Consider the following 57,671-nt stretch of genomic DNA (forward strand, 5'->3'; position numbering starts at 1 on the left):
CGCTGCGGGATCTTTTTCCCGAGTGGCTCCGCCACGAGGGAAAAAGCTGTCCTCGCGAGGAAGCCGCTGAGAACCCGGGGGTGGTTGAGCTCTCGACGTGGGCTGTGCGCTTCGCGCATACAGGCGCGGCTTCGCCGCGAGCCAGGCGCGGCTTCGCCCGCCCAAGGCACGGCTTCCCCGCCTACTGCACGGGTTTGCCGCTCATGGCGGTTGGGGGGCGAGTGGGGTCACAGCCGTGCGGGGCGGCGTCGTGGTAGATACCTCTGAACCCGTTCGATGAGGAGGAACTCGTGGTCGATCGCCGACGTGCCCGCCGCAGCTGCCTGGCCGTGCCCGGCTCCAGCGCGAAGATGATCGACAAGGCGCGCGGGCTGGCGGTGGACTCGTTCTTCCTGGACCTGGAGGACGCGGTGGCCCCGCTGGCGAAGGCCGAGGCGCGCGGCCGGGTGGCGGCGGCGCTCAACGAGGGCGGATGGGACGGCAAGATCCGTTCCGTCCGGGTCAACGACCTCACCTCGGCGTGGACCTACCGGGACGTGGTGGAGGTCGTCGAGTGCGCCGGGGCGAACCTGGACACGGTCGTGCTGCCGAAGGTCTCCACCCCAGACCACGTGCGCTGGCTGGACCTGACGCTGACCCAGATCGAACGCGCCACCGGCCTGGAGGTCGGCCGGATCGGCATCGAGGCGCAGATCGAGGACGCGCGCGGCCTGGTCGAGGTGGACGCGATCGTCGCCGCCTCGCCCCGGGTCGAGACGCTGATCTTCGGTCCCGCCGACTTCATGGCCTCGATCAACATGCGGTCGATGGTCGTCGGCGAGCAGCCGCCCGGCTACGACGTGGGCGACGCCTACCACTACGTGCTGATGCGGATGCTGATGGCGGCGCGGGCGCACGACGTGCAGGCCATCGACGGCCCGTACCTGGCGATCAAGGACGTGGACGGTCTGCGCCGGGTCGGCGGCCGGTCGGCGGCGCTGGGCTTCGACGGCAAGTGGGTGCTGCACCCGGCGCAGGTGGATGCGGTGAACGAGCTGTTCTCGCCGCGCCAGGAGGACTACGACCACGCGGAGAACGTCCTGGCCGCCTACGACTGGCACACCTCGGAGGCCGGCGGCAAGCGCGGTGCGGCGATGCTCGGCGACGAGATGATCGACGAGGCGTCCCGGAAGATGGCGCTGGTCATCGCGGGCAAGGGCCGCGCGGCGGGCATGTCCCGCACCGACGAGTGGACTCCGCCGTTGCCGGACTGATCTGGATCGGGTGGCCGCCGCGCAGCGGCTTCGCCGCTGGCGCGACACCGCTTCGCGCGGACCCGTGGCGGGTGGCCGGCCTCCGCTCAGGAACGGGAACACGCCCGGTCGGGGGCTCCCGTTGAGGTCACCGGCCTGCGCGGTCGGGCCCTGACGCCCGTGTGGACGATCCCGGAGTCGGTTCGGCGCGGTACGTTCTGATCAAGAGCGATCGTCGGGTTCCTCCGCGGAACGAGCCGTGCCGAGGCCTTTTCCCGGCGTGCGAGTCGACCGAGGGGGCGGCGGCATGGCCGACGAGGACCTGACCCGCGGCGACCCCGCCGGGAGCGGGGCGACCGGCGACGGGCGGGCCGACGGTGGCACCACCGGGGAGGCGGCCGGTCGGCGTCGCGCCGCTCCCGGCGGCGGAGCGGACGTGGACTCCGGCGGCGAACCCACCTCCGGCGGTGCCGACGCGGAGAACGACCAGGAACTCCGCTTGGCGCTGGCGATGCGCGGCGGTGCCAGCCTCGCGGTGTGGATCGGCGGCGCCGTCGCCGAGATCGACCTGCTGCGTTGCGCGACGTCCGGACCGCCACCGGCCGGGCCCGGCGCGCCTGCGTCCGGAACGGCGAAACCCGGGCCCGCGAAGCCGAGCCCGGAGCCGGACGACGAGCACCCGTGGTCGGCGCTGGCCGGGCTCGCGGGCTACGACTCGGTGTCCGTGGACGTGCTGGCCGGTGCCTCGGCGGGCGGCTTGAACGCGACCCTGCTGTCCGCGTCGATCGTCTACGGCATGCCGTTCGAGGACATGCGCGAGCTGTGGGTGCGCCTCGCGGACCTGGAAGCGATGTGCCGCGCGGTGCCCAAGTTCTGGCAGCGCCGGCCGGATTCCCTGCTGGAGGGCGACGACTACTTCCGCGCCGAGCTCGCGAGGCTGATCACCGAGCTGACCCCGGCCCCCGCGGACGCCCGCAACCTGGGCGACCGGCTGGACCTGCTGCTGACCGCGACCCTGCTGGATCCGGTGCTGGAGCGGCACTTCGACGGCAGGTCGGGCCCGTTGACCGAGCAGCGCCGCACCGCCTCGTTCCGCTTCCGGCACCGAGGTCGTTCCGGCCAGCCGCTGTCGGACTTCGGCACCGGCGAGGAGTTTCCGGCGACCGCGCTGCGCTTGGCGCAGGCCGCGCGCGCCACCTCGTCGTTCCCGTTCGCCTTCGAACCGGCGCAGGTGCACTCCAGCACCGGTGCGCCGCCACCAGGTGAGCCGGACATGTTCGGGGTGTTCTCCGAGAACACCGCGGATCCCCGGCCGTTCCGGGTGATCGACGGCGGGGTGCTGGACAACATCCCGGTCACCGCGGCGGTGGAGGCGATGGCCGCGGTGCCCACCGAACGTCCCAGCGCGCGCTGGCTGCTGTACCTGAACCCGGAACCGGAGACCGTCGGCGAGGGCAGGCCGTTGAGCCGCCAGCTGGCGCTGCCGGTGGCGTCCACGGCGATGAGCGCGCGCATGTCGCAGGAGTCGTTGCTGGCCGACATCCACGCGCTCGACGAGCACAACGCCGCGGTGCAGCGCACCGAACTGCGCCGCAGATCCGTCTTCGCGCCCCTGCGGCCCGCGGCCCCGGCCGAGCGGGAAGCGGTGCTGTTCTCCCAGGCAGGGCAGGTCGAGGCGGAGTACGCGGTGGTGCGCGCGGAGCTCGACGCCCAAGCGGTGCTGCGGCTGCTGGTGGAACCGGCGGGCACCGAGGACGGCAGGCTGCTGCCGCCGGTGGTCGGGGATCCGCTGGAAGGCTGGTCGCCGCAGGTCCGCACCGTGCTGGGCAGGCGGCTGTCGGCGGGGCTGGCCGAGCTCGCCGCGGCGGAGCCGAACCGGGTCTTCGACGACGTGCGCGGGCTGTCCTCCGGGGTGCAGGAATGCCTGGACTGGGCGCGGGACATCGGCCGCTGGGCCACTCCCGGCCAGTTGCCGGTGATCGGCCGCTGCAAGTCGGCGCTGTACCGGCTGCGCACGTTCGCCGAGGTCCTGGAGGGGCACGCGGACCGCTACTGGATCAACGGCGCCGTCCTGGAGCCGATCGTGGAGCTGGGTGAGCTCGCGGACTGGGTGCTGCGGGTCGCCGATCGCCGCGAGCGGATGCAGCACCGGTTGCCGTCGCCGGTGCGACCGCTGCTGGGCGCCGTGCTCAACGAGGTCGAGCAGGACGCCCGCTTCCAGCGCGCGCTGGAGGAGTTCGCCGCCGAACTCGCGTCCATGGCCGACACCTCGGGGGCCGACGCGGTGCCGTGGGACGAGCACGGGGTGGACGCGGTGGCCGAGGGCCGCGTCGTGCTGCACCGGATCGCGGACCGGCTCGCCGCCGCCGCCCCGCCGCGCACCCATTTCGAATCCCCCGCGCAGATCGGCTACGGCCTGCTGGAGCGCACCGACCGCCGCCCGGCCGTGCTGCGCGCCCTGGTGGTGCTCACCGCGCCGCTGGACGTGGGGCGGTCGCCGGGCGACCGGATCAACTTCCTCCGGGTGGTCGGGGACGCGCCGTCGCCGCTGCCGTTCGACGCGTTGCGCGTGGCCCGCGAACTGCGCGTCGAGGACAAGGTGCGCGGCGGCGACCTGGGCAACTTCGGGGCGTTCCTGTCCGCGCGGTGGCGCGCGAACGACTGGATGTGGGGCCGGTTGGACGCGGCCTCAGCACTGGTCGGGTTGCTGCTGGTGCCCGCGCGCCTGCTGCGCCACAGCGCCGGGCTGGGCCCGGAGGGCATCGCGGAGCGGCTGCGCGCCATCGTCACCACCCCGACCAGCGCGGAGCTCGGCGACCTGGCGGAGTCGGAGCGCTGGCAGGGCTTCCTGGCCGAGCTGTGGGAGCGGCGCGCGGAGCAGGTGCGGGCGGAGCTCGCGGCGATGTTCGCCGACCCGGCCGACGAGCATCCGCTGACCGAGACGAAGGCGCTGGTCGTCGAGCGGCTGCACTGGACCATCGCGGCGCAGGAGCTGCCCTTCGTCGCCACCGTCGCGACCGGCGCCGATCCGGGCGAGCCCCGGTTGCCGGACATCCCGGAGCCGCAGCGGCTCACCCGCGACGTGCAGCGCTACGCGGTGGGGCGCCAGCGCGTCGAGGACCTCGGTGAGCCCCGGCTCGCCTCGGTCGCGACCAGGTCGGCCCTGGTGGCCTACCGGGCGGTGCGTCCGGGCACGTCCGGGGTGCTGCGGCTGCTCGGGCGGATCGCGATGACCGTGATCAAGCCGGTGTTGCTGCTGGTGGTGCTGGCCGTGGCGGCGCCGCGCCGGGTGGCGTTGGTGCTCTTCCTCGGTGCCGGTGCGGTGGTGCTCAGCGGGGTCGCGCCCGCCGGGGCGCCGTACGTGCAGGAGTACTCGCTGAGCTGCCCGGTGGGGCAGCCGCCACCGGACGCCACGATGTCCTGCCTGCTCAACGAGCCCGCGACGGCGATCGGCGCGCGGATCGCGGTGGTGCCGCCCGACTCCTCGGCGGTGTCGGTGCTGCGCCCGTTCACCTACGACCCGTTCGTGATCAACTTGGGCGTGCTGCTGGCGCTGCTGGTCGCCGCGGTGTCCGCGTTGTGGCTCGGGTTCCGGTTGATGAGCCGCGGCAAGGGGCTCGCCCGGTGGCTGCCCGCGGTGTTCGTCGCGGCGGCGTTGACGACGGCCCTGCTGTGGACGGCGAGCACCGGGTTCACCCTCGGCCCGCAAGGCCTGGTGGTGGCGGCGGTGGTGCTGACCTGGCTGGGATCGCTGGGCCTGCGCGCGTGGGGCCGGGTAGTCGCCGCGGCGGTGTCGGCGGTGGTGTTCGCCGGGGCGCTGTGGCTCGCGGAGCCCGCGGTCGGTGCCGTGACCTGGCTGCTGCCCGCGTCGATCGTGGCCGCGTACGCGCACGTGGTGCTGCTCTCGACGGTGGACCTGCTGCGTCCCCGCCCGCGCCCGGAGCGTTCCGAACCCGGCACCCGGCCCGGGGCGAGTCCGGATTCCGCCCGATCGGATGCCGTGCGCGCGAGTCCGGCCACGGGTGGGTGAGCACTACGATCAGAGGGGTGAGCGACTTCCCGGCAACGGCGGATCCCACGCCGGAGGGCACCCCGTACCACCTCCTCGCCCGCGATTCCCGGCACCGGTGGTGGACCCCGCTGCTCGCGCTGCTGTTCGGCGCGGTGCTCGCGTTCGTGCTGCTGCTGGTCGCCATGGTGCTGCTGGGCCTGTTCGTGCTGTACCCGGCGGGATTCGGCGAGTTCCGGCTGGCGTCGCTGTGGCTGAACCCGGATTCCGTCGAGGCGGTGGTGCGCGATCCGTTCGTGCTGCTGTACGTGTCGTTCGGGGCGCTGGCCGCGCTGATCCCGGCGGTGATGCTCGCCGTGCTGTGGGCGCAGCGGCGGAGCCCGCGGCAGCTCATCGGCGTGACCGGGCGCATGCGCTGGCGGTGGCTCGGCCGATGCCTGCTCGCCGCCGTGGCCGTGTTCGTCGTGGCGTTCGCGATCTCCGCGTTGCTGACCTGGGCCACCGGGCGTTCCAGCGGGCCGGGCTTCCCGGGGTGGGCCGACTACGCGCGGATCGTGGCGCTGGCGGTCCTGATCGTGCCGTTCCAGAGCGCGGCGGAGGAGTTCGCCTTCCGCGGTTTCCTGCTGCAGACCCTCACCGCGTGGTTCCGCACGCCGTGGGTGGCGATCGTGATCACCTCGGTGCTGTTCCTGCTCGGCCACGGCTACACCGATCCGCTGGTGTGGTGCGAGCTGCTGGTGATGGCGGTCGCGATGTGCTGGCTGACGCTGCGCACCGGCGGCCTGGAGGCGGCGATCGCGCTGCACGTGGCGAACAACAGCCTCAGCGTGCTGGTCAGCGGCCTGTCCGGGGTGCCGGGCATCGAGCAGGCCGGTGATTTCGCGGTGGGCGACGTGCTGCCGTTCATCGCGGCGGTGCTGGCTTACGGCTGGTGGGTGGACCGCAGCGCAGCTCAGCGGGGGGAGTGGACCGTCACCGGCGGCCGGGTGCCGCTGAACCCGTGGTCGTTGCGCGCGGAGACCCAAGACGATCTCCGGGCCGGGGTGACGGGGTAGCCTGGAGGCAGGGACGATAGGGGACGAATCGGGCTCCTGCCGATCCTGCTAGGTAGTGCGCTCCACGGAGGTGTCAGCGGTGTCTTCCCCGTTTTCCGGCTCGGCTCGGCCGGCGCCGGGTTCACCGGGCAGCATGCCCATCCCGCCGACGGGATGGCCGATCGGCTCGTACGGCACGTACGAGGAAGCGCAGCGCGCTGTCGACCACCTCGCCGGCTCCGACTTCCCAGTGCGGGAGGTCACCATCGTCGGCGTCGACCTGATGCTCGTGGAGCGGATCACCGGCAAGCTCACCTGGGGCAAGGTGATCGCGGGCGGTGCCGCCTCCGGGGCGTGGATCGGACTGCTCATCGGCCTGGTGATGAGCATCGCGACACCGCCCGGCACGGGTGCGCTCAGCTCGATGCTGGCCGGTCTGGGCGGTGGCATCGTGATCGGCATCGGCTTCGCCGTCGCCGGGTACCTCGCGATGCGGGGGCGCCGGGACTTCTCCTCGGCGAGCCAGCTGGTCGCGGGCCGCTACGACGTGCTCGCCCAGCCCCGCCACGCCGAACACGGTCGCAACCTGCTGGCCCACTTGGCGATGAGGCCGCAGACCTCCCAGTGACAGGCCCGGTTCAGCTGCCGTGGTGATAGCGGCACGCGGCGATCTGTATCTGGTCCTCATGGATCCGGTAGACGAGGCGGTGCTCATCGGTGATCCGCCGCGACCAGAATCCGTGGAAGCCGTGTTTCAGCGGCTCCGGTTTGCCGATTCCCTCGTTCGCGTTCCGCTCGACGTCCTTCAACAGCGTGTTGATCCGTTTGAGAACCTTGCGGTCTTGGGTCTGCCACCAGACGTAGTCATCCCAGGCGTTCTCGTCCCAGACCAACTTCATTCGATGAGGTCCCGAGTCGTTCCGCCGCCGTGCTCCAGGCGGTCGATCGAGGCCAGCAAGCGGCGTGCGTTCTCCGGGCTCTTGAGCAGGTAGGCCGTTTCCTTCAGCGACTCGTAGTCGTCCAGCGCGACCATGACCACTGGTTCGTGTCCGGATCGGGTGATCACTACTTCCTCGCGGTCGTCGATCACTGAGTTGAGGGTCTCCGCGTACCGTGCGCGAGACTCCGAGTACGACATGGTCTTCACGGGTCAGCCACCTCCTGTGCGTACAGGAAACTGTACGCCTGTTCTGGGGGTAGGAGGAAGTTCGCGAGTCGGGCGGCGCCCGCTGCGCAGTCGATCGTGCCTCCCGATCCGGCCGTCGGCGGCCCGCGGGAACAGGGGTTCGCTGCGCCGATAGGGGTATTGCCGGAGTCGATCAACGCGCCTAGGTTGCTCTCACCCGCATCGGGCCGCCGGTGCGGTCCGTTGCGTGCGATGGGGCGCGGGCACTCGGCCTCAGCCGCACCGGCGCGAGACGTCTGGGAGGCCGACGACGGTGAGGGTGCGAGAACGCGATCGGGGCGCGGTCCGGCGGGCCGTGGCGTGGGGGTTGGCGGTGGTGGCCGCGGCGGGCGTGACGGCGTGCGCGCCGCCGCAGAGCGCGAACACGGTGAACCTCTACTACGCGCCCGAGGAGAACCTGCAGGCGGTCGTCGACAAGTGCAACGACCAGGCGCAAGGCCGTTTCAAGATCGTTTACCACAAGCTGCCGCGCGACGCGGACGGGCAGCGCGAGCAGATGGTGCGCAGGCTCGCCGCGCAGGACGACGGCATGGACGTCCTGGGCCTGGACACGACGTGGACCGCGGAGTTCGCGCGGGCCGGGTGGATCCGGGAGTGGACCGGCGAGGACCGGGAGCAGGCCGAGGCGGGCACGCTCGCCGGGCCGCTGGAATCCGCGCGCTACGGCGGGAAGTTGTTCGGGGCGCCGAAGAACACCAACGTCCAGCTGCTCTGGTACCGCTCGGACGTGGTGCGGAAACCACCGCGGACCTGGGACGACATGATCGAGCAGGCGCGGCGGCTGAAAGCCGAGGGGCGCCCGTCGACGATCCTGATCCCCGGCGCCCAGTTCGAGGGCTACGTGGTGCAGTACAACACGCTGCTCGCCTCCGCGGGCGGCAAGATCATCTCCGATGACGGCACCCGCGCCGTGGTCGACGAGGGCGCGGTGCGGGCGCTGGAGCAGCTCAAGGCGCTCGCCGATTCCGGCCTGACCAGCCCGTCGATGTCGAACGCGCAGGAGGACGACATCCGGCTCGAGTTCCAGCAGGGCGACGCGGCGTTCCAGCTCAACTGGCCGTTCGTCTACCCCTCCATGCAGGAGGACGCGCCGGAGATCGCGCGCGACGTGCGGTGGGCCCGCTACCCCACGTCGGATCCGAACCGGCCCAGCAAGGTGACCATCGGCGGCTTCAACCTCGCGGTCAGCGCGTACTCGCCGCGCCCCGCGGCGTCCTTCGACGCCGCGCTGTGCCTGCGCAGCGCGGAGAGCCAGCGGTTCTCCGCGGTCAACGACGGGGTGCCACCCACCATCGAATCCGTCTACGCCGCGCCGGAGATGGCCGCGGAGTACCCGATGCGGGAGACCATCCTGGAGGAGTTGCGGGACCCGGCGATCCGGCCGATCACCCCGGCGTACCAGAACGTCTCGACGGTGCTGGCGAAGCTGCTGTCCCCGGCATCGGCGATCGACCCGCCGCGCACCGCCGAGCGGATGCGCACCGAGGTGCAGAACGCCCTCGACTCGCAGGGAGTGATGCCCTGATGTCCACGACGGACACGGCCGGGCGAGCGGAGCGCAGGCTGGGCTGGGCGTTGTGCGCGCCGGCCGCGCTGGTGATGGTCGCCGTCACCGGTTGGCCGATCCTGTACGCGGTGTGGCTCTCGTTCCAGCGCTACGACCTGAAGTACCCCGACCAGCGCGAGTTCGTCGGCCTGGACAACTACGTCACGGTGCTCGGCAACCAGTACTGGTGGACGGCGTTCGGCATCACCGTGCTCATCACCGTCGCCCAGCTGGTGATCGAGTTCGTGCTGGGCATGGCGTTGGCGCTGATCATGCACCGGGCGCTGATCGGGCGGGGGCTGGTGCGCACCGTCAGCCTCATCCCGTACGGGATCGTCACCGTCGTCGCCGCGTTCAGCTGGCGCTACGCGTGGACGCCGGACACCGGGTACCTGGCGAACCTGTTCTCCGACGGCGCGCCGCTGACCGAACGAGCCTCCTCACTGGCGATCATCATCGTCGCCGAGGTGTGGAAGACGACGCCGTTCATGGCGCTGCTGCTGATGACCGGGCTCGCCCTGGTGCCGGAGGACATGCTGGAGGCGGCGCAGATCGACGGCGCCTCGCGGTGGCAGCGGTTCACCCAGGTGATGCTGCCGGTGATGAAGCCCGCGATCCTCGTCGCGCTGCTGTTCCGCACGCTCGACGCGTTCCGCGTCTTCGACAACATCGTGGTGCTCACCGACGGGGCGCAGGACACCTCCTCGGTGTCGGTGCTGGCCTACAACAACCTGATCAAAGGCCTCAACCTCGGCATCGGCTCCACGATGTCGGTTCTGATCTTCCTCGCGGTGGCGCTGATCGCGTTCCTGTTCGTGAAGCTGTTCGGCACCGCCGCGCCCGGCGCCGACGACGACGGGAGGCGCTGATGGCCCGCCGTGCGAGGAAACCCGCCGACACGGCCAAGTGGACCGTGCTCAACGCGGTCGTGGTGCTCTACGCGCTGGTGCCGGTGCTGTGGATCGTGTCGCTGTCGTTCAAGACCTCCGCGGGGCTCAGCGACGGCAGGTTCATCCCGGCGGAGTGGACGCTGGAGAACTACGCGGCGATCTTCCGGACCGGGGAGTTCCTGCGCGCCCTGCTGAACTCCATCGGCATCGCGCTGATCGCCACCGCGATCGCCGTGGTGCTGGGCACGATGGCCGCCTACGCGATCGCGCGGCTGACGTTCCCCGGCAAGCGCCTGCTGGTCGGGGTGTCGCTGCTCATCGCGATGTTCCCGCAGGTGTCGCTGGTGTCGCCGTTGTTCGAGATCGAACGGACCCTCGGGCTGTTCGACACCTGGCCAGGGCTGATCCTGCCGTACATCACGTTCTCGCTGCCGCTGGCGATCTACACGCTCTCGGCGTTCTTCCGGGAGATCCCGTGGCAGCTGGAGGAGGCGGCCACCATGGACGGGGCCACTCCGGGGCAGGCGTTCCGGAAGGTGATCGCGCCGCTGGCCGCGCCGGGCGTGTTCACCACGGCGATCCTGGTGTTCATCTTCTGCTGGAACGACTTCCTGTTCGCCATCTCGCTCACCTCCACCGAGGCGTCCCGCACGGTGCCGGTGGCGTTGCAGTTCTTCACCGGCGACTCCCAGTTCGAGGACCCCACCGGGACGATCGCCGCCGCGGCCGTGGTGATCACGATCCCGATCATCCTGTTCGTGCTGTTCTTCCAGCGCAGGATCGTCTCCGGCCTCACCTCCGGAGCCGTCAAGGAGTGAGCCGGGAACGGGTGAACGGACCGTTCGTCCAACGAGAATGGACGAACGGTCCGTTCACTCCGAAACGGCCCGCGCGGGTCAGGGGCCTGCGAACTCCTGGACCCAGTAGTGGCCGTAGCTGCTGTTCGGGTCGAAGGCGTGCCCCACGCCGATCCGGGTGTAGGCGCAGTTCTGGATGTTCGCCCGGTGGCCGGGGCTGGTCATCCACTGGTGGAACGTCGCGGCGGGCGAGGCGTTGCCCGCGGCGATGTTCTCCGCCGTCGCGCCGGTGAGCCGTGGCCCGGCGGCGTCGGAGTGGGCGAAGAAGTCGTGCACGGCCATGTCGATGGCGTGCGCCTGCGCCGAGCGCTCCAGGTCGGGGAACGGTGCCAGCGGCCCGCACCCGGCTTCGGCGCGGGCCGCGTTCGTGCGGTCCACGACCTCCGCGGTGACGACGTCCATCCGGTTCGCGTGCGCGGACGGGACGAACATCGCGGAGGCGCTCAGCAACGCGCACAGCAGGATCGGCCGGACCGGACTCCGCCAGCGGAAGGCGGGCGAGCCGGGAATCGACCGGGGGAAGACGAACATCCGCACCACTCCTCGAAGACAGCGGTCCCAGGTGCGGACAGTTCTAACGTGCTTTTCGGCGTGTCGGCCCGGCAATCCACGCAACGGGTGATCCGCGCCGCGCGGCGGATCACCCGAACGGGATTCGGAGAATCGTCGTCAACAGTGGACGAACCGGGATCACATCTGCTGCGCGATGATGATGAACAGCGTCAGGATCCAGCCCATGATCAGGGTGGTGAGCACGGCGAGCTTGTTGGTGGCGAGACGAGTCATGGCGGTGCCTCCCGGCAGCGTGAGAAATGATCGATAACGAGATGTCGTCTCACGATGTGGGGGCGGCGATGCCGCAACGAGGGTCAGCGCATGGAGCACATGCGCGGCGAGGCGGACAGCGCGTCCCACATCGCGCCGGGTTTTCGCCCCCGGCGCGGCACGGGACTTCGCCCCGGAGCCACGTTCCCCGAACCGGTCACGGGCAGCCTGCGGGTGAACACCCGGCGCCCCATCGCGCTGCGACGCGGTCCGTTGAACCGCACGGCGATCGGCATGGCCACCTCCTCACTTCTCCCGACGCGCACCGGAGTCAGCACGGTGGCGGTTGTTCGGCGGAAACGCTCGCGGCGGGAAACCGCGGCTGTCGAACCTCTGCGCACCACATCGCTCGAATGATCGAAAACGTTACAGCGCATCATCAGAGCCACTTGTTCCTGCGGAATATCTTGAACAGCGTCAAGCAGGCCAGCATCATCACCAGCAGCGTCGCCGGATAGCCGAATTTCCAGTCCAATTCGGGCATGACCTTGAAGTTCATCCCGTAGATCCCGGCGATCATCGTCGGGGTCGACACGATCGCGACCCACGCCGAGATCTTGCGCATGTCGGTGTTCTGCTGGAGCGTGATCTTGGCCAGGGTGGCGTCGACCAGCGTGGTCAGCAGCTCGTCGAAGGACGCCACCCGTTCCGAGACCGTCGTCAGGTGGTCCTCGACGTTGCGGAAGTAGGAGCGGACCTCCTCCGGCACCATCGGCGTGTATCCCTCGGCCAGGCGCTGCAACGGCCGGGCCAACGGCATCACCGCCCGGCGCAGCTCCATGACCTCGCGCTTCATCAGGTAGATGTGCTCGGCCTCGATCTTGGTGCGCGGCGCGAAGACCGCCGCTTCCATGTCGTCGATGTCGTCCTGGATGGCCTCGGTGACCTCCAGGTAGGTGTCCACGACGTGGTCGGCGATGCCGTGCAGCACCGCGGCGGGCCCCAGCCGCAACTGCTCCGGATCGGTCTCCAGCTGCGCGCGCACCTGCCCGAGGCTGGCGTGCTTGCCGTGCCGCACCGTGATCACGAAGTCGCGGCCGACGAAGGCCATCAGCTCGCCGCTCTCGACGATCTCGCTGGTGGCCGTCAGCTTCTCGTTGGCGATGTAGCGCACCGTTTTGAGGACCATGAACAGCGTGCTGTCGTAGCGCTCCAGCTTCGGCCGCTGGTGCGCGTGCACGGCGTCCTCGACCGCGAGCTCGTGCAGCCCGAAGGTCTCGGCCAGCACGTTGAGCTGGGTTTCGTCCGGTTCGTGCAGGCCGATCCAGACGAACCCGGTGCCGCGCCGGCGCACTTCGTCGATCGCCTCGGCGTGCGACCACGTGCCGGACAGGCGCACGCCGTCGACGTAGACGCCGCAGTCGATGACGTAAGCCGGAGGAGCGGCGGGAACCGGGGTGGCTCGGCCGATGTTGCGGGCCGCGCGGTTGCGCAGGCCGAGCGAGGGAAGGCTGGGCACGGCGACCTCCAAAGGCGGGGAATCGGATCTGGGGCGATCTCGCACACCTGGACCGCGCATCCCCGCCGGCGCAGCGGGAACCCCGAAGGGCTCCGGCGCCTGGATTTGGGCCTAGCCGCAGGCCTTCCAGGCGGGGATGCGGTTGGTACTACTCGGAAGCGCGCTGTCGGCACTGCCGCTCACAATCCCTCACCTCCTTCTGTCCGCCTCGCGCATCGGCGAGGTGGTTCGGACCGGCCAACGATTCACGATACTCGCCGTGCCCGGCGCGGTCGGCGGCGGTGCGGGGTGTGATGGGACACGGCGAAACGGGTGATTCTTCGGTCTCGGCGCACGGGAAAATCCCGGCTTTCGTCCGGATCGACCTGATCATTCCCTTTGTCTCATTGGCCTGGTTCAGCGCGGCGGGGAGGATCGGGGGAGTCGGCCCCACGCCCGGAGGCAGTCCGCGAGGCCGTCGGTCAGCCGATGCTCGGCGTCGAGTGTGGCAAAGGTCGCAGTATCCGCCCACATCGCGTCGGAGGCGTCGTCACCAGGGAAAAGGGCTACCTCGTTGGTCCGGCATGCGTAGTCGTGAATCTCGTAGGTACCAGTCGGGGTCGGGCGCAGCACGCGTCCGTGCAGGCCCTCGACGATCACGGAGAGTCCGGTTTCCTCCAGAAGTTCCCGGTGTACCGCCGAACGATCGGTTTCTCCGGCCTCCACTCGCCCACCGGGCACGGACCACTGCCCCCTGCCGGGGTCATGGGTGCGTAGTACCAGCAACAACCTGCCATCGGCGTCGTGGACGACCCCACCGACGCACCGGATCACTGGGCCGTTGGGTATGATCACGGATACGGAGGGTAGTTGATCCGGACGGTTCGGCTAGCGACTGACCCAAGTGCGGGACAATGCTGCCCTAACGCCGCCGAGTGCGGTACAACAGATCGGCAGGCGCCAGCGTGTTCAATGGCATTTCGGACGGGGTGTATCGCAGTGAACCTTAAGAAGATCCTGACCTGGGCCGGGGTCGCGTTCCTCCTCTTCTTTCTCTTCTCCGCCCCACAGCAGGCCGGTAACCTGGTGAACAACATCCTCGCCAGCCTGGAAGGAGCCGCGCAGGCGGTCATCCTCTTCATGCAGAACATCTTCGTGTAGTGCCGAAGGGCGGTTGACGTGTTCGCGCCTAGGGATCCCGACGAGTACCTGCTCGACACCGAACGCCGGGTCATCCGGCTCCGCAGACACTGGGCGAGCCTGGTCTGGGAACTGTTCGAGGCGATCGGGCTGCTCGTCGGTGTGGTGATGGTGTCCCAACTACTGCCGCAGGACACGACCCTGCCGCAGAACGTGCTCTGGTACGCGGGCCTGGTCGTGCTGCTCCGGTTCACCTATCAGGTGCTGGACTGGTACGTGGAGCGCATCGTCGTCACCGACAAGCGATTCCTGATCGCCGAAGGCATCTTCACCACCAACGTGGCGATGATGCCGATCGGGAAGGTCACCGACTTGACCTTCCAGCGGACCCTGGCCGGGCGCATGTTCGGCTACGGCACCCTGGTGGTCGAGTCGGCCGGTCAGATCCAGGCGCTCAACCGGATCGAGTACGTGCCGAGCCCCGACGAGGTGGAAGACGCGATCTCCTACCTGGTCTTCGGGGAGAAGAAGGCGCAGCAGGAGCGGTTCTCCATGCTCAAGGCCCGTCGCGCAGCGGTGGGCAAGAAGAAGGCCAAGCTTCCGAGCTGACCGGTCGCTCGCGAGCCGGGGTCGCAGGCGCTGCCTGCGGCCCCGGTCGTGTTCGTGGGCTGGTGCGGGAGTCCCCGCGGCCATCGGCGAGACTGTGCGCAGCGGAAGGTCGGTTCCCCGGGGCGCCGGTCGAGCGCCCGGTGCCGGGGTTCTCGCCGAGCTCGCGGCGGGAACGGCGGGGGATCGTCCGCCGCCGACCGCCGGGTTCAACGGAAAGGCCACGCTTGCGCATCGACCTGCACGCCCACTCCACCGAGTCCGACGGCACCGATACGCCCGCGGAACTCGTCGCCGCCGCGCTCGACGCGGGACTGGACGCCGTCGCGATCACCGATCACGACACCACGGCGGGCTGGGCCGAGGCGGCTGCCGCCGTCGCCGCCTGCTCCGGCCCGCGCCGGCTGCGGGTCGTCCCGGGGGCCGAGCTGTCCTGCAGCTGTCCGGACGGCAACGGCCGCACCATCACCGTGCACCTGCTGGCGTACCTGTTCGACCCGACCTCGCCCGCGCTCGTCGCCGAGCAGTCGCGGCTGCGCGCGGAGCGGCGCGGCCGGTTGCGGGAGATGGCCGAGCGGATGGCGGCCGAGGGGTTCCCGGTGGATCCGGAGGCCCTGATGGCGGGGCTGCCGCCGGACTCGCCGGGCGGGCGACCGCACCTGGCCCGGCAGCTCGTGCGGGCCGGTCTGGTAGCGAGCGTGGACGAGGCCTTCGCCCGCTACCTGGGCAGCAGCGGCCGGTACTACCTGCCGCGCACCGACACCCCGGTGCGGCGGGCGATCGAGATGATCGCCGATGCGGGTGGCGTGACGGCGCTGGCGCACCCCTTCGCGCGAGCCCGCGGACCCGTGATCAACGCGGAGGTCGTGGCGGAGCTGGCCGCGCAGGGGCTCACCGGCATCGAGGTGGACCACCCGGACCACGACGAGCCGACCAGGCGGGAACTGCGGGGCATCGCCGCCGAGCTGAACTTGGTCCCGACGGGCAGCAGCGACTACCACGGCACCAACAAGACGATCCGGATCGGCCAGGAGACGACCACCCCGGAGTCGCTGCAGCGGCTGATCGACAAGAGCAGCGGCAGCGAGGTCTTCACGGCCGGTTGATCGGCCGATCACGCGGCTCGCGCGGTGCGGATTCGCGGTGATCGTGCGAGTTTTCGGCGCCGTGCGGGGTGAAACTCGACGCGACGACCCGGCTGCGTAGGGTGGGGCGAGTGCAGGGACAGCTCGGCCTCGAAGGCATCCCCGGCAAGCTCGTCCGGGTCACTCCGGCGAAACTCGCCAACTGGGACCGTTGTCCGCGCAAGTTCCGCATGACCTACCTGGACCGCCCGGCGCCGTCGAGGTCCGGTGCCCGCGCCAACGCCACGCTCGGCGCGGTCGTGCACAACGCGCTGAAGGCGTTCTTCGAGCTCCCGATCGCGCAGCGGACCCCCGAGAAGGCGGTGCTGCTGGTCCGGCAGTGCTGGAAGAGCGACGGGTTCGCGGACTTCGAGCAGGCCGACGAGTACCGCGGGCGCGCGCAGCGGTGGGTCGCCGAGTACGTCGAGCGGCTCGGTCCGGACGCGGATCCCGTCGCGGTGGAGCGATGGGTGTCGGCCCCGGCGGGCACGATCATCGCGGAGGGCCGGGTGGACCGCATCGACCGGCGCGACGGTGCGCTGGTCGTCGTCGACTACAAGACCGGCAGGCGCGCCTCGACCGACGAGGACGCGCGGGATTCGCGGGCCCTGGCACTGTACGCGGTCGCCACCCGCAAGACGCTGCGCGGGGAGACCGGGCGGGTCGAACTGCACCACTTGCCCAGCGGGCGGGTCGGGGCGTGGGAGCACGACCGGGCCTCCCTCGACGAGCACGTGCGGGCGGCGGAGCGGTCGGCGGCGGAACTCCAGGCCGCCTCCGACACGTTCGAGGAGGGGGACGGCGGACGAACGGCCTTCCCGCCGAAGCCCGGCGCACAATGCGCGTGGTGCGAGTTCCGGGCGCACTGCCCGGAGGGGCAGCAGGCGGCGCCGCCCGCCGCGCCGTGGGCCGGGTTGGCCGAGTGAAGGACCAGAGGAACGACATGGACATGCCCCGACGAGGGCCGCAGGACGCCGCACGCGGAGACTCCGATGCCCGCCACCGGCAGGCGCAGGCGCTGCGCGGGCCGCACCGAGCCCCCGGTTACGGGGCGGGACCGGATGCTGCCGCCGATCAGCCCGGCACGGTGCCGTTCCGCTCGTCGCGCCCACCTCGGCAGCAGCAGGTGGAGTGGTACCAAGAGCAGGACTCGGACGAACGGCCGACGGTCCGCCGCGCCGGCGCGGCGAGCGGTACTCGCGCCGGGACGTGGTTGCGCGGACTGACCGGTTCGCTCGCGCTCGGCCTGCTGGTGGTGACGGTCGGCCTGCTCGGCGTGCAGATCTGGTCCACCCGGCAAGGAGAGGCGGGGCCGGGCACGAGCATGATCGTCACGCATGCCGTCGGCGTCGTGCTGGCCCTGGTGCTGCAGGCCTTCGCGGACCGCAACCGGGATCGGCGCGGCGCGGCAGCCCTGCTCGGAGTCCTGATCGCCGTCTTCGGCACCCTGTGGTTCTGGTGGTGGCTCTGACGGGTCTTCTCGGGCCGACCCGCTGAGGGGACGAGGTCGAACACCGGGCCTCAGCCCAGCGCCACCAGCGTTCCGCCTCGTTGTTCGAGCAGGGTGGGGCCCGCGGAATCCATGCTGATCGGGCCGTCGTAGCCCTGCCGGTCCACCGGGATCACCCGTTGCCGCGCTCCGGTGAAGCGGTCCACGACGGCGATGCCCTCGGGGACGGGGAGCAGCAGTTCGCCGCCGAACAGCGTCCCGGGGCCCAGCGTGCCGGGCACGGTCCACAGCGGGGCGAAGGTGGCGGCGTCCAGCGCCACCGTGGTGGCGCCGTTGTGCCAGTACAGCAGGCCGCCGAAGGTGGCCCCGGCGATGTCGTCGATCTTGTCCTTGACCTGCTGGTACTGCTCGTCGTCGAGGACAGCCACCCGGAACGGCCGGTTCGGCCCGGCGGTGGCGAGCCCGTGCAGCACGCTCTGCTCGGTGATCGTCGAATCGAACCGGTGCAGCGAGGTGGCGATCGAGCGCGCGGCGCGCTGCTGCTCGGGTTCGGGGACGGGGCGCAGGTTGACCGTCCACACCCGGTCCGCGGCGACGGCCTCCACGCCGGACTCGGGGATCCCGGTCCCCTCGGCGGGCAGCGGGTACTCGGCCTCGATCCCGCCGGTGGTGTTCGCGTACACCACGATCGAGCCGCGATCTCGCAGGTAGACCACGGTCTGCTTGGTCGACACCGCCACCGCGGTCGCTTCGGAACCGCCGAGCACCGCGGTGGTGACCTCTTCCGGTTCCTCGTCGTCCTCGGGCTTGGTCTTGAGCACGCTGAGGCGCTTGGTCGGGTCAGAGGGGCAGTCCTCGATGACCGCGACCCGTTCGCTGCCCACAGCCGTCGAGGTGTAGGTGCAGTCCGGTCGGCGCAGGTTGTTCCCGGCGTTCTTCAACGCGGGCATGATCCCGTACTGCTGGGTGCGCACCAGGTCGGAGCGCCAGCTCTCCAGCACCCGATCACCGGTCGCGGTCAGGTACTTGCCGTCGCTGAGCAACCGGGTGCCGAACTGGGTGTCGGAGTTGCGGGCCGGTCCGCGCACGCCGGTGCCGCCGCGCAACGAGCTGATCTCGCTGCAGTTCGCCGCCTTGCGGTACACCGCCACCGCGCGGTCCCACTCACCGCCGACCGTGCACAGGGGAAGATCGCGGGAGTAGCGCCAGTGCTCGCGGCCGGTTCCCGGAGCCCGGCCCAGGACCGTTCCGCCGTCGCCGGTCACCACGGTCGAGTCGGCGACCACCGGAACCGGTGTGGCCGGGCTGGGCGCACGCCACAGCTCCTGGACCGATGTGGGGGCTCCGGCAGGTGCGGACGCCACGGGAGGTTGTTCGGAGGCGGGCTCGGACACCGTCGCGCGGGCGTCGCTGCGCCACCAGATGACGGCGGCGGCCGACACCACCGCCACCAGGATCAGGGCCACCGCGACGAAGTCGGACCGCGTCCGCCGTTCCGGCCGTACCACTGCACTCCTCCGTCGGCGTTCGTCGGACTGTCGGCGTTCGTCGGTCACTCGGCTGCTGATCGGTTCGGTGCGAGCCTCGGTGGACTCGTCCGCGCGCGCTGAGCGATCAGGCCCGGTGCCTCCCGGCCACCGAGCCTAGCCACCCGGCACGGCCAACGGGCCGCCCGGTCGTCGGGCCGCCCGCCGCTCGTCCTACCTCAGTCGGCGGCCGACTCGCCGCCACCGGAGCCGGAACCGCCACCGCCGCCGCGACGCCTGCGCCGCCGCTTGCGGGGAGCCTCAGCCGAGTCCCCGGCGCCCTCGGCCTGCGGAGCCGATTCCGCGGGCTTCGCGCCGCTGTCCGCTCCCACACCGCCGCGGGTGCGCCTGCGCTGCCGCGTCCGGCCACCGGGACGGGTGTCGCCCGCGGGCTCGCCGGCGGGCTGCTCGCCGGCCCCGTTGCCGCGGGTGCGGCGGCGCGGCTTGCGGGACGAGGAGGAACGCTTCGCATCCTCGTCCACCTCCGCGCCCAGCCCGGCGCGAGTGCGCTTCGACAGCGGCAACCGGCCGGTCGCGTCCGCGGGGATGTTCAAGTCCTCATACAGGTGCTTGGAGGTGGAGTAGGTCTCCACCGGCTCCGGCTTGCCCAGGTCGAGGGTGTCGCTGATCATCTTCCAGCGGGTCTCCTCGTCCCAGTCGACGAGGGTGATCGCGACGCCCTCGCGCCCCGCGCGACCGGTGCGGCCGATGCGGTGCACGTAGGTCTTCTCGTCGTCCGGGCACTGCAGGTTCACCACATGCGTCACGCCGGAGACGTCGATGCCGCGCGCGGCGACGTCGGTCGCGACCAGGGTGTCGACCTTGCCGGAGCGGAACGCGCGCAGCGCCTGCTCGCGGGCGCCCTGGCCGAGGTCTCCGTGCACCGACGCGGCGGCGAAACCGCGCTCGGCCAGCTCGTCGGAGAGCTTCTGCGCGGTCCGCTTGGTCCGCGTGAAGATCATCGTGAGGCCGCGGTCCTGCGCCTGCAGCGCCCGCGCCAGCAGCTCCGACTTGTCCATCGCGTGCGCGCGGTAGACGAACTGCTTGGTGCGCTCGTGGATCGCGTTCGCGTCCGCTTCCTCCGCACGGATGTGCGTGGGCTGGTTCAGGAACGTGCGGGCCAGGGTGATGATCGGGCCCGGCATGGTCGCGGAGAACAGCATCGTCTGCCGCTGCTCGGGAACCATGTTCAAGATCCGCTCGATGTCCGGGAGGAAGCCCAGGTCGAGCATCTCGTCGGCTTCGTCCAGCACCAGCCCGCGGACCTTGCCGAGGATCAGGTGCTGCTGCTCGGCCAGGTCCAGCAACCGCCCGGGAGTGCCGATGACCAGGTCGACGCCCTGCTTGAGCGCGTCGATCTGCTGCTCGTAGGGACGGCCGCCGTACACCGCGAGGGTGCGGATGCCCAGGTGCTTGCCCGCGTCGGTGAGGTCGCGCGCGACCTGCACGCACAGCTCGCGGGTCGGCACCACGACGAGCGCCTGCGGAGTGCCGTCGCCGGGCACCTGCAGCCGCTGCAGCAGGGGGACGCCGAATCCCAGCGTCTTCCCGGTGCCGGTGCGGGCCTGCCCGATCAGGTCCTCGCCGCGCAGCGCGAGCGGCAGCGTGAGCTCCTGGATCGCGAAGGTGTGCTCGATGCCCGCCTCGCCCAGCGCGCGCACGATCTCCTCGTGCACGTCGAGCTCGGCGAAGGTCGGGGTGTTCGGGACGGTGCTCTCCGCGTGCAGCGGCGGCACTTCCTCCACTGCGGGGGCGCCGCTCTCGCTGTGTTCGATCGCGTGCACGTCCTCGGTTCTGTCCGTTGTCGCGGGGGCCTCGGGGGCCCGCTCATTGCTGAGGGTCAGAGTGATCGCCTCTCTCAGTACCGGCGCGCTGCGGCCGATTCTCGGCCGATCTCGCGGTGACGCCCTCCGGCATGTTGGCCGCGGTCTGATCCGCGTCCGGCCGCGTTGTTCGCGTGCCGCATGCTCGTGGTCACCGATGCGATGGTCGCGCGCCCCTGTTCGATCAGCGGAAATCCGCTGCTGGTTCGGTCGGCATCGTGGCGAGGCTCACGCCGTCGCCCACGCCTCCGGCTTCGCCGGCCGGTAGCCGGGCACACAGGTGGCGCCCACGCCCGGGCCTCCCGCACGGACCCTGGGCGACCGGCCGCTCACGGGGTGGGACCGTGGCCCGCTTCGAGCCCTTCGGGTCCGCGCGGGGAGAGGGGTCCACTGCCGGTTGCCTGATGCCTCATGGCTTCTGCGTCCGCAAGGATACCTGGTCCACACCGGATCTAGGTCGGCAATGTGCGATGAGCTTCGCGGAACGGCCCGCACGACCAGCGCCGGGGGTGGGACCGGCGGCGCCGGGGTGCCCGCACTCCGCGCGTGTCGGGCGGGCGCGTACCCGATGGCCGAGGTGTGCGGCAGGTCTCCGGTGGTCCCGCCCGCGCACTCGTGGACCCCTTAGGCTGCCGGTATGAGCGAGCTCGACCCCTCCGTCGCCGGATCCGCCGATTCCACCTACGCCGAGGGGGTCGTGGACCTGCTGGCCGCGCTCGCCTACGGCGAACTCTCCGCTTTCGACCGGCTCGCCGAGGACGCGCGCACCGCGCCCACCCTGTCCGGCCGGGCCGCGCTGGCCAGCATGGCCGCTGCCGAGATCGGCCACTACCGCCTGCTGGACGAAGCGCTCGCCGGCCGGGGGGTGGCCGTGGACGAGGTGATGGCGCCGTTCGCGGAGCCCTTCGACGCGTTCAACGCCTCCACCGCGCCGCACTCCTGGCTGGAGTCGCTGGTCAAGGCGTACGTGGGCGACGGCCTCGCGGCGGACTTCTACCGCGAGGTCGCCGAGTGGCTCGACGACTCGACCCGCGACCTGGTGCTCACCGTGCTCGCCGACACGGGGCATTCCGCGTTCGCCGAGCGGGAGGTGCAGGCGGCCTGCGTCGACGACCGCTCGCTGCGCGACAAGCTGACGCTGTGGGGTCGGCGGCTGCTCGGCGAAGCGGTCACCCAGGCCCAGCGCGTCGTCGCGGAACGCGACGCCCTCTCCGAGCTGATCATCACCGGTTCGGGCGATCTCACCGGCATCGTCGCTCTCTTCCGACGCCTCCAGAACAACCACACGAAGCGGATGGCCCGCCTCGGCCTGGGCTGATCGAGGGTTCGATCGCCGACGTGTTCGCCCACGGCGAAGGCGGGTTCGGCGAGGGCTGGGATAACCTCTCGGGCGTACGCATCGGTTGCGAATTACGGAGGTCAAGCGTGGAGGTCAAGATCGGCGTCGTGGACAGCCCGCGTGAGCTCGTCGTGGCCAGCGGTCAGTCCTCGGCCGAGGTCGAGTCGCTGGTCGCCGACGCGCTGAAGACCACCGACGGGGTGCTGTCGCTGACCGACGAGAAGGGCCGGCGCTACCTGGTGCCCGCCGCCAAGGTGGCCTACGTCGAGATCGGTCCCTCGGAGTCCCCGCGGGTCGGCTTCGGCGTTCAGTGATCTACCGCGATGCCCCCGGCCGGAGACCTCTCCGCCGGGGGCATCGTCGTGTTCGCGATCAGAACGGCGGGCGGCCGAGCCCGGTGATCCGGTAGCGCTGCCACGGATCGGGGTCGGCCAGCGTGCCCACCGCCTGGCCGCGCGGCGTGCGCAGCACCACGTCGGTCTTGCGTCCCCCGGCCAGCTCGGCGACGCCGTCGTGGGCGGAGATCCGGCCGTACCAGTGGAAGCGGCCGTCGATGGGCTGGAAGTACCCGCGCAGCAGCACGTCCACCGCGACTTCGCGGTCCTCGGTGAACAGCACGGCCTCGCCCTCGTACTCCTCCTCGGGGCCGTGTTCCTGATCGGCGGTGGCCGCCGATTCGCGCACGTCGGACATGCTTCTCCTCTCCGCGGTCAGCTCTCGCCGACGCCGGTGCTCGGTTCGCCGTGCTGCTCGGTCATCAGCCGGAGGCCGGTGCTCAGCTCCAGCGGTTCGTCGGGGTCGACCACGATGCCGCCGGAACGCAGCACGCCGTCGATGGCGTGCCAGATGATCCGGCTCAGGTAGTCGGTGAGGTTGTCCTTGCTCATCGACTGCCGTTCCAGCCACCAGTCGCCGCTGGCCTGCACCATGCCGACCAGCCCGTGCGCCCACGGCTCGACGCCGCCGGAGTCCAGGCCCAGCGCGCGCAGGTATTCGCCGAGCAGCCGGGACAGCGAGTTCGCGATCTCCGTCTTCTCCGCGGTGACCGGGTCGTCGCGCACCGGCTTGTCGGTGAAGGTGCGCCGCACCACGAACCGGTACAGGTCGGGGTACTGCTCGAGGACGCCGAGGTAGGCGTCGAGCATCCGCCGGATGCGCTCGTTCGGGCTGCCGTCGGCGGCGATCTCGGGTGCCAGCCGCCGCATCAGCAGTTCGGTGCCCCATTCGCCGACGGCCACGTACAGGTCGCTCTTGTCGTGGAAGTGCCGGTAGAGCACGGGTTTGCTGACTCCGGCCTCGGCGGCGATCTCGTCCATGCCGACGTCGGCGCCGTGCTCGCCGATGGCGCGGACGGTGGCTTCGACGAACTCGGTGCGGCGAGCCTGGCGGTGCTCGCGCCAGCGTTCCCGGCGGGCGTCGCCGCGTTCCGGTGGGGGCGCGGTGGGGACGACCTTGACAGGTCGAGTGCGGTGGCTCACGCTACCCAAGGTAGCTGTTACTTGAAGTAACATGCAATACGCGGGCAGCGGAGCCGCGCGGAGGTCGAAGGGGAGCACCGTCATGGTCAGGACCTTGCAGGTGAACGATCGGGAGAAGACAGCGGCCCGGCTGCTGAAGTCGTCCGCGAAGAACAGCTACGACCCCGACGTCGACATCGACTGGAACGCGCCGCTGCTCGACGACGCGCCCTACGTCCCGTTCCACCGCAGCAGCCTCTACGGCACCCACCTGTGGGACCGGCTGGACCACGCGCAGCGCGTCGAGCTGACCAAGCACGAGTTCGCCAGCATCGCCTCGAACGGGCTCTGGTTCGAGGTCCTGCTGATGCAGATGCTGCTCAAGGAGTTCTACGACTCCGACCCGCGCTCCGAGCACGCGCACTACGCGCTGACCGAGATCGCCGACGAGTGCAGGCACTCCACCATGTTCGGCAAGGCGGTGCGGCGCGTCGGAGCCCCCGCCTACGGCCCGGTGCCGCTGCTGCGCCAAGGCGGCCGGGTGCTGCCCGCGATCTTGAAGGGCCCGTCGGCGTACGCCTCGATCCTGGTCGCCGAGGAGATCCTGGACCGGTTCCAGCGCGACCAGATGAACGACGAGGCCGTGCAGCCGCTGGTGCGCATGGTCAACCGCATCCACGTGCTGGAAGAAGCGCGGCACGTCACCTTCGCCCGCGAAGAGGTCATCCGGCGGATGGAGAAGTGCAACGCCGCCGAACGCGCCTGGCACCAGTACTGGACGGCGCTGGTGTCGTACGCGATCTGCTTCAGCCTGATCAACCCCAGGGTGTACAAGTCCGTCGGCCTGCGGCCGAGGGACGCGCACGCCGCCGCGTGGGCGAACCCGCACTTCCAGAACACCTTGCACTGGGGCGGCGAGAAGATCATGAGCTTCCTGGACGAGGAGGGCCTCGTCGGCAAGCCCGGCATGAGCTTCTGGCGCAAGTCCTTCCTGATCCGCTGACCACGACTCCAGAACAGGAACCCGCACCGCGATGACGACCACTCTGGACACCGACACCCTCACCACCGGCGACGGCGTGCGGCTGCGCGTGTGGGAGCACGGCCCGGCCGACGCGCCCACCACGCTGCTGCTGGTGCACGGCTGGACGCTCACCACCCACACCTGGGACCGGGTCATCGACTCCGTGCTCAGCGGGTCGAGCGTGCGCGTCGTGCGCTTCGACCTGCGCGGGCACGGGGAATCGGAGGCCGCGCCCGCCGGGTCGGCCACCATCGAGCGCTGCGCCGACGACGTCGCCGAACTCATCGCGCAGCGGGTGCCCACCGGGCCGATCGTGCTCGCCGGGCACTCCATGGGCGGCATGACGATCATGGCGTTGGCCGAGCGGCACCCGGAGCTGTTCGCCGCGCGGATCGCCGGGGCGGCGCTCGTCGCGACCTCCAGCGGCGACCTGGTGGCGCCGACGCTGGGGCTGCCCGCGCCGATCGCCTCCGTCGCGCACCGCGCCGAACTCGGCGTGCGCGGCGTGCTCGCCAACTCCTCCGGCAAGCGGCTGAGCAAGAACTCGCGTCCGCTGCGACCGGGGATGCGGTGGCTGCTGTTCGGCGCGGGTGCCGAGCGCCGGGACATCGCCGACAGCGCGGACTGGGTCGCGGCCTGCAACCCGTCGAACCTGGCCGGCTTCCGCAAATCGCTGGCCGAGCACGATCGCGCGCACGCGCTCGCCGCGCTGCGGTCGATCCCGGTGGTGGTGCTCGCGGGCTCGGCGGACCGGCTGTGCCCGCTGCCGCACTCGCGGCGCATCGCCGACGCGCTGCCGGACGCGCAGCTGCTGGTGTACTCGGGCGCCGGGCACATGCTGCCGATGGAGCGCACCGACGAGGTCGCGGACCGGATCACCCAACTGGTCCGCGTCGCCGACCGGAGCTGAGCTCCCGCGAGCAGAGGGCCGAGCCGCGATCGTGCGCGGCTCGGCCCTTCTCGTCACTCGGGACGGGTGATCAGCCGTTCTGCAGCGGGAACCCCGCGAGGCCCTTCCACGCCAGGGTGGAGATGAGGCTGATCGCCTCGTCGCGCTGCACCGACTCCGTCTCGTCCAGCCAGTAGCGCGCGGTGACCTGGCTCAGCCCGACCAGGCCGAACGCCAGCAGCCGCGCGCGTTCCGAGTCGAGGCCGGCATCGGCGGTGACGGCCTCCGCGACCGCGTCCACGCAATCCGACAGCGCGCCGTCCACCGCCTGGTCGACGGCCGGTTCGCCCCGCAGGTCCGACTCGAAGACCAGCCGGAACGCCTGGCCCTCGCCGTCGACGAACTCGAACAGCGCGCCGACCGCGGCGCGCACCCGCTGCTTGTTGTCCGGGGTGGTCTCGATGGCCTCCCGGACGCGGCGCACCAGCTCGCCGCCGTGCATCTCCACCAGCGCCAGGTACAGCTCGAGCTTGCCGGGGAAGTGCTGGTAGAGGACGGGTTTGCTGACCCCGGCGTGCTCGGCGATGTCGTCCATCGCCGCCGCGTGGTAGCCGTTGGTCACGAACACGTGCTGAGCCGCCGTGAGCAGCTGTGCTCGGCGGGCGTCGCGGGGCAGCCGAACGCCTCTGCTCGGCTGCGCGGTCTCCGTCATGCCTGCCCCACCCGTCCTTCCGTGACACTTGCTGGGCGCTCCAGCCGGGGAAGCACAACCTTACTCGCCGGTAAACTCGGTCTCGACCACATCCGGCGGTTCATCGCCCTCCCGGGGCATGCTGGGGGCATGCGGACGAGAACACGGCGCCTCGACGCATCGCGGCCGAGCAGCGAGCTGACCAGGGTTCCGATGCCCGTCGACGCCGTCGAGACCCGTCTCTCCGGCGTTCCCGCCCCCGGTCGGCACGTGCCGCTGATCACGGGATTCGGGCCGGTGACCGCGCACGTCCGGGACACGCCCGGCTCCGGTGCCGGGACCGCGGTGTACCTGCACGGACTCGCGGGCTCCGCCGCGAATTGGACGGACCTCGCGGAAGCGCTCGCGCCGCACCTGCGCGGGATCGCCGTGGACCTGCCGGGGTTCGGGCGTTCCGAACCGCCGGACTGGTTCGACTACACGTGCGAGCAGCACGCGCACGTCGTGATCCGGCTGCTGGAGGAGTCGGGGACGGGCGCGGTGCACCTGTTCGGGAACTCGTTCGGCGGGGCGGTGGCGGTGCTCATCGCCGCGCACCGGCCGGACCTGGTGGCCTCGTTGACGCTGATCTCCCCGGCGATGCCGGACCTGCGTCCCGATCCGCGGCGGCTGTCCGATCCGCGCATCCCGTTGGCGTGGCTGCCGCTGCTCGGGCCCGTAGTGCGGCAGCGGCTGGCGGCGGTGCCGCCGGGCGAGCGCGCCCGGAAGTTGCTGGAGCTGTGCTTCGCCGACCCGGCGGCGGTGCCGGACGACCGGCTGCGGCTGGTCGTGGAGGAGTTCCGGGAGCGTGCGGACTTCGCCTGGGCCGAGGTGGCGCTGGGGCGCACCACGACCGGGCTGATGTGGTCCTGGCTTTCGCCGCCGTGGCGTTCCCTGTGGAACCTGCTGCCGGAAGTGCGGGCGCCCGGTCTCGTGGTGTGGGGTGCGCGGGATCGCGTGGTGAGCGTCCGGAAGGCGCCGCGGACCGCGCGAGCACTGCGGCGCGGACGGCTGCTGGTGCTGCCGCGCACCGGTCACGTAGCGCAACTGGAGCATCCGCGCGTGGTCGCCGCGGCCGTGATCGGCATGCTCCGGGAGGTCGAAGTCGGCCGTTGGTGATCACCGGGAGCCGAATCGGGTGATCTTTGTCGGAGGTACCGGACATCGCAGGCCACAGCCTCGATGCCCACGATCGCGCTATGGCACGCTTGTACCGTGCCGCGCCCTCCGAGACGAACCCGTGACGCCGCCCCCGGCCACTCGGATGCGGCGGACGGAGCCGCACCCCACGCGCGGCGCAGACCGCGCCCGGACGAGCCGCTCGCGGCGTCGTGGCGCCCGTTCGACGAGCGCGACTACGACATCGACGAGCCGGAGCGCCCGCGGCGCGAGCGGCGCGGCGCCTGGTCGCTGTACGGATGGCGGATCTACGCGGTCCCATTGCTGGTCGTGATCACCGCGCTGGCCGTGTTCGAGTCCGTGGACCCGGGGGCCGAGCAGCTCGGCGAGGCCGGGCCGGGAGCGCACCTGCAAGCGCCGAACGTGCCCGAGGCGCCGGTGGTCACCGAGGCTCCGCCGGGGCAGACCTACGACGCGGACATGTTCTCCGCGGAACTCCCGCCGGGCTCCCCGGTTCCGGAGGTCGGTGGGCGGACCTTCGACGTGCTGCCCGGCGCCTCGCCGAAGGTCGGCGCCGGTGGCGACCTGTACCGCTACACGGTCGAGGTCGAGGTCGGCGTGCGGCTGGAGGAGGGCAACGACTCCTTCGGCAGGCTCACCCAGCAGACCCTCGCCGACCCGCGCAGCTGGACGAACCCGGAGGCGGGCGACATCTCGCTGCAGCGGGTCGACGGTTCCGCCTCCGCGGACTTCCGGGTGACGCTGGTCAGCCAGAACACCGCCCGGGAGATCTGCGGTTACGGCAGCGGGCTGCCGTTCGACACCTCGTGCCGCATCTCCGACCGGGTCTACATCAACGCGGCCCGCTGGGTGCGCGGCGCGGTCGCGTTCGAGGGCGACATCGGCACCTACCGGCGCTACGCGATCAACCACGAGGTGGGCCACGTCTTCGGCAACGGGCACGTGCCGTGCGGGAAGCAGGGCGGTTTGGCGCCGGTGATGATGCAGCAGACGTTCAGCACCGCGAACAACGAGCTGCACGAGCTGAACAAGGCCGTGCCGCAGGGCACGGAGATCCCCGCCGACGGCTTCGTCTGCAAGTACAACGCCTGGCCGTTCCCCGTCGGCGGCAGTGGTCGCTGATCTTCCGGGGCCGCCGGAACGTGCTCGCGGCCACTTCGTTCCCGGATGGTGGGAGTAATTTGGGAGGCGGGAAGACGATCCGCCACTCTGGCGTTGCACCTTTCGCGCCGGTTCGGTTCCGCCGATTCCGGGCGCGGACGCTCGTCGCCCCCGCGGAAGCGGAGAACGGCGAGGTGAGGACCACTGAGGAGGAGCTGGGAGATGTCCGGCGATTCAGCCCAGGCAACGACGCTCCCGCCGCTCGTTGAGCCGGCGGCGGAGTTGACCAAGGAAGAGGTCGCGCGCTACAGCCGCCACCTGATCATCCCGGATGTCGGGATGGACGGGCAGAAGCGGCTGAAGAACGCGAAGGTCCTGGTGATCGGTGCCGGTGGGCTCGGCAGCCCGGCACTGCTGTACCTGGCCGCGGCCGGTGTCGGCACGATCGGCATCGTCGAGTTCGACGCCGTCGACGAGTCGAACCTGCACCGCCAGGTCATCCACGGCCAGTCCGACCTGGGCAGGCCGAAGGCGGAGTCGGCGCGCGACTCGATCGCCGAGATCAACCCGTTCGTCAAGGTCAACCTGCACCAGACGTACCTGTCCTCGGACAACGCGCTGGGGATCTTCGCCGACTACGACCTGATCCTGGACGGCACGGACAACTTCGCCACCAGGTACCTGGTCAACGACGCCGCGGTGCTGGCGGGCAAGCCCTACGTGTGGGGCTCGATCTTCCGCTTCGAAGGCCAGGTCAGCGTGTTCTGGGAGGAGAAGGGCCCGAACTACCGGGACCTGTACCCCGAGCCGCCGCCGCCCGGGATGGTGCCGTCCTGCGCCGAGGGCGGCGTGCTGGGCATCCTGTGCGCCTCCATCGGTTCGATCATGGTCACCGAGGCGGTCAAGCTCATCACCGGCATCGGGGAGACCCTCGTCGGCCGGCTGATGATCTACGACGCGCTGGAGATGAGCTACCGGACGGTCAAGATCCGCAAGGACCCGAACGCGGACAAGATCACCGAGCTGATCGACTACGAGGCGTTCTGCGGCGTCGTCTCCGACGACGCGCAGCAGGCGGCCGTGAACAGCACGATCACGCCGCGCGAGCTCAAGGACAAGTTCGACCGGGGCGACAAGTTCCAGCTGATCGACGTCCGGGAGCCGCACGAGTACGAGATCGTCAAGATCGACGGCTCCACGCTGATCCCGAAGGACCGCATCCTCTCCGGTGCGGCGCTCGCGGAACTGCCGCAGGACCGGCAGATCGTGCTGCACTGCAAGTCCGGCGGGCGTTCCGCCGAGGCCCTCGCAGCGCTGCACAAGGCCGGTTTCTCCGACGCCGTGCACGTCGGCGGCGGAGTCCTCGGCTGGGCCAACGAAGTCGACACGAGCCTGCCTACTTACTGAGTCGGCTGGTCGTTCTGCTCGGGTGGTTCCGTGGCGGAACCTCAGCGTCCTTCTCGCTGCGGGATCCTTTTTCCCTAGTGGCTCCGCCACGAGGGAAAAAGCTGTCCTCGCGAGAAGGACGCTGAGAACCCGCGGGTGAGCGGCTTTTCGACGTGGGCTATGCGCTGGCGCGCATCCAGGCACGGCCTTCGGCCGCAAGGCAGGCGGGCTTCGCCGCCCTACTGCACGGCTTCGCCGCAAAGGCACGGCCTTCGGCCGCGAGGCAAGCATCGCTTCGCTCGCCTACTGCACGGCTTCGCCGCCCGAGGCACGGCCTTCGGCCGCGGGGTGGGCGGGCTTCGTCGTTGACCGGGCGGTGCCCGGGGATCCTGTTGGCGTGCACGGTAGAAGGAGCAGGTCGCCCGGCTCGACGGGTGGCACTGCGCGGCGGTTCTTCCCGGTCCGGTTCCTGTTCGCAGGGGCCGGGCCGGTCGTCGTTTCGGGGGGCGGCGCGTGGGCGGGAGCGGGAGATCACGATTCGCTTCGGGTCATGATCTGCGGAGTGCCTGACCCCCATTCGGGGATCTCCGAGGTAGCGTCTGCGCCGTGACTGGAACTCCGGAGCCGCCCCCGCCGCACGTGCGCGCGGCGTTCGGTGCGCGCGGGGAGGACGCCGAACTGCTCAACGGTGGCGTCGCCTGGCGTTGCGGTGAGGTCGTGCTCAAACCGGCCGCGAACACCGCCGAAGCCGCCTGGGTGGCGCAGACCCTCGACCTGTTGGAACCGGACGAGGTGCGGGTGGGCAGACCGGTCCGCTCCACCGACGGTCGCTGGGTGGTGTCCGGCTGGTCCGCGAGCCGCGACATCACGGGACGTCCGGAGCCGCGCCACGACGAGGTCGTGGCCATGTCCCTGCGGCTGCACGCCGCCAGCAGCGTGCTCACCCGGCCCAGGTTCGTCGACGCGCGGCAGGACATCTACGCGCTGGCGGACCGGATGTCCTGGGGCGAAGAGGACTACCCGTTGCCGCTGGACAAGGGCGGCAGGCTCTACGACGTGCTCGCCGGTTCGCGGCGCCGGACGCAGCTGCGCCCGCAGGTGGTGCACGGCGACCTGTTCGGCAACGTCCTGTTCGCGGGCAACGCGCCGCCCGGCATCATCGACTTCGCCCCGTTCTGGCGGCCCGCGGAATGGGCGGCGGCGGTCGCGGTGATCGACGCGCTGTCCTGGGGCGGTTCGGACGCGGCGATCGTGGAGCGCTGGTCGCACCTGACGGATTGGCCGCAGGCGCTGCTGCGGGCACTGCTGTTCCGGCTCGCGGTGCACGCGCTGCACCCGCGTTCCACGACGGCGTCGCTCGGCGGCCTGGAGCACGCCTCGCAGATGGTCCTCGAAGTCCTCTGATCTCGGCGCCGCCGCGAGGTTTCGCGGCGTTCCGCCTCGATCGCCCGCGCCACCGACGCACCCGGTCCGCCACGCGGCGCCGTTCGGGTGTGACGATGGGCGGGTGGCTGAGACCGTCGAGGACACCGGACCGCTGCGCGGGTTCACCGCGGGGATCACCGCCGAGCGCAAGGCGGGTGAGCTGGGTGCGCTGCTGGAGCGGCGCGGCGCGGCGGTGCGCTACGCCCCGGCGATGCACACGGTCCCGGTCCACGACGACGGCGAGCTGACCGCGGCGACCGAAGCGGTGCTGGCGCGGCCCGTGCAGCACGTGGTCGCGGTGACCGGCACCGGGTTCCGCGGCTGGATCGAGTCGGCGCAGGCCCAGGGCTCGGGGGAGCGGCTGCTGGAACACCTGCGCTCGGCGGAACTGCTCGCGCGGGGAGCGAAAGCGCGCGGGGCGATCCGCGGTGCGGGGTTGCGCGAGTCGTTCACCGCGCCGACGGAGGAGGTCGCCGACATCCTCGCCCGGCTGCTGGAGATCGGCGTGGCGGGCGAGCGGGTCGTCGTGCAGCTGCACGGTGATCCGATGACCGACTTCCGGGAGCAGTTGCGCGCGGCGGGCGCCGAGGTGCTGCCGATCGTGGTGTACCGCTGGACGGACCCGGAGGACCTGCCCGCGCTGGACCGGTTGATCGACGGAGTGATCGCGGGCGAGGTGCACGCGTTGCCGCTGACCAGCGCACCGGCCGCGACGAACTTCCTGGCCCGCGCGGAGCGGACCGGCCGCGGCCCGGCGCTGCTGGCGGCGCTGCGCGGCGTGTTCATCGCCTGCGTCGGCCCGGTCACCGCGGCCCCGATCGCCCGAGCCGGGCTCCCGCACGCGATGCCCGAACGAGCTCGTACGGCCGCGCTGGTCAAACTGGTCGCGGACGAACTCCCGGCATTCCGCCCCTGACCGTCCCACCGCCGCGGTGCGGACGACCTCCGCGATGCGAACCGTCCGAACGAGGTGCACCTCGTCGTTCCGGGCCGCGACCAGCGCAGCTGATCAGCCAAGACGGGGCGTCCACCAGGTCCGACGTGCCGGGGCGTTCACCTTCGCGAGGAAGTGCGGACCTGACCGGGCCGTGGCGAGGAGGGGCGGGTCAGGAGCGGGGGCCGGGCCAGCGGTAGCGGCGCATGTTGATGCGGGCCCCGTCGGCGAGGACGCCTTCACCGCGGAGCAGCTCGAGCTGGCGCTGCCGCAGGTGCTCGGCGATGGTGCCGTCGGAGCGCAGCACCCGGTGCCATGAGATGTCCGCGCCGTCCTCCGCCAGGATCCGGCCGACGAGCCGCGCCGACCGCAGTCCAGCGAGCTCCGCGACGTCGCCGTAGCCGAGCACGGAGCCGGGCGGGATGGAGGCGACCACTGCTCGAACCCGTTCCAGCGTTTCCTCGTCCACGGGTGCAGTGTTCCAGAACGCCGGACGTCACCGTCGGGAGCCGGGCGACCCGCTATTACAAGCGGCGGATGCCATCGAGCACTGCTTGCAGCAGGTCGTAGTCGGGTTCGCGCAGCGGGGTGAGCGGCACGCTGAGATCGCCGCTGTCCAGCAGGTCGGACACGAGGACCTTCGCCACCACCAGCGGGATCTCCAATGCCGCGGCCAGATCCTCGACCGACCGAGGCTGCGCGCACAGCAGCAGGATGCGTTCGCGATCGGCGTCCCACTCGTCCGAGGCGGCGGGTTCCGGCGCGGCCACGACGAGGGTGGCGCGGTCCAGTTCGGCCGCGGCGGCGTGGGTGCGACCGCGCGTCAGCGCGTACGGCCGCACCAGCGGGCCGGCCGCGCCGTCGCGCCAGCCTCCGGTCGCCGCCCGCCGGGAAGTCACGTCGCCGTCGGGGTGAGCCGGGAACGCGGTGCGGCTTCGATGGCCCGCCCCGCCTGCTGGACGAACAGGTTGATCTCGTAGGCGATGAGCCCGACGTCGGCGTGCTCCTCACCGAGCAGCGCCAGGCAGGAGCCGTTGTCGGCGGCGGTGACGAACAGGAACGCGTGGTCCATCTCCACCACGGTCTGCCGGATGGAGCCGCCGCCGAAGCGGTGCCCGGTGCCGCGGGCGAGGCCGTGCAGAGCGGAGGCCGTCGCCGCCAGCGCCTCGGCATCCACTGTGGACAGTTCCGGCGAGCACTCGACCACCAGGCCGTCGGTGGACAGCACGACCGCGTGGCGGGCTCCCGCGACGCGGTCGACCAGATCGCCCAGCAACCGGCCGAGCTCGAATTCGGTCGTGGTGCTCGTGTGCCGCACTGCGCATCCCCTTCATTCGTCGGTCGTGCTCGCGTCCGGGTCGGCGGGCCTGCGGCCCCGGTCGGTACCGCGCTGGATGGCCGACATCAGCGCCCGGATCTCCGCGGCGGAGCGGGATCCGGATTCCGCCCGCCGTTCGTCCTCGTCCGGTTGCTCGCGGGCGAGCTCCGGCGCGAGGTTGGCCTGCTTGCGGCGGCGGGGGAGCGGAACCACGGCCTCTTCGGGTTCCGGTCCCGGATCGCCGTCCGGGCCGTTCGTGCTGTCGGTGCTGTCGTTCGTGGTCGCGTCGCCGGTGGCGGGCGATGCGGTGTCGGTGTTCGCGATCGGCCGGTGGCCGGTGGGATCGGTGGTCGCCGGATCCGCATCCGCGGGCCAGGTGACCTGTTCCGCGTTCCCGGCGGGATCCTCGGTCGGCCATGCCGCGTCGAGCGCGGATTCGTCCTGAATTCCGGGCTCGATCGGTTCCCCTCCGTCCGAACGGTAGCCGCGCTCCGCCGACGAGTCGTCGCCCGAAGCGGTGACGTCGGACGAACGCTCGGGTGGCGTGCGAACCGCCTCGTCCGCGTCCTCGGCCGTGGTGTCCGGTGGGTCCGAATCCTCCGTGTCGGGCGGCCAGGAGTGGTCGTCCGCGGTGAGTTCGCCGTCCGCGCCGCCGGATTCCGGCCCCGGGGCGGGCTCGTCGGCGTCGATCACTTCGAGGTCCGGATCCGTGGTCTCGGTGCTCGACGCTTCGGTCGTCGACGCGCTGGGAACGTCGGACGCGGCAACGGGGTCCGCGGAATTCTCGTCGTCGGGGGCCGTGGAACTCCCGCGCTCGGCGTTCGCCGACGTGAACGGGTCGAACGCGACCCGGTCCGCCTCCACCGACTCGTCGGCGACGTCGACGGATTCGGCCGCGGCACCGGCGGGCACCGCCGCCTCCTCCTCCGGCTCGTGCCGCGGGTCGTCCCCGGAAGCCGACCGCACCCTCGGGAGCTGGGAGGTGTGCGCCTCGCCGGGGTCGGGCTCGATCGGCTCCACGATCAGCTTCGCGGGCACCAGCACGGTCGCCCGGGTGCCGCCGTAAGCGGAGGTGCGCAGCTCCACCCCGATGCCGTGGCGGTCGGCGAGCCGAGCCACCACGAACAAGCCGAGCCTGCTGTCCGAACGCAGCGCCATCGCGTCGAACTCCGGCGGGCCGGCCAGCATCGCGTTCGCAGCCTCCCGGTCGGTGTCGGCGATGCCGAGGCCGCGGTCCTCGACCTCGATCACCACCCCGCGGGCGACGGTGTGGCTGTGCACGTTCACCCGCGATTCCGGCGGGGAGAAGGAGGTCGCGTTGTCCAGCAGCTCCGCCAGCAGGTGCACGGTGTCGGCGACCGCGTCGCCGTGCAGCGCCAGGTCCGGCGGTCGCTGCACGCGGACCCGCGCGTAGTGCTTCGTCTCGGCGACCGCGCTGCGCAGCACGTCGGCGAGCTCGATGGGGCGCGACCACCGGCGGCCCGGCTGCCCGCCGCCGAGGATGATCAGGTTCTCGGCGTTGCGGCGGGCGCGGGTGGCGAGGTGGTCGAGGCCGAACAGCAGGGCCATCCGGTCCGGGTCCTGCTCCTCGCGCTCCAGGCGGTCGATCATGGTCAGCAGCCGGTGCACCAGGGCCTGGCTGCGTCCGGCGATGCCGAGGAAGACGGTGTGCACGCCCTCGCGGGCCTGCGCTTCCTGCACTGCCGCGGACACCGCGGTGCGCTGGGCGATGTTGAAGGCCTCGGCGACCTGGCCGATCTCATCGCGGCCGTAGTCGAGGTGCGCGACCTCGCGGTCGATGTCCACGCGCTCGCCGCGGCGCAACCGGCCCACGATCTCCGGCAGTTGCCCGCCGGCGAGCAGCAGCGTGTCGTCGCGGAGCCCGTTGAGCCGCCGGGACAGGCCGCGGGACACCCGCAGCGCGACGAGGATCGCGAGCAGCACGATCAGCAGCGCGACCACGCTGCCGATCGCGACCTGGATCAGGTTGCGGTCGCCCGCTTCCAGCCCGGCGGCGGCGGTGCGCTGCGCCTGCGTGGAGGCCAGCGTGGTGAGGTCGTCGGTGACGAGGTCGCTGGTGGTGAGCCAGTCGGTCGCGTCGATGGTCGGTGCGTCGTCGTCCGGGCTCCACGGCCCGAGCTCGACGATCTGGTTCTCCAGCTCGGCGAGGTGCCGGAACTGCGGCGAAGAGAGGATCTTGGTGTACCGCGCCCGCACGTCGGGCGGTGCGGACGCGGCGCTCGACTCCAGTTCCAGGTGGTAGGCACCGGTCAGCTGGGCGAACGCCAAGTGGTCGGCGGCCGTGAAGGTGCCGGTGCGCAGCCCGTCGGAGGCGAGCGACGCGGCTCGCGCCATCCGGTCCGCGGCGGTGAAGAACGCGTCGGCGCGCAGCCCGCCCTGGGTGACCGCGGAGTCCGGGAACAACCGGGCCTGCGACTCGAACAGCGCGGAGCCCGCGTCGACGAAACCGTTGTAGTAGCCGTGGATCTGGGCCCGATCGGCCTGCCTGCCGTCCACGCGGGCCCGCATCACGGGCAGCTCCGCGATGACCCGGTTGAGCTCGCGCATCCGGTCGGCGACCTCGTCCGGTGCCTGCTGCAACGTCGGGTCCGCGGCGTCGCGCATCGCGGTCAGCGCCCGGTCGGTGGCCTCGCGCTGCTTGTCGAGCCGTTCCCCGGCCGAATCGGGGGCCGCGGCCTGCAGCAGGCTCAGCGTGCGTTCCTTCTGCGCGGAGGCCAGCACCCGCATCGCGGGCAGCGACACGTCGCGCACGCCGGAGGCGATGCCGCGCAGGTGGAACCCGTTGTAGAGGGTGATCCCGCTGATGATCGACCACAGCACCAGCAGCGCGATGCCGGGTATCAGGACCACGCCGTAGAGGCGATCGCGGATGCTGCGGCGGCCTTTGCGCCAGTCATCGAGCTTCTGCACTACGTCCCACCCGTGTGTGCCGGTGCGCGCGACGAGCGCGTCGCGGCGGTCTCGGCGGCATGCGAAACGCCACGCCGTCAGGCGAGGTGTCGTGCTGAGGGAGACGGGTTTGCGGGGTGTGGCGATCGGACGCTCGCGTCCCGGTCCCCCCGATTCGCTGTTCCCGCATGAAACCGCACGGATCTTAGCACGGCAAGATCAACTGGTGGAACGGTGGATCAGCATTGCGCCGTGTGCCCCAACGGGAACTGGGGCACACGGCGCAATGTGGAGCGTGGTGGAGCCGGGTGCGGCGGCCCTCGGCCGTCCACGACCGGCCGACGGCGAAGCCAAGAGCGAGCGAAGCGAAGCCTGCCTCGCGGCCGAAGGCCGTGCCTTTGCGGCGAAGCCGTGCAGTGGGCGAGCGAAGCGATGCTTGCCTTGCGGCCGAAGGCCGTGCCTGGATGCGCGAAGCGCATGGCCCACGTCGAGAAGCCGCTCACCCGCGGGTTCTCAGCGTCCTTCTCGCGAGGACGGCTTTTTCCTCGTGGCGGAGCCACTCGGGAAAAAGATCCCGCAGCGAGAAGGACGCTGAGGTTCCGCCACCCGGACACCAGAGCAAAAAGAGCCCGGAACAGCCTCAACCAGCAAAACCCGCCACGATGGAGGAGAACTCCCAGGGCTGCTGCTCGGCGCCGCTGCAGCTGTCGACCGCGCCGCCGCCGTCGCAGGGCCGGTCGCGGTTGACCGACCAGAAGGTGAACCGGCCGAGGCCCTTCTCCTTGGCGTAGTCGGCCATCTTCTGGAACGCGGCCACGTCGACGTGCTCGCCCTCGACGTCGGTGTTGCCGTTCATCGATGAGATGCCGACGTGCGCGTAGGCCGTCGCGTCGTCGTAGCCGAAGGTCGTCTTGACCTGCTCCTTCAGCGCGTCGGTCGTGGTGATCGTGTCCTGCGCCATGTCGGTGCCGTTGAAGTCGAACGGCATCTGCGTCCACACGTCGATGTCGGCGCCGATCTCGGCGGCCTTGGCGATCATCGCCTTGCCGTTCTCGTTCGGCCCGGTGGTCGTGGTGCCGAACGTGACGACGGTCTTGAGGCCGGGGTTGGCCTCCTTCGTGATCTTCAGCGCTTCGATCACGCGGTCCCGCGAGGCGGGGGTCTCGACCTCGGTGGACTCGATGTCGACGTCGATGGCCTTGAGGCCGTAGGCGTCGATCACCTTCTGGTAGGCGCCGGCCAGGGACTGCGCGTCGGTGCAGACCTCGCCGAGCTTGTTGCCGCTCCAGCCGCCGATCGAGGGGACCACGTCGCCGCCACCGGCGCGGATCTCCTCGATGGTGGCCTTGTCCTGGCCGTCCAGCGGCCGGGTGCCGTCCCAGGCCGGGTTGCAGGTGCCGTCGGCGTTGATGAACGCGAGCGTGAAGTCCTTGACGCCGGTCGCGCCCTGCACCTCGGACGGCGCCGGCGGGTTGCCCCAGCCGTTGTAGAGGTACGGCGAGGCCGCGACGGGGCTCTCGGCCTGGGGTGCGACGTCCTGCTTGGCGCTCAGCGCGGGAACGGCGGTCAGGGTCGCCGCGCACGCGACGGCGACACCGGTACCGGCCAGGGTGAGCACGTTCTTGCGGAGCTTGCCCACTGGTCCTCCTTCGGGGATCTTGTTCGCCACGGCGGGGGTTCGTGGCACAGCGGGACCTTCCCAGAACCTGAAATTGGTTCGTACCACCAAAAGGAACATCCGCGTGCTCCCTCTGGGGACTTGGCGTGCCTTCTCTGTCGCTTTCTGTATCAGCGCTGGCCAGCGAATTGTGGAGTCCACAGAGGAGTTTTTCCGCCGCGTTCACAGCAGAATGTGAACGGCGTGGGAAATTACCGTTATTCCGACTGCGTCGGCCCGGCCTGCGCGATCGGTGTCGGTGCGGCGTGATTCCATCGGTGCCGTGCCCGCCCCGAACAGGACCTCTGCCCGCGAGCCGACTCGTCGCGAGTCGGCCCCGCGCCGCGCGGCGCCGGTGCTCGTCCGCCGGCCCGGCGGCGGACGACGGCTGGACTGGGACGAGCCCGCGCGGCGGGTGCTCGACGCCGCCGGCGGCGGTTTCGTGCGCGTCCTCGGCGGCCCCGGCAGCGGGAAGACGACCTTGGTGGCCGAGGTCGCCGCCGACCGGATCCTGCGCCACGGCGTCCCGCCGGAGAACGTGCTGGTGCTGACCTCCGGTCGAGCGGCGGCGACCCGGATGCGGGCGCAGATCACCCGGCGGCTCACCTCCGGCGAGGGGCTGCGCACCGCGCAGGAACCGCTGGTGCGCACCGTGCACTCCTACGCGTTCGCGGTGCTGCGGTTGCAGGCGGTGCTGGCGGAGGCGCCACCACCTCGGATGCTCAACGGCCCAGACCAGGACGCGCTGGTCCGCGAGCTGCTCGACGGTGATCTCGACACCGGCGCGCGGGACTGGCCGGATTCGCTGCGCGCCGCGCTGCCGGTGGAGGCGTTCGCCGGTGAACTGCGCGATCTGCTGCTGCGCGTGGCCGAGCGCGGCACCGGACCGGCCGAGCTGATCGAGCTGGGCGAGCGCCACGGCCGCCCGGAATGGGTGGCCGCGGGCAAGTTCGGCATCCAGTACGAGCAGGTCACCCTGCTGCGCGGTGGCGGGCATGGCGGTGCGGAGCTGGACGCGGCGGAACTGGTGGCCCAAGCGCTGCTGGCCTTCGACACCGACCCGGAGCTGCTCGCCGCGGAGCGCGACCGGGTGCGCTACCTGCTGGTCGACGACGCGCAGCACCTGGACCCGCAGCAGTTCGAGCTGATCCGCAGGCTCGGCGACCCGGCGCGGGAGTTCCTGCTGACCGGAGACCCGGACCAGGCGGTGTTCTCGTTCCGCGGCGCCGACCCGAGCGCCCTGACCGGCGCCGAACCGGACCGCACCGAGGTGCTCACCACCGGCCGCCGGATGTCGCCCGCGGTGCACACCGCCGTGGGCAGGTTGATCCAGGGCCTGCCGGGCGCCGGGCCGCAGCGCGCGTTGCGGCCACCGGACGGCGATGGCGGCTCGGTGCAGGTGCGGTTGCTCGGCACCCAGGCGCAGGAGGCGGCGTGGGTGGCCGACCAGCTGCGCCGCGCGCACCTGCTGGACGAGGTGCCGTGGTCGGACATGGCGGTGATCGTGCGCTCCACCGGCCAGTCGCTGCCGGTGCTGCGCCGCGCGCTGCTGGCGGCGGGCGTGCCGCTGGTGCTGCCGGTGGACGACGTGCCGCTGGCGCACCGCACCGCGATCCGTCCGCTGCTGACGCTGCTGCGCTGCGCCGCGAGCCCACCGGCGCTGGACCCGGATGCGGCGGAGGCGCTGCTGTCCTCCTCGCTGGGCGGCGCGGATCCGTTGGCGCTGCGGCGGTTGCGCCGCGGACTGCTGCGGTTGCAGAAGGCCACCGGGGAGCAGAAGTCCAGCGGCGAGCTGCTGGTGGAGGTGCTGCGCGACGGCGACCGGCTCACGGGCCTGGAGGACGCCGCCGCGCGCCCGGCCCGCAGGCTCGCGGCGTTGCTGGCCACCGCGACCGAGGTGATCGGCAAGGGCGTCGAAGAGGCGTTGTGGCGGGTGTGGAAGGCCAGTGGCCTGGAGCAGCGCTGGGTGTCGGCGTCCGAACGGGGCGGCATCGCCGGAGCGCAGGCCGATCGGGACCTGGACGCGGTGGTCGCGCTGTTCGACGCCGCCGCGCAGTACGCGGACCGCAAGCCCGGTTCGGACGTCGTGGGCTTCGTCGACGAGTTGAGCAAGCAGCGCATCACCGGCAGCAGCCTGGCGCCGACGGCCCCGGCGGGCGATGCGGTGTCGGTGCTGACGGCGCACGCCTCGGCGGGCCGGGAGTGGGAGGTCGTGGCGATTCCCGGCGTGCAGGAGGGGACGTGGCCCGACCTGCGGCTGCGGGGTTCGCTGCTGCACACCGGGCGCCTGGTGGACGTGCTCTCCGGCATGGACGAGCAGGAGCGGGTGTCGGCCACCGCGCCGCTGCTGGCGGAGGAGCGGCGCCTGCTGCTCGTCGCCGCCGGTCGCGCGCGGCGGTCGCTGCTGGTGAGCGCGGTGCGCGGGGAGGACGAGCAGCCGTCCCGCTTCCTCGACGAGCTGGAGGGGATCAGCACCGACGTGGAGCAGCAGCGGCCGTTGCTGCGCCCGGAACGCGGCCTGGTGCTGGGCGAACTCGTCGCGGAGCTGCGCCGGGTGGTCTGCGACGGCGAGGCCAAACCGGGCCGCCGGGAGCGGGCCGCCGAACAGCTCGCGCGGCTCGCGGTCGCCGGAGTTCCCGGCGCGGACCCGGACGGCTGGTACGGCTTGCCGGAGAGCTCCACCTCGGCGCCGCTGGTCGAGCAGGACGAAGCGGTCAAGGTATCACCGTCCACTGTGGACGTTTTGAGCAAGTGCCCGCTGCGGTGGATGGTGCAGCGCCACGGCGGTGAGGACGCAGCCGAACTCGCCTCCGTCACCGGAACCCTGGTGCACGCCCTGGTGGAGAAGGCCGCCGAAGGCGCCGACCGCGAGCAGCTGCGGGAAGCGCTGGACCAGGCGTGGAAGTCCGTCGACGCCGGAGCGCCGTGGTTCTCCCGCCACGAGCGGCGCCGCGTGGAGGGCATGCTCGACGCGTTCCTCGGCTGGCTGGAGAGCTCCCGCGCCGAGTTGACGCAGCTCGGCGTGGAGCGGGACCTGGACCTGGAGGTGCCGAGCCGCGAAGGCGGCCCGAAGCTGCGGTTGCGCGGCCGGGTGGACCGCCTGGAGGCCGACGGCGACGGCAAACCCGTCGTCGTGGACGTCAAGACGAGCAAGTCCGCGGTGAGCGCCGACGATGCGCAGGAGCACCCGCAGCTGGCGGTCTACCAACTCGCCGCCGCGCTCGGCGCGTTCCAGGGCGGCGAAGCCGCACCGGACGCGCTCACCGAGCCCGGCGGGGCGCGGCTGCTGTACGTGGCGAAGTCCTCCCGGCAGGGGCCGTGGACCGAGCGGGCGCAGGAAGGCCTGGACGAGGACCGGCTGCGGGTGTGGCTGGACGTGGTGCACGACGCGGCGGCCTCCAGCGTCGGCCCGGCCTACGTCGCCGCCGAGAACTCGGACTGCCCCCGCTGCCCGGCCCGCCCGTCCTGCCCCATCCACCCGGAAGGCCGCCAAGTCGGCCAGTGACGGGAGGGCTTCCGCAGGGGAGGCCGTCGAAACGGTCGGCGCCGAGCCCGCGCAACGCCGCGGTCCGCTGATCGCCGGGCGTGGCGATCAGCCCCGCCCGCGCGGTCTTTCGCGTCCCGGATCGCCGGTGCCGGGCTGATGCACCCCGCCTCCACGCGAGCGCTGCCGCCGCTGGAGCAGAGTCGCCAGCCCCGAGTCGCCCGTCGGATCCGCGAGTTCATCCCTTTCGCGGAGTGATGTTCACGATCGGCTCAGGGCGGGTTCTCGAAAGATGACGCAGCGTGCAGCTACTTTGGTGAGGGTTCGGAATCGAAAGGGGAGTCATGGCGCAGCACTCGAACGGCCTGCACCACCACGGATACGTCGAACGCTCCACGCTCTCGCACGCGTTGAGCGCGGCGGAGCGGCGGATGCTCGATCCCGACGAGGTCATGCACTCCCCGGAAGAGGTAGCGGCCTGGCTCGCGGGGACCTTGCGCGCGGCGATGGGACTGACCGAGGACGAGGTCGGGTTCACCGACGAGACCGAGATCTGGCTGACCGAGTCTCGTCGCGGCGAGACGATCGTGACCGGGCTCAACGACGGCCCGACGATCACCGCCGAGGCCGTCTACGACAACAACTGCGAGTGCGAGCGCCAGCTCAAGCCCGTCCCCCCGTCGAAGAAGCGCCGCTGAGCGAGGTGGAGCGGGCACCAGCGGGGCTGGTCGTGGCGACGTGCTACAACCGGCGCTGACCTGCCGGAACAGCCTGGAGTGGAGCGACGCTTGCCTGAACGGATCAGTCCGCATCGCATCGCGCAGGGGCTGGGGCTGCACCCGCCGACTCCGGAGCAGGCCGCGGTGATCGCCGCGCCCGCCGAACCGGCGCTGGTCGTGGCGGGCGCGGGCGCGGGCAAGACCGAGACGATGGCGGCCCGCGTGGTGTGGCTGGTGGCGAACCGGTTCGTCACCCCGGAGCACGTGCTGGGGCTGACCTTCACCCGCAAGGCCGCTCGGCAGCTCGCGGACCGGGTGCGGGCTCGGCTGCGGCGGCTCGCCGGGTCCGGGTTGCTGGACGAGGTGGATCCGAGCGGGGGCCTGCGCAACCAGGTGCTGGCCGAAGAGCCGACCGTGCTGACCTACCACGCCTACGCGGGGCGGCTGGTCGGCGAGCACGGGCTGCGGATCCCGGTGGAGCCGGGCGCGCGGCTGCTCACCCAGACCGCGTCCTGGCAGCTCGCGCACCGCGTCGTGTCGACGTGGACGGAGGACCTGGACACCGAGAAGGTGCCCTCCACCGTCACCGGGTACCTGCTGTCGCTCGCCGGTGAGCTGGCCGAACACCTGGTGCGGCCGGACCAGCTGCGGGAGCACGCCGAACGGCTGTGCCGGACCATCGAGGACGCGCCGCGGGCGAAGCGGCAGCGCGCCGAACTCCCCCAGGACCTCACGAAGGTCATCGCGGCGCAGCGGTTGCGGGCCGCCCTGCTGCCGCTGCTGGAGACCTACGCGCAGCAGAAGCGGCGCGAAGCGGCGATGGACTTCGCCGATCAGATGTCGCTGGCGGCGCTGCTGGCCACCGAACATCCCGAGGTGGTGGCGGGCGAGCGGGAACGCTACGGCGCCGTGCTGCTCGACGAGTACCAGGACACCGGTCACGCGCAGCGGGTGCTGCTGCGAGCGCTGTTCGGCGGGGTCGCTCCCGGCGCCGACCCGCTGCCCGTCACGGCCGTCGGCGACCCGGCGCAGGCCATCTACGGCTGGCGCGGGGCGAGCGCGGCGAACCTGCCGCGGTTCACCACCGACTTCCCCCGCGCCGAGGACGGCGTGCCGGCCCCCGCGCGGCGGTACGGGCTGCTGACGAGCTTCCGCAACCCGCCCGAGGTGCTCAGCCTCGCCAACGCCGCCTCCGAACCGCTGCGCGCCGCCGGGCTGGAGGTCGACGAACTGCGCGCCCGCGACGGCGCGGGAGCCGGGGACATCCGCGCCGCGCTCGTCGAAGACGTGCGGGTGGAGCGCGACTGGGTCGCCGACCGGATCGCCGAGCAGTGGCACGCGGTGCTCGACGAGAAGGGCTCCCCGCCGACGTCGGCGGTGCTGGTGCGGCGCCGCTCCGACATGGCTGGCCTGGCCGGCGCGCTGCGCGAACGCGGGCTGCCCGTGGAGGTCGTCGGCCTCGGCGGGCTGCTCGACGAACCCGAGGTGCGAGACCTGGTGAGCGCGCTGCGCGTGCTGGTGGAACCGCTGGCGGGTTCGGCGGCCATGCGGCTGCTGACCGGTGCCCGCTGGCGCCTCGGTGCCGCCGACATCGCCGCGCTGTGGGACCGGGCGCGGCGGCTCGGGCCCGCCGCGGAGGAGGCCGGCGCGGATTCGGTCGACGACGTGCTGCCGGGGGAGCACGCGGAGCAGGCCGGTCTGGTCGACGCGCTCGACGACCCCGGACCGCCGGAGGCCTACTCGGCGGCGGGCTACGAGCGGATCCGGTCGCTCGGCAAGGAATTGGTGCGGCTGCGGCGCAGGCTGGACCAGCCGCTGCCGGAGCTGGTGGCCGACGTCGAGCGGACCTTGCTGCTGGACATCGAAAGCCTCGCCCGCCCGGCAGGGGCGGGACGCATCCACCTGGACGCGTTCGCGGACGTGGTCACCGACTTCGCCACCGCCAGCCCCTCCGCGCCGCTGTCGGCGCTGCTGGACTACGTCACCGCCGCCGAACGCGCCGAGGACGGGCTGGAACCGGGCGAGGTCGAGGTGGCCGAGGACCGGGTGCAGGTGCTCACGGTGCACGCCGCGAAGGGCCTCGAATGGGAGGTCGTCGCGGTCCCGCACCTGGTGGACCAGGTGTTCCCCGGTCGCAGGCACTCCGGTTCGTGGCTGACCTCGGTGACCGAGCTGCCCGCCACGATGCGCGGTGACGCCCGAGACCTGCCCGCTCTCGACCTGGACCGGCTCACCGGCATGGACCGCAAGGAGATCAGCGACGAGCTCAAGCGCCACGACGGCGAGTTCGAGGACCGGCGGCTCACCGAGGAGCGGCGGCTGCTGTACGTGGCGCTGACCCGGTCCGAGCGGGTGCTGCTGCTGTCCGGGCACTGGTGGCAGGAAGGCGGCAAGAAGCCGAAGGGCCCGTCGGACTTCCTCACCGAGCTGGCGGACGTGCTGCGCGGGACCGGCGCCGGTGACATCGGCCAGTGGGTCGAGGAACCGGCGGAGGACGCGGAGAACCCGCTGGCGGACGCGTTGCGCTCGGTGGAATGGCCGGCCGATCCGCTGGGGCCGCGGCGCAGCGCGGTGGTCGCCGGAGCCGACCTGGTGCGGGCCGCGATGGTCACGGCGCGAACCGAACCGTCCACTGCGGACACCGGTGTGGCCGGGGCGGATGTGCGGCGGACAGCGGATTCCGGTCCGCCGGACGACGCCGACCTGCCGCCGGAGCCGCTGCCCGATGACGAGGAGTACCTTCCGCCGGACGAGCCGCCGGACGACGAGGACCAGCTGCCGCCGGACGAGGCCGACCTGACGCTCGATGCGGAATCACCGGACGACGAGTCGGAGCCGCCCGCGGACGCCGAGGACGACGAGCTGAGCTGGGCGCGCGACGTCGACGTGCTGCTCGCCGAACGGGAAGCGGCGGCGCAGCGCCGCGAACAGGTCGTGCTGCCCGGCCACCTCTCGGTGAGCCGCCTCGTCGAACTCGCCGCCGACCCGGAAGCCCTCGCCCGCAGGCTGCGCCGCCCGCTGCCGATGCCGCCGAACCCGATGGCCCGCCGCGGCACCGCGTTCCACGCGTGGCTGGAACACCGCTTCACCTCCAGCGCGCTGCTCGACCTGGACGAACTGCCCGGCTCCGCCGACGAGACCGCGCCGCCGCAGGACGACCTCACCGGGCTGCAAGACGCGTTCCGCCGCGGATCCTGGGCCGACCGGGTGCCGCACAAGGTCGAGGTGCCGTTCGAGACCCAGGTGGCGGGGATCGTGCTGCGCGGCCGGATGGACGCCGTGTTCGCCGACGCCGACGGAGGCTGGACCGTGCTGGACTGGAAGACCGGCGCGGTGCCCGCCGACGACCAGGTGCCCGCGCTCGCCGTGCAGCTCGCCGCCTACCGGCTCGCATGGGCGGAACTGGCCGAGGCGCCGCTGGAGAAGGTGCGCGCGGCGTTCCACTACGTCCGCCACGACACCACCCTGCGGCCGGCCGACCTCTTCGACGCGGAAGGCCTCCGCGAGCTGATCGACTCCGTTCCCGATTCAGGAGCGTAGGCGCCTCGGCCGTTCGCCCGTTGCGGGATCGACGCACGGTCGAAGTTCCGTCGTCAGCGACATGGGGTAGATCCACACCTTCGGGTGGTGGATCTTGTGGTCGCCCGTTCGGACGCATGACGATGCTCGGGATGGAGCAGAACACGGAGTGGAAACTCAACACCCCGCCCGAGGCCGAGGTGCTCGTCGACACCGACGTGCTGTCGCTGCGGGCGCCGCTGGTCCGGGTGCACCGCGACGACTCGGGCACCTGGTCGTTCAGCGGCCCGGAAGGCGAAACCCGGCCCACCAAGCGCACCATGCTCAGCGCCGTCGTCGGAGCCTGGCCGCACGTGGCCGCGCTGTCCGACCTGGACGTGGGCGCCGGCGTCGTGTGGTCCTGGGCGAAGCACGGCTGGGCCGGTGAGTTCGAGTGCCGCTGCGGCAACTGCGACCAGCCCGTCGCCGCTGACCTGGACCGGCGCACCTGGCCGCCGGACCTGCACCCCAACACCCTGATCAGCGTGGAGAAGACCACGCTGTCCGGACAGGTGCCGCTCACCGACATCCTGTCCACGCCAGGCGGAATCGCGTTCCTCGGCCCCGGAGACCACCGCCGCACCAGCGAACTGATGACCCCGGTCGCCGTGGCCAACGTGATCCGCCGCTGGCCGCACACCATGCAGGCGCTGCGGGCGGCGAAGGAAGGCCGAGGACTCGGCTGGAACCCCCACGGCATGAACTGGCACGAGTACGTTCTGGCTTGAGCGCTGGGATCGTTCTGCTTTGGTGGTCGGCTTTGGAGCTTTGCTCGGCTTGGGGTGGGGTGTCGGGTTGTAAGGCCTTCCCCGGCTTGGGTGTGTGGTTGCTGTGGTGCGGTGGAAGGTCGGGTTTACTGACTGCTTTCGCGGCTCGTTCCGCTCTGGTGTCCGGGTGGCGGAACCTCAGCGTCCTTCTCGCTGCGGGATCTTTTTCCCGAGTGGCTCCGGCACGAGGGAAAAGCTGTCCTCGCGAGAAGGACGCTGAGAACCCGCGGGTGAGCGGCTTTTCGACGTGGGCTGTGCGCTGGCGCGCACACAGGCACGGCCTTCGGCCGCAAGGAGTCGGTTTTGCCGCGCTGACTCGGGTGAGATGGGTGTGCCGCTGTGGTGCCGATCAGGCCGTGGGGTTCTCGGCGAGCTCGGGGTCTCGTTGGAGGACCAGGGAGTACAGGACCTCTTGCAGCCAGCGGCCGAAGAGGGAAGCGCCGAACTCGGAGGAGCGGTCCTCCGGGGGGAGCAGCACTTCGGACGGTTCCGCGCCGTGGTCGGCCACGACGCCGATTCCGTAGTAGTCCAGTTCGGTCATCGGCCACGGGCGGTACGGGTGGCCGCGCGGCAGCACCACGCTGCACGGCGCCAGCGTCATCAGGTTCCCGCAGGCGCGCAGGCCGTACTTCGCCTTCCGCACCGGGACGAGGATGCCCACCACGTCGACCGCGGCGAGCGGCAGGTGGTCGTGCATGGACGGCTGCGACCAAGACCGGAACCACAGCGGATCGTCCTCAGGGGCCCAGCCGTGCTCGCGGCGCCACAGGTGCACGTCGCGCCGAACTCGGGTGACGGCGGCGAAACGGGTTCCGAGCACCTCGACGTGCGGGACCAGGAGTCCCTTCCAGTCGAGAGCGTCGGCGGCGTGCTCAAGCTGCTGCACTGGGAAATGGTAAACCGGCCGCCCCGCCGCGGACTACGTCCGGTGGCTATTTCGTTGCGGTGGAGCGAACTCGCCACGCCCACGCGATCAACGGCAGCTGCAACGGCAACCGGCCGTAGGCGATGGCCCGCTGCGGCAGCGGTTTCCGCCGGTAATCCAGCGCCATCTGCACGTTCGCCGGGAACACGCCGACGAACAGCCCGGCGGTGAGCAGGCCGCCGAAGCGGCGCCACCGCGGATGCGCCACCGCCGCCGCGCAACCGAGCTCGGCGACACCGGAGACGTAGGTCCAGGTGCGGGCCGAACCGGGCAGCTGCTTCGGGACGATGCTGTCGAACGGCTTCGGCTTCGCGAAGTGCAGCACGCCCGCGGTGGCGAGGACGCCGGCGAGCAGGGGCGCTGAACGGGGGAAGGACATGCGCCGCAGCGTTGCACGATGCGGTACCGGGCGGCAATGGCCGGGTGACGCGCGCGGTACGGGAGGGCTTGCGGTGCGCCGCCGCCCGAGCGGGTTATGTTCAGCGTCGTCGTCAGCACGCTCAGCCGGAATCGGGGGAATCGTGTCCCAAGGCGCGAAAACCGGAGGATCGCCGTGGTGAGCGGGCGCGGCCCGAGCCGGGCGAGCCACCTGATCGGCGGGCGAATGCGGAACCCGATCACGGAACGGCTCACCGACCGCCCGGACCACACGCTGGTCGGCGTGATCCGGATGCCGGAAGTCACGATCAGCCCGGTGCGCTCCATCGTGCGCCGGATCATCGGCGCCGGGCTGGCGCTGGCGGCCACCGTGGCCATCGTCTACGTCGGCCGCGACGGCTACCGGGACACCGCGGGCGGCGAGCTGAGCCTGCTCGACGTGGTCTACTACGCCACGGTGTCGCTGTCGACGACCGGATACGGCGACATCACCCCGGTCAGCCCGCTCGCCCGGCTGGTGAACGTCCTGGTCATCACCCCGCTGCGGGTGCTGTTCCTGATCGTGCTGGTCGGCACCACGCTCGAAGTGCTCACGGAACGCTCCCGGCAGGCACTGAAGATCCAACGCTGGAGGACGAAGGTGCGCGACCACGTGGTCGTCATCGGTTACGGGACGAAGGGCCGCTCGGCGGTCACCGCGCTGCTCGGCGACGGTGCCGACCCGCAGCGGATCGTCGTCGTGGACACCGATCACGCGGCGCTGGAAACGGCGTCCTCCCTGGGACTGGTCACCGTCAACGGATCCGGCACCCGCTCCGACGTGCTGCGCGTCGCAGGTGCGACGCGGGCGCGCGCCATCGTGGTCGCACCGGCCCGCGACGACACCGCCGTGCTCGTCACGCTGACCGCGCGGGAACTGGCGCCGAAGGCGCAGCTGGTGGCCGCGGTGCGGGAAGCCGAGAACGTGCACCTGCTGCGCCAGTCCGGCGCCGACTCCGTGGTGGTCTCCAGCGAGACCGCGGGCCGGTTGCTGGGGATGGCGACCACCACGCCCTCCGTGGTGGAGATGTTCGAGGACCTGCTCACCCCGGACGTGGGCCTGGCGATAGCGGAGCGGGAGGTCGACCCGAAGGAGGTCGGCGGCTCGCCCCGGCACCTGCCGGACATCGTGCTCGGCGTCGTGCGCGCCGGTGAGCTGTACCGGGTGGACGCCCCGGAGGCCGACGCGATCGAGGTCGGCGACCGGCTGCTCTACGTCAAGAAGGTCACCCCGGCCGAGTCCTGACTCCGGCGGAGAACCGCCCGTCACGGCGAAACCTCGGGCCATGGAAGCCTTTTCCGGCGTTCTGGGACCATTGCGGTGTGAGGCGACGAGGCGGTTCGGCATCGGTGGCGCTGATCCTGGTGGCGCTCGGTCTGCTCGGGGTCATAGTGGTGGCGCTGTCCTGGTGGCGGCTGCCGAACATCGGTTCCACGGACGGCGCGGTGCGCTCCGCCACGGCGAAGGTGATCGAGTCGGCGCCGTGCGGCCCGTCCGCGGGCGGCGACCTGGTGGAGGTCCGGATCGACGGCGAGGTGCGGCAGTTGCGATTGGACGGCTGCGGTCACACCGCGGGCCAGACCATGCAGGTGCAGATCCCGGCCGGCGGCGGAGAACACGCCGTCCGGGCGGGCGAGTCCGACGACAGCGGTGGCCTGCACTCCAGGGCGAGCTGGGTCCTGTGCACCCTCGCCGCGATAGCGGGAGGCGGCTACGCCCTGCTGATCACCCGCCCCCGCGCGTTGAGCTGATCACCCGCTCGTCGGCGACCTTCCGGCCCCGTCGCGGTGCCACGGTGGGCGCACCCGGCGGATCACGTTCCAGCGGACGGTTGGAACTCCGCGCCCTCGCCGCCGGTACCCGCGGGCGCGGCCCGGTCCTGGAAACCGCCAGGGGGACGCCCGATCCCGCGCGCGACGGCTCCGGTCACCACCGCGGGCCCGGAGCAGGAGGTCAGTCCACCTGGTCCGGCGTGGCGATCCAGGTGTTGCACTCGGTGACGCGGTTCTTGTAGAAGCCCTGGTCGATCCACGCCGTGTTGGTGGCGATGCTGCCGTGGTCGGGCTGGGCGTTGTACTCGTCCCCGCGACCGCGCGAATCGGTGAGCGCGGCGAAGATGATGTCGTTGTGCACGCCGCCGTTCTGCAGCGAGGCCAACGCCATCCCCTCGTAGCAGGTCGCCTGCAACTCCGAGCGCCGCGTGAGTTCGAGCCCGACGGGGCTGGTGCCGTTCGCGTCGTAGGACGCCGCCGTGTAGGCCTGGTTGATGCCGCTCATGCTCTGCACGGCGTGCCCGAACTCGTGCGCGAACTGGCCGAGGAAGACACCGGCGTCGGTGCGCCCCTCCTTGTCGGCGTAGTAGCGCGCCGTCATGTAGATCGTGTTGTTGCCGGGGCAGAACATGGCCGTCTGGTCCCAGGTCCGGGTGCCGCAGGGGCTCTCGACGGTGCCGTCGATGGTGAGCACGGACGGCATCCGCACCGGCAGGTTGGCCTCCCGCAGCGCGGGCGCCCACATCGCCATCAGGCAGGGCAGCGCGGCTTCGTAGAACGCCGCCTGCGCGGCCGTGTCGGTGGCGAACCGCGGCAGCGGGCAGGGCGTGTTCACGGCGCCGTTGCCGGGGATGTTGATCGGGTTGTCGCCGAGCGCGGCGACGGGCCGGGCGGCCGGCGCGTACCCGCTGCTCGGGGCCGTGGTGGGCGCGGCGCTCGACGAAGGGGTGGAGCTCGGCTCGCTCGACGTGGTCGGCGCGGCCGAGGTCCGCGAATCGTTGGCCGAACCGTCGCCGGTCTCGTGCACCGGGGTCTCGTAGTCGGACGCGTCGGTGCCGGACCGCGTCAGCGCGCTCACGCCGACGGTGCCCGCGCCGAGCAGGAACAACCCGGTGATCACCAAGGCGACGATCACTCCGGGGGCGGTCCTGCGAGGCTTCGGCGGCGGAGCCTGCGGGGGATCGTAGCCCTGCTGCCACGGTGGCGGTCCCCACTGCGGTGGCTGGGCCGGCGGCGGCAGCTGCGGGGGCAGGTAGTGCGGCTGTTCCTGGCCCGCCTGCCGCGGAGCCTGGTACCGGGCCGGAGCCTGGTGTTGCGGCAGCGGTTGCGACGCTGGTGGCGGGCCGACCGGACGCTCACCCCACGGGGGTTGCGACTGCGGTGGTTGCTGCGTCATTGACCGATCTCCCGGCTTCACCGACGACTGGAGCGCACCGAGCTTAGCGGTGCCGGGACCGGGGTTGGTCCACCGATCAGTCCACATCGGAGGTGCGGGCGACCACCTGCCGCACCGGAAGTCCACAGCCCGCCCGTCATCGGTGACCGCCCTCCGGTGTTGTCCTGACGCGGGCCGAAGCTTAGCCAGGCCCGGCTATCGTTCGGGCCGTGTTGCGGAAACCGGCCCTCGTCGTCCTGCTGCTCGCGGTGGCCGCGCTGATCGGCCTCCCCGCGACCGGCCGGTCCGCACCTGGAGCCGCGCATCCGCTACCGGCCCGGCCGGTGAACGTGCTCCCCGGCACCGTCTCCACCGACGTGCACGTCAAGCTGCAACGGGACGGCGGGCTCACCGTCACCGAACGGATCACCGTTCCGGCCGGTCCGCCCGTGCGCCGGGCGATTCCGCTGCGGCAGCGCACCGGCGACGGAACCGACCGCGTCTTCGCGCTCACCGACGTCCGCGTCGACGGCGGCGAGATCGAGATCGGGCCGGACGCCGCCCGGATGACCCTGCTCCCCGGCGAGGTGGCGTTCGACTACACCGTGCGCGGTGCCGTAGCCGAAGCCGGAGACCTGCAGGAGATCCGCTGGCAGCTCTCCGGGGGCTGGGACCTGCCGGTGGACCGGGTGTCGGCGTCGTTGCTCGCCCCGCAGGTGCCGCAGGACATCACCTGCCTCGCCGGGCCGGTCGGCGGCCACGAGCGCTGCGACCGCTTCGAGATCGGGCGCACCCGGCAGGTGCAGGTCCTGCAGTTCGGGCTCGCGGCGGGCGAACGGATGGACCTGTCGATGCGGGTGCCCGCCGGTGCCGTGCCGTCGAACGCGGTGACCGAACGGCGCTTCGACCCGGTCTACGCGTTCTCGCTGACACCCGAGACCGGCGCGGGCCTGGCGGGCGTGGCACTGCTGCTGATCGGCGGTATCGGCGTCCTCTGGCGCTTCCGGGGGCGCGACCACCGGGCGTCGGCCGCCGCGACCGGGCCCGTCGAGGTCCTGCTGACCAGAGCGGACGGCACCACGGCCTTCGCGTCGCCGGACGGCGTGCTGCCCGGCCAGATCGGCACCGTCGCCGACGAACGGGTCGACCTCGTCGACGTCGCCGCCACCGTCGTCGACCTGGCGGTGCGCAACTACCTCGGGATCGAGGAACTGGACGGGGACTGGCGCATCGTGCGCCGCAACGCCCCGGACCCCGGGTTGCGCGAGTACGAACGCGCCGTGCACGACCTGCTCGTCGGCGACCGGGAGCAGGTGCTGGTCTCGGAGCTCGCGGGCCGCAACCTCGCGCCGGTGCGCGAAGCGCTGTACGCGGAGGTCGTCGCCCACGACTGGTTCACCCGCAGGCCCGACGCCGAACGCAACCGCTTCTGGTGGGGCGGCGTCGGACTCGCGGCGGCGGGAGCGCTGCTCACGGTGCTGCTGGCGCTCACCGGGCCGCTCGGCCTGCTCGGCGTGGCCGTGGTCCTCGGCGGAGTGGCGCTGACCTCCGCCGCTCGCCTCATGCCCGCGCGAACGGCGCGGGGGAGCGTGCTGGTCGGGCAGATCCACGGCCTGCGCGACCACCTGCGCGACGTGCCCGTGGCGGAGATCCCGGACGCCGACCGGGACACGGTGTTCTCCCGGTCGCTGCCGTACGCGCTGGTGCTCGGGGAGGCCGAGCGGTGGCTGGCCAAGTTCACCCCGCTCGCCCCCGACGGCACGCCCGGCCCGCACTGGTACGCCGAACGCGGCGCGCCCTCGGACTTCGCTCGCTTCCGGGAGGCCTTCCCGGCGTTCGCGACGACGCTGTGCGCCGCGCTCGGAGCGCGGCGGGGTTCGTCGGGTTCGCCCGAACCGGAGACCGATGCCGTGGCGTCGCGCTAAAGTGATCGACGTTCGTCGGGGGAGATCAGTGGAGTCCAGAGGGGCCTGGGGATGACGAGTGCGGATGCCGGCGGGTTCGCGGCGGCGAAGGAAGGTCTGAAGGCGGTCAGCGCCCAGACCCAGTCGATCAACCAGTCGGTCGGCGCGGGCATGCTGTCCCTGGACCCGGAGGTCGCGGAAAAGGCCGCGAAGCGCGTCGAGGAGGAAATCGAAGCGCTCCAGGGGTTGTACAAGAGCGCAGAGTCTTTGCGCAGCGTAAAGGGCTTGGGGGATTACCCCGATGGTCAACAACTGGCGAAGCGCTTCCAAGACAAGGCCGCTGATGGCGATGCCGGTGCGCTCAAGCTGATTCGTGATCTTCAGGACGAGTTGCAGAAGCAGGCTGAGGCGTTCCGCGGTGCAGCTCGGGACTACCGTGCCATGGACGAACAGAACGCCGACGATCTCAGGCGAGGTATGCAGTGAGGAAGTATTCCCGGTCCCTGATCGCAGTGGCCTCCGGACTTGCGCTGTTCGGGCTCTCATCTTGTGCACTCGGCGATTCGAGTCCGGGTGGGGAAGGTGCTTCGCCGACTTCTGCGGCTCAAGGCGCCGGCTTGGAAAGCTTTGATCCGTGCACCTTCTTTAAGTCTGATGAGCTGATCTCGTTCGGCGTGTCCACTGAGGCTCAGGATTTCACTCAAGTGAGTTTTCAGCCTGGCTGCACGTGGAACGGCGAGAAACAGGACATCGCTTTGCAGAAGAACGCCGATGAGACCGTCGAAAGTCTCGAAAAGGGCGGTTCGTTCGACGAGTACACGCGAATCAACGTTGCTGGTCGCGATGCTGCGCGGATGATCGTTTCCGGTGCCACCGGGCAGGGAAGCTGCATTACCGTTGTGTCGGCCGGTGACGGGATCGTGTTGTATCAACTCGTCGGCTACATGCGTGACTCCGTCGCCGACCCGTGCGGTGATCTGGAAAAGATCGCAAATCAGACCGCGTCGCGTTTGCCAGCTTGATCTGGGGGAATCATGGGGCTTTTCGACACGATCGACAACGCGGGCTCGCGGGTCTTCGGCTACGAGAGCGCCGCTGAAGAGCAGCGCAAGGAGCACGGCGAAGAGGCGAACCGGATCGCGCAGCGGCAGCAGGCGCAGCTGGCGCAGCAGAACTCCGGGATGAACGTCAACGGTTACGACTCGCCCGCGATCACGCAGTGCGTGAACTGGTCCGGGTTCGACCACGCGCAGATCTTCCAGACGAACGAGGACTCGATCGACCAGGGCAAGGTCGCCGAGGTGGCGCAGGCCTGGACCGAGTTCGCCAAGTCGCTGCGCGAGCGGGGCGAGAACTACGGCAAGGACCTGCAGCAGATCGTCGAGGGCGGCTGGCAGGGCGAAGCGGCCGACAGTGCGAAGGAGGTCGGCAAGCCCGCGTCCGAGTGGATGAAGGCCAGCGCGGACGCCTTCGAGGTCACCGGCAACAACCTCAACGCCGCCGGTGAGGCCGCGGGGCAGGCGCGCAAGCTCGTCGACAAGCCCGAGGGTTTCAGCGTGGGCTCCACCGTCGCGTCCGCCATCCCGTTCGGGGCTGCCGGAGCCGGCGTGAACGCGCTCTCCCAGATGGAGGAGCAGGAGCAGGCGGAGAAGGCCGCGCAGGAGACGATGGGCCGCGTCTACAGCCCGACGCTCACGCAGGTCGACGCGAAGATGCCGCAGTACACGGCGCCGGACGGCAGCACGAAGGAGCCGCCACCGGCGACTCCGCCGCCCGGCACCGACTGGGGCGGTGGCCCCGGTGCGGGCGGTCTCGGCAACGGGCCGGGATCCGGGATCGGTGGTGGCGCGGGCTCGGGCCTTCCGGGTGGTGGCTACGGCGGTTCCGGACTTCCGGGCGGTGGTTACGGCAGCGGTTCCGGCGGGCCGGGCAGCGGTCTCGGCGGCGTGCCCACCACGCCTTCCGGCAGCGGTAGCCAGTGGGCCGGGCAGCCCGGTGGGCCCGGTTCCGGCGGGCTTCCCGGCGTGGGCGGCCCCGGTGCGGGTGGCGCCGGTGGCGGTGCGGGCGCTGGTGCCGGACTCGGCGGCATGGCCGGTGGTCTCGCAGGTGGTGCCGGTGGAGCCGGTGCGGGCGGCCTGGGCCGTGGCGCCGGTGGCGTCGGCGCGGGCGGACGAGCCGGGATCGGCGGTGCCGGTGCGGGTGCGGCCGGTGGCGGTGCCGGCGCGCGCGGCGCCGGTGCCGGCCGAGGCGGCATGGGCGGCGGCATGGGCGGTGCCGGTCAGCGCGGCCAGCAGGGCGAGGACGCCGAGCACGAGCGCCCGTCCTGGCTGGAGGAGCACGACGACATCTGGATGAACGACATGCCGAAGACCGCCCCGCCGGTGCTGGGCGAGTGATTCACCGCCGACCGGCATCGGGGGCCGGTCGGCCACGGGACCGGTCGGCGGTTCGGCATCTGCACTTCACAGGGGAGAGAACGCAGTGACCGCTTTGGGGTCTTGGCAGTTGCCGCCGGTGCACCTGGACGTGGCGCTCAAGCATCTGCGGATCGACCGGCTGACGTTGCCGCTGACCAGCCGGTCCACCGGGTACACCGCGGAGCAGTTCAGCCGCGTGGCGAAAGCCGAACTGGACCGCATGTACGCGAGCGGCGCGGTCGTGGACGACGAGATCGCGCCCGCGCTCGCCGGTGCGCTCCGGGTGCTCGCCGCGCCGTACCTGTGGGTCGATTCGATCTGGTTCCCGAAGGTCGGCGCCGACCACTGCTGGCGCACGCTCGCCGTGTTCACCGAGGGGAACCGGGTGGTGCTCGGGGTGCAGTCGCCCGGCGAGGACCCGAAGCGCGGCGGCCTGGTCACCGTCGAGGTGCACGAGAACGTGCCGTTGCCGCAGGTCCTGCTGGCCACGCTGCCCCCGGCGCGGGTCGGCGGTCAGGGGCCGGTCCGGGTTCCGCAGGCGTCGTTGCAGCGGCAGCAGCAACCGGACGACTTCGGGCAGGCGAGCATGATGCGCTCCGCCACCGAGGAGCGCGGCAGCACGGGCGACCGGCAGGTCCGGCTCTACGAGGCGATCGGCAACGCTCCGCACCAGCGCATCGGGCAGCTCGCGGCGAACCTGCGCGACCAGTACGGCCGCAGGAGGCGGTCCACGGTCGTGTCCTGGTTCGACAACCTGGAGCCGGACGGCCGGTACTTGAACCGGGTCGAGCGCGGCAGCTCGGGCGAGCAGGTCTTCGCGCTCGTCCCCGCCGATGCGCGCACCATCGGCACCGAGATCGACTCGCTGATCGCGCAGGTCCGCGCGTGATCCGGGGGTGTTCGCCGAACGGCGAACACCCCGCGCGCGTCGCTCACCGCGAGTGCTCGTCCGCGCGACCTCGCGCCACCGAGCTCTGCTCGACGTGGTCGGCCCGGTCTGGTGCGGGGACGCCCGGCCAGGGGCGTGGCCTGCGATGGCGCGCGTCCGCGTCCCCTCCGGCGGGGCGCGGGCGCCGCGGTCGCGGCCCCGAGTGGTGAGCACCGAGCGCAGCGAAGGGGGTACGCACAGCGTTACGTTGCGCACGTAGGCTGCGAGGCATGGTCGAACCCCCACTGCATCGCGTTACCCTGCCGAACGGGCTGCGCGTCGTGCTCGCGCCGGACTCGGCGCGGGGCGCCTCCGGTCAAGCCCCCGTCGTGGGCGTCAGCGTGCACTATGACGTGGGCTTCCGCTCCGAGCCGGAAGGCCGCACCGGATTCGCGCACCTGTTCGAGCACCTCATGTTCCAGGGCAGCGAGAGTCTGGAGAAGCTCGCGCACTTCCGCCACGTCCAAGGCTCCGGCGGCACCTTCAACGGTTCGACGCACCAGGACTACACCGACTACTTCCAGGTGCTGCCCTCGGCGGCGCTGGAGCGGGCGCTGTTCCTGGAAGCCGACCGGATGCGGGCCCCGAAGCTCACCGAGGAGAACCTCCGCAACCAGGTCGACGTGGTGAAGGAGGAGATCCGGCTCAACGTCCTCAACCGCCCCTACGGCGGGTTCCCGTGGATCCTGCTGCCGCCGGTGCTCTACTCCACGTTCGCCAACGCGCACAACGGCTACGGCGACTTCACCGACTTGGAGCAGGCGACCGTCGAGGACTGCGCCGCCTTCTTCGACACCTTCTACGCGCCCGCGAACGCGGTGCTCACCATCGCCGGTGACTTCGACGTGGACCGGGCTACCGAGCTGGTGCACAAGCACTTCGGCGACGTCCCGGCCCGCGAGGTGCGCCCGCGTCCCTCGTTCGCCGAGCCGCTGCCGACCGAGCAGGTCACCGGCGTGCACGCGGACCCGCACGCGCCGCTGCCCGCGATCGCGCTGGGGCACCGGCTGCCGGACCCGGTCGGCGAACTCGACCAGTACCTGGCGAACATCGTGCTGGCCGCGGTGCTCACCGACGGCGACGCCTCCCGGCTGCAGCAGCGGATGGTCTACCAGGACCCGCTGGTCGTCGACGTGCACGCGGGCTGCGGCCTGATGGGCGCGCCGCTGGACGCCCGTGACCCGGACACCTTCACGCTCACCGCGATCCACACGCCCGAGGTGGAGGCGGAGCGCGTCGTCGCCGCCGTCGACGCGGAACTGGAGGCGCTCGCCGCGACCGGGCCCACGGCGGAGGAGCTGTCCCGCGTCACGTCCCGCTGGGCGGCGTCGCTGCACCGCGAACACGACCGCGTCGTCTCCCGCACGCTGGACTTGGGCAGCACCGAGCTGATCCACGGCCGCGCCGA

52 protein-coding genes (1 of these 52 running past the window's edge) are annotated in these 57,671 nt (G+C 71.6%); 33 read left to right on the plus strand and 19 right to left on the minus strand.

What is annotated here, in order from left to right:
• Positions 1–290: 290 nt before the first annotated feature.
• From OOZ19_RS24340 to OOZ19_RS24355, 4 genes are all read left to right on the plus strand, one after another.
• On the plus strand, positions 291–1,253 hold the full coding sequence (locus OOZ19_RS24340) for an HpcH/HpaI aldolase/citrate lyase family protein (RefSeq protein ID WP_266092488.1): 963 nt from the start codon (positions 291–293) through the stop codon (positions 1,251–1,253).
• Between the two features lie 286 nt (positions 1,254–1,539).
• Complete coding sequence (locus OOZ19_RS24345) at positions 1,540–5,262, plus strand: patatin-like protein (protein WP_266092489.1); 3,723 nt, start codon at positions 1,540–1,542, stop codon at positions 5,260–5,262.
• A 17-nt stretch (positions 5,263–5,279) separates the two neighbouring features.
• Positions 5,280–6,296 (plus strand): CPBP family intramembrane glutamic endopeptidase, encoded by a 1,017-nt coding sequence (locus tag OOZ19_RS24350; protein WP_266092490.1) that lies wholly within the window; start codon positions 5,280–5,282, stop codon positions 6,294–6,296.
• Positions 6,297–6,375: 79 nt separating this feature from the next.
• Positions 6,376–6,903, plus strand: a complete 528-nt coding sequence (locus OOZ19_RS24355) for a YflT domain-containing protein (protein ID WP_266092491.1) — start codon at positions 6,376–6,378, stop codon at positions 6,901–6,903.
• Between the two features lie 10 nt (positions 6,904–6,913).
• On the opposite strand, the gene OOZ19_RS24360 is transcribed toward OOZ19_RS24355, so the two are convergent.
• Together OOZ19_RS24360 and OOZ19_RS24365 are read right to left on the minus strand one after the other, a co-directional pair.
• The gene (locus OOZ19_RS24360) at positions 6,914–7,174 is read right to left on the minus strand and encodes a Txe/YoeB family addiction module toxin (protein ID WP_266092492.1); all 261 of its coding nucleotides are present in this window, start codon (positions 7,172–7,174) and stop codon (positions 6,914–6,916) included.
• Entirely contained in the window at positions 7,171–7,413 is a 243-nt protein-coding gene (locus OOZ19_RS24365) for a type II toxin-antitoxin system Phd/YefM family antitoxin (RefSeq protein ID WP_266092545.1), read from the minus strand. The genes OOZ19_RS24360 and OOZ19_RS24365 overlap by 4 nt, the downstream gene beginning before the upstream one ends.
• 301 nt (positions 7,414–7,714) lie before the next feature.
• Here OOZ19_RS24365 and OOZ19_RS24370 point away from each other — a divergent pair, with 301 nt between their 5' ends.
• From OOZ19_RS24370 to OOZ19_RS24380, 3 genes are read left to right on the plus strand one after another with little or no spacing between them, the layout of a single operon-like run.
• A complete protein-coding gene (locus OOZ19_RS24370; RefSeq protein ID WP_266092493.1) occupies positions 7,715–8,986 on the plus strand; it encodes an ABC transporter substrate-binding protein in 1,272 nt (423 codons plus the stop codon).
• Positions 8,986–9,876 carry a carbohydrate ABC transporter permease gene (locus OOZ19_RS24375; RefSeq protein ID WP_266092494.1) on the plus strand — a complete coding sequence of 297 codons (891 nt, stop codon included), beginning with the start codon at positions 8,986–8,988 and terminating at the stop codon, positions 9,874–9,876. The genes OOZ19_RS24370 and OOZ19_RS24375 overlap by 1 nt, the downstream gene beginning before the upstream one ends.
• Positions 9,876–10,715, plus strand: a complete 840-nt coding sequence (locus OOZ19_RS24380) for a carbohydrate ABC transporter permease (protein ID WP_266092495.1) — start codon at positions 9,876–9,878, stop codon at positions 10,713–10,715. The genes OOZ19_RS24375 and OOZ19_RS24380 overlap by 1 nt, the downstream gene beginning before the upstream one ends.
• A 78-nt stretch (positions 10,716–10,793) precedes the next feature.
• Here OOZ19_RS24380 and OOZ19_RS24385 read toward each other — a convergent pair whose 3' ends face one another.
• From OOZ19_RS24385 to OOZ19_RS24400, 4 genes are all read right to left on the minus strand, one after another.
• Complete coding sequence (locus tag OOZ19_RS24385; protein WP_266092496.1) at positions 10,794–11,285, minus strand: CAP domain-containing protein; 492 nt, start codon at positions 11,283–11,285, stop codon at positions 10,794–10,796.
• 338 nt (positions 11,286–11,623) lie between these two features.
• Positions 11,624–11,815 (minus strand): hypothetical protein, encoded by a 192-nt coding sequence (locus OOZ19_RS24390; protein ID WP_266092497.1) that lies wholly within the window; start codon positions 11,813–11,815, stop codon positions 11,624–11,626.
• A 143-nt stretch (positions 11,816–11,958) separates the two neighbouring features.
• Positions 11,959–13,038, minus strand: coding sequence for a magnesium/cobalt transporter CorA (gene corA, locus OOZ19_RS24395; protein WP_266092498.1), 1,080 nt, complete (start codon positions 13,036–13,038; stop codon positions 11,959–11,961).
• A 396-nt stretch (positions 13,039–13,434) separates the two neighbouring features.
• The gene (locus OOZ19_RS24400; RefSeq protein ID WP_266092546.1) at positions 13,435–13,869 is read right to left on the minus strand and encodes an NUDIX domain-containing protein; all 435 of its coding nucleotides are present in this window, start codon (positions 13,867–13,869) and stop codon (positions 13,435–13,437) included.
• Positions 13,870–14,016: 147 nt separating this feature from the next.
• Between OOZ19_RS24400 and OOZ19_RS24405 the strand changes: the two genes are divergently transcribed.
• The 5 genes from OOZ19_RS24405 (at position 14,017) to OOZ19_RS24425 (ending at position 17,358) form a co-directional block, all read left to right on the plus strand.
• Positions 14,017–14,178, plus strand: coding sequence for a hypothetical protein (locus tag OOZ19_RS24405; protein WP_184477007.1), 162 nt, complete (start codon positions 14,017–14,019; stop codon positions 14,176–14,178).
• Positions 14,179–14,196: 18 nt separating this feature from the next.
• Complete coding sequence (locus OOZ19_RS24410; RefSeq protein WP_184477009.1) at positions 14,197–14,766, plus strand: PH domain-containing protein; 570 nt, start codon at positions 14,197–14,199, stop codon at positions 14,764–14,766.
• Between the two features lie 224 nt (positions 14,767–14,990).
• Positions 14,991–15,869 carry a PHP domain-containing protein gene (locus tag OOZ19_RS24415; protein WP_266092499.1) on the plus strand — a complete coding sequence of 293 codons (879 nt, stop codon included), beginning with the start codon at positions 14,991–14,993 and terminating at the stop codon, positions 15,867–15,869.
• A gap of 110 nt (positions 15,870–15,979) precedes the next feature.
• A complete protein-coding gene (locus OOZ19_RS24420; RefSeq protein WP_266092500.1) occupies positions 15,980–16,813 on the plus strand; it encodes a RecB family exonuclease in 834 nt (277 codons plus the stop codon).
• 23 nt (positions 16,814–16,836) lie between these two features.
• On the plus strand, positions 16,837–17,358 hold the full coding sequence (locus tag OOZ19_RS24425; RefSeq protein WP_266092501.1) for a hypothetical protein: 522 nt from the start codon (positions 16,837–16,839) through the stop codon (positions 17,356–17,358).
• A 50-nt stretch (positions 17,359–17,408) separates the two neighbouring features.
• Here OOZ19_RS24425 and OOZ19_RS24430 read toward each other — a convergent pair whose 3' ends face one another.
• Positions 17,409–18,845 carry an Rv3212 family protein gene (locus OOZ19_RS24430; RefSeq protein ID WP_266092502.1) on the minus strand — a complete coding sequence of 479 codons (1,437 nt, stop codon included), beginning with the start codon at positions 18,843–18,845 and terminating at the stop codon, positions 17,409–17,411.
• Between the two features lie 197 nt (positions 18,846–19,042).
• Positions 19,043–20,647 carry a DEAD/DEAH box helicase gene (locus OOZ19_RS24435; protein WP_266092503.1) on the minus strand — a complete coding sequence of 535 codons (1,605 nt, stop codon included), beginning with the start codon at positions 20,645–20,647 and terminating at the stop codon, positions 19,043–19,045.
• A 676-nt stretch (positions 20,648–21,323) separates the two neighbouring features.
• Between OOZ19_RS24435 and OOZ19_RS24440 the strand changes: the two genes are divergently transcribed.
• Both OOZ19_RS24440 and OOZ19_RS24445 read left to right on the plus strand, forming a co-directional pair.
• A complete protein-coding gene (locus tag OOZ19_RS24440) occupies positions 21,324–22,004 on the plus strand; it encodes a ferritin-like fold-containing protein (RefSeq protein WP_266092504.1) in 681 nt (226 codons plus the stop codon).
• Between the two features lie 107 nt (positions 22,005–22,111).
• Positions 22,112–22,339 (plus strand): DUF3107 domain-containing protein, encoded by a 228-nt coding sequence (locus OOZ19_RS24445; RefSeq protein ID WP_243789827.1) that lies wholly within the window; start codon positions 22,112–22,114, stop codon positions 22,337–22,339.
• A gap of 58 nt (positions 22,340–22,397) precedes the next feature.
• On the opposite strand, the gene OOZ19_RS24450 is transcribed toward OOZ19_RS24445, so the two are convergent.
• Both OOZ19_RS24450 and OOZ19_RS24455 read right to left on the minus strand, forming a co-directional pair.
• Positions 22,398–22,718 carry a DUF4873 domain-containing protein gene (locus OOZ19_RS24450; RefSeq protein WP_266092505.1) on the minus strand — a complete coding sequence of 107 codons (321 nt, stop codon included), beginning with the start codon at positions 22,716–22,718 and terminating at the stop codon, positions 22,398–22,400.
• Positions 22,719–22,735: 17 nt separating this feature from the next.
• A complete protein-coding gene (locus OOZ19_RS24455; RefSeq protein WP_266092506.1) occupies positions 22,736–23,503 on the minus strand; it encodes a TetR/AcrR family transcriptional regulator in 768 nt (255 codons plus the stop codon).
• An 82-nt stretch (positions 23,504–23,585) separates the two neighbouring features.
• On the opposite strand from OOZ19_RS24455, the gene OOZ19_RS24460 reads away from it, so the two are divergent.
• Together OOZ19_RS24460 and OOZ19_RS24465 are read left to right on the plus strand one after the other, a co-directional pair.
• Positions 23,586–24,485 carry an AurF N-oxygenase family protein gene (locus OOZ19_RS24460; protein WP_266092507.1) on the plus strand — a complete coding sequence of 300 codons (900 nt, stop codon included), beginning with the start codon at positions 23,586–23,588 and terminating at the stop codon, positions 24,483–24,485.
• 31 nt (positions 24,486–24,516) lie between these two features.
• Positions 24,517–25,416, plus strand: a complete 900-nt coding sequence (locus OOZ19_RS24465) for an alpha/beta fold hydrolase (protein ID WP_266092508.1) — start codon at positions 24,517–24,519, stop codon at positions 25,414–25,416.
• A gap of 70 nt (positions 25,417–25,486) precedes the next feature.
• Here the strand turns inward: OOZ19_RS24465 and OOZ19_RS24470 are convergent, their stop codons facing one another.
• Positions 25,487–26,107, minus strand: coding sequence for a TetR/AcrR family transcriptional regulator (locus tag OOZ19_RS24470; RefSeq protein WP_184477029.1), 621 nt, complete (start codon positions 26,105–26,107; stop codon positions 25,487–25,489).
• Positions 26,108–26,236: 129 nt separating this feature from the next.
• Between OOZ19_RS24470 and OOZ19_RS24475 the strand changes: the two genes are divergently transcribed.
• The 5 genes from OOZ19_RS24475 (at position 26,237) to OOZ19_RS24495 (ending at position 32,093) form a co-directional block, all read left to right on the plus strand.
• Positions 26,237–27,244 (plus strand): alpha/beta fold hydrolase, encoded by a 1,008-nt coding sequence (locus OOZ19_RS24475; RefSeq protein WP_266092509.1) that lies wholly within the window; start codon positions 26,237–26,239, stop codon positions 27,242–27,244.
• A gap of 96 nt (positions 27,245–27,340) precedes the next feature.
• Positions 27,341–28,387, plus strand: coding sequence for a DUF3152 domain-containing protein (locus OOZ19_RS24480; RefSeq protein ID WP_266092510.1), 1,047 nt, complete (start codon positions 27,341–27,343; stop codon positions 28,385–28,387).
• Positions 28,388–28,588: 201 nt separating this feature from the next.
• Positions 28,589–29,773 (plus strand): adenylyltransferase/sulfurtransferase MoeZ, encoded by a 1,185-nt coding sequence (moeZ, locus tag OOZ19_RS24485; RefSeq protein ID WP_266092511.1) that lies wholly within the window; start codon positions 28,589–28,591, stop codon positions 29,771–29,773.
• Positions 29,774–30,358: 585 nt separating this feature from the next.
• Complete coding sequence (locus tag OOZ19_RS24490; protein WP_184477035.1) at positions 30,359–31,156, plus strand: TIGR02569 family protein; 798 nt, start codon at positions 30,359–30,361, stop codon at positions 31,154–31,156.
• Positions 31,157–31,259: 103 nt separating this feature from the next.
• Complete coding sequence (locus OOZ19_RS24495; RefSeq protein WP_266092512.1) at positions 31,260–32,093, plus strand: uroporphyrinogen-III synthase; 834 nt, start codon at positions 31,260–31,262, stop codon at positions 32,091–32,093.
• A gap of 190 nt (positions 32,094–32,283) precedes the next feature.
• On the opposite strand, the gene OOZ19_RS24500 is transcribed toward OOZ19_RS24495, so the two are convergent.
• From OOZ19_RS24500 to OOZ19_RS24520, 5 genes are all read right to left on the minus strand, one after another.
• Positions 32,284–32,580, minus strand: coding sequence for an MGMT family protein (locus tag OOZ19_RS24500; RefSeq protein ID WP_266092513.1), 297 nt, complete (start codon positions 32,578–32,580; stop codon positions 32,284–32,286).
• Between the two features lie 55 nt (positions 32,581–32,635).
• On the minus strand, positions 32,636–33,010 hold the full coding sequence (locus OOZ19_RS24505; protein WP_266092514.1) for a DUF742 domain-containing protein: 375 nt from the start codon (positions 33,008–33,010) through the stop codon (positions 32,636–32,638).
• Complete coding sequence (locus tag OOZ19_RS24510; RefSeq protein ID WP_184477041.1) at positions 33,007–33,429, minus strand: roadblock/LC7 domain-containing protein; 423 nt, start codon at positions 33,427–33,429, stop codon at positions 33,007–33,009. The genes OOZ19_RS24505 and OOZ19_RS24510 overlap by 4 nt, the downstream gene beginning before the upstream one ends.
• A 12-nt stretch (positions 33,430–33,441) precedes the next feature.
• Positions 33,442–36,360 (minus strand): sensor histidine kinase, encoded by a 2,919-nt coding sequence (locus OOZ19_RS24515; protein ID WP_266092515.1) that lies wholly within the window; start codon positions 36,358–36,360, stop codon positions 33,442–33,444.
• Between the two features lie 619 nt (positions 36,361–36,979).
• A complete protein-coding gene (locus OOZ19_RS24520; RefSeq protein WP_266092516.1) occupies positions 36,980–37,978 on the minus strand; it encodes a chitinase in 999 nt (332 codons plus the stop codon).
• 373 nt (positions 37,979–38,351) lie between these two features.
• Here OOZ19_RS24520 and OOZ19_RS24525 point away from each other — a divergent pair, with 373 nt between their 5' ends.
• From OOZ19_RS24525 to OOZ19_RS24540, 4 genes are all read left to right on the plus strand, one after another.
• Positions 38,352–41,501, plus strand: coding sequence for an ATP-dependent helicase (locus OOZ19_RS24525; RefSeq protein ID WP_266092547.1), 3,150 nt, complete (start codon positions 38,352–38,354; stop codon positions 41,499–41,501).
• Between the two features lie 323 nt (positions 41,502–41,824).
• On the plus strand, positions 41,825–42,178 hold the full coding sequence (locus OOZ19_RS24530; RefSeq protein ID WP_266092517.1) for a hypothetical protein: 354 nt from the start codon (positions 41,825–41,827) through the stop codon (positions 42,176–42,178).
• Between the two features lie 90 nt (positions 42,179–42,268).
• A complete protein-coding gene (locus tag OOZ19_RS24535; RefSeq protein ID WP_266092518.1) occupies positions 42,269–45,739 on the plus strand; it encodes an ATP-dependent helicase in 3,471 nt (1,156 codons plus the stop codon).
• Positions 45,740–45,870: 131 nt separating this feature from the next.
• Complete coding sequence (locus OOZ19_RS24540; RefSeq protein ID WP_266092519.1) at positions 45,871–46,485, plus strand: hypothetical protein; 615 nt, start codon at positions 45,871–45,873, stop codon at positions 46,483–46,485.
• A gap of 388 nt (positions 46,486–46,873) precedes the next feature.
• On the opposite strand, the gene OOZ19_RS24545 is transcribed toward OOZ19_RS24540, so the two are convergent.
• Positions 46,874–47,410 (minus strand): hypothetical protein, encoded by a 537-nt coding sequence (locus OOZ19_RS24545; RefSeq protein ID WP_266092520.1) that lies wholly within the window; start codon positions 47,408–47,410, stop codon positions 46,874–46,876.
• A gap of 46 nt (positions 47,411–47,456) precedes the next feature.
• The gene (locus OOZ19_RS24550) at positions 47,457–47,828 is read right to left on the minus strand and encodes a DoxX family protein (protein WP_266092521.1); all 372 of its coding nucleotides are present in this window, start codon (positions 47,826–47,828) and stop codon (positions 47,457–47,459) included.
• Between the two features lie 225 nt (positions 47,829–48,053).
• On the opposite strand from OOZ19_RS24550, the gene OOZ19_RS24555 reads away from it, so the two are divergent.
• Together OOZ19_RS24555 and OOZ19_RS24560 are read left to right on the plus strand one after the other, a co-directional pair.
• Entirely contained in the window at positions 48,054–49,112 is a 1,059-nt protein-coding gene (locus tag OOZ19_RS24555; RefSeq protein WP_266092548.1) for a potassium channel family protein, read from the plus strand.
• A gap of 77 nt (positions 49,113–49,189) precedes the next feature.
• The gene (locus tag OOZ19_RS24560; protein ID WP_266092522.1) at positions 49,190–49,618 is read left to right on the plus strand and encodes a hypothetical protein; all 429 of its coding nucleotides are present in this window, start codon (positions 49,190–49,192) and stop codon (positions 49,616–49,618) included.
• Positions 49,619–49,820: 202 nt separating this feature from the next.
• Here OOZ19_RS24560 and OOZ19_RS24565 read toward each other — a convergent pair whose 3' ends face one another.
• The gene (locus tag OOZ19_RS24565; protein ID WP_266092523.1) at positions 49,821–51,035 is read right to left on the minus strand and encodes a neutral zinc metallopeptidase; all 1,215 of its coding nucleotides are present in this window, start codon (positions 51,033–51,035) and stop codon (positions 49,821–49,823) included.
• Between the two features lie 209 nt (positions 51,036–51,244).
• Here OOZ19_RS24565 and OOZ19_RS24570 point away from each other — a divergent pair, with 209 nt between their 5' ends.
• From OOZ19_RS24570 to OOZ19_RS24595, 6 genes are all read left to right on the plus strand, one after another.
• Complete coding sequence (locus OOZ19_RS24570) at positions 51,245–52,939, plus strand: DUF2207 domain-containing protein (protein ID WP_266092524.1); 1,695 nt, start codon at positions 51,245–51,247, stop codon at positions 52,937–52,939.
• A 51-nt stretch (positions 52,940–52,990) separates the two neighbouring features.
• Positions 52,991–53,404: a hypothetical protein gene (locus OOZ19_RS24575; protein WP_266092525.1), complete on the plus strand. Its 414-nt coding sequence runs from the start codon at positions 52,991–52,993 to the stop codon at positions 53,402–53,404.
• The gene (locus tag OOZ19_RS24580; protein WP_266092526.1) at positions 53,401–53,940 is read left to right on the plus strand and encodes a DUF3558 family protein; all 540 of its coding nucleotides are present in this window, start codon (positions 53,401–53,403) and stop codon (positions 53,938–53,940) included. The genes OOZ19_RS24575 and OOZ19_RS24580 overlap by 4 nt, the downstream gene beginning before the upstream one ends.
• A 12-nt stretch (positions 53,941–53,952) precedes the next feature.
• Positions 53,953–55,314: a PPE domain-containing protein gene (locus OOZ19_RS24585; protein WP_266092527.1), complete on the plus strand. Its 1,362-nt coding sequence runs from the start codon at positions 53,953–53,955 to the stop codon at positions 55,312–55,314.
• Between the two features lie 85 nt (positions 55,315–55,399).
• On the plus strand, positions 55,400–56,224 hold the full coding sequence (locus tag OOZ19_RS24590; protein WP_266092528.1) for an ESX secretion-associated protein EspG: 825 nt from the start codon (positions 55,400–55,402) through the stop codon (positions 56,222–56,224).
• A 269-nt stretch (positions 56,225–56,493) separates the two neighbouring features.
• Positions 56,494–57,671, plus strand: partial view of a M16 family metallopeptidase gene (locus OOZ19_RS24595; protein WP_266092529.1) — the 5' portion only. It continues 139 nt past the right edge of the window; 1,178 of the gene's 1,317 nt are visible here — the first part of the coding sequence; its start codon is at positions 56,494–56,496; the stop codon falls past the right edge of the window.

The sequence above is a fragment of the Saccharopolyspora sp. NFXS83 genome, assembly GCF_026241095.1.
GTDB lineage: Bacteria > Actinomycetota > Actinomycetes > Mycobacteriales > Pseudonocardiaceae > Saccharopolyspora_C.

What these genes read in the sequence shown, in the direction of transcription:
- OOZ19_RS24345 (WP_266092489.1), top strand. Translation starts at nt 1,540, where the DNA reads ATGGCCGACGAGGACCTGACCCGCGGCGACCCCGCCGGGAGCGGGGCG.
- OOZ19_RS24360 (WP_266092492.1), bottom strand. Translation starts at nt 7,174, where the DNA reads ATGAAGTTGGTCTGGGACGAGAACGCCTGGGATGACTACGTCTGGTGG.
- OOZ19_RS24365 (WP_266092545.1), bottom strand. Translation starts at nt 7,413, where the DNA reads ATGTCGTACTCGGAGTCTCGCGCACGGTACGCGGAGACCCTCAACTCA.
- OOZ19_RS24375 (WP_266092494.1), top strand. Translation starts at nt 8,986, where the DNA reads ATGTCCACGACGGACACGGCCGGGCGAGCGGAGCGCAGGCTGGGCTGG.
- OOZ19_RS24380 (WP_266092495.1), top strand. Translation starts at nt 9,876, where the DNA reads ATGGCCCGCCGTGCGAGGAAACCCGCCGACACGGCCAAGTGGACCGTG.
- OOZ19_RS24385 (WP_266092496.1), bottom strand. Translation starts at nt 11,285, where the DNA reads ATGTTCGTCTTCCCCCGGTCGATTCCCGGCTCGCCCGCCTTCCGCTGG.
- OOZ19_RS24390 (WP_266092497.1), bottom strand. Translation starts at nt 11,815, where the DNA reads ATGCCGATCGCCGTGCGGTTCAACGGACCGCGTCGCAGCGCGATGGGG.
- OOZ19_RS24425 (WP_266092501.1), top strand. Translation starts at nt 16,837, where the DNA reads ATGCCCCGACGAGGGCCGCAGGACGCCGCACGCGGAGACTCCGATGCC.
- OOZ19_RS24440 (WP_266092504.1), top strand. Translation starts at nt 21,324, where the DNA reads ATGAGCGAGCTCGACCCCTCCGTCGCCGGATCCGCCGATTCCACCTAC.
- OOZ19_RS24450 (WP_266092505.1), bottom strand. Translation starts at nt 22,718, where the DNA reads ATGTCCGACGTGCGCGAATCGGCGGCCACCGCCGATCAGGAACACGGC.
- OOZ19_RS24460 (WP_266092507.1), top strand. Translation starts at nt 23,586, where the DNA reads ATGGTCAGGACCTTGCAGGTGAACGATCGGGAGAAGACAGCGGCCCGG.
- OOZ19_RS24465 (WP_266092508.1), top strand. Translation starts at nt 24,517, where the DNA reads ATGACGACCACTCTGGACACCGACACCCTCACCACCGGCGACGGCGTG.
- OOZ19_RS24470 (WP_184477029.1), bottom strand. Translation starts at nt 26,107, where the DNA reads ATGACGGAGACCGCGCAGCCGAGCAGAGGCGTTCGGCTGCCCCGCGAC.
- OOZ19_RS24475 (WP_266092509.1), top strand. Translation starts at nt 26,237, where the DNA reads ATGCGGACGAGAACACGGCGCCTCGACGCATCGCGGCCGAGCAGCGAG.
- moeZ (WP_266092511.1), top strand. Translation starts at nt 28,589, where the DNA reads ATGTCCGGCGATTCAGCCCAGGCAACGACGCTCCCGCCGCTCGTTGAG.
- OOZ19_RS24530 (WP_266092517.1), top strand. Translation starts at nt 41,825, where the DNA reads ATGGCGCAGCACTCGAACGGCCTGCACCACCACGGATACGTCGAACGC.
- OOZ19_RS24540 (WP_266092519.1), top strand. Translation starts at nt 45,871, where the DNA reads ATGGAGCAGAACACGGAGTGGAAACTCAACACCCCGCCCGAGGCCGAG.
- OOZ19_RS24550 (WP_266092521.1), bottom strand. Translation starts at nt 47,828, where the DNA reads ATGTCCTTCCCCCGTTCAGCGCCCCTGCTCGCCGGCGTCCTCGCCACC.
- OOZ19_RS24555 (WP_266092548.1), top strand. Translation starts at nt 48,054, where the DNA reads ATGCGGAACCCGATCACGGAACGGCTCACCGACCGCCCGGACCACACG.
- OOZ19_RS24565 (WP_266092523.1), bottom strand. Translation starts at nt 51,035, where the DNA reads ATGACGCAGCAACCACCGCAGTCGCAACCCCCGTGGGGTGAGCGTCCG.
- OOZ19_RS24575 (WP_266092525.1), top strand. Translation starts at nt 52,991, where the DNA reads ATGACGAGTGCGGATGCCGGCGGGTTCGCGGCGGCGAAGGAAGGTCTG.
- OOZ19_RS24585 (WP_266092527.1), top strand. Translation starts at nt 53,953, where the DNA reads ATGGGGCTTTTCGACACGATCGACAACGCGGGCTCGCGGGTCTTCGGC.